Origin of the sequence: Niallia oryzisoli, from assembly GCF_043641075.1 — a bacterium.
GTDB classification, from domain to species: domain Bacteria; phylum Bacillota; class Bacilli; order Bacillales; family Cytobacillaceae; genus Bacillus_BD; species Bacillus_BD oryzisoli_A.
Map to the genome: position 1 here is coordinate 498,697 of NZ_JBHZRC010000002.1, position 57,671 is coordinate 556,367.

The 57,671-nt window shown below is 40.5% G+C and carries 59 protein-coding genes and 1 pseudogene (1 of these 60 running past the window's edge); 17 read left to right on the forward strand and 43 right to left on the reverse strand.

Annotated elements, in window-relative coordinates:
- The 4 genes and pseudogenes from ACHUFV_RS11905 to ACHUFV_RS11920 form a co-directional block, all read right to left on the reverse strand.
- Nucleotides 1–464, reverse strand: a pseudogene (locus ACHUFV_RS11905) (hypothetical protein); the annotation flags it as partial.
- Between the two features lie 357 nt (nt 465–821).
- A complete protein-coding gene (locus tag ACHUFV_RS11910; protein WP_394234312.1) occupies nt 822–1,892 on the reverse strand; it encodes a Y-family DNA polymerase in 1,071 nt (356 codons plus the stop codon).
- A gap of 390 nt (nt 1,893–2,282) precedes the next feature.
- Nucleotides 2,283–3,260 (reverse strand): NADPH:quinone reductase, encoded by a 978-nt coding sequence (locus ACHUFV_RS11915; protein ID WP_394234314.1) that lies wholly within the window; start codon nt 3,258–3,260, stop codon nt 2,283–2,285.
- A 220-nt stretch (nt 3,261–3,480) separates the two neighbouring features.
- A complete protein-coding gene (locus tag ACHUFV_RS11920) occupies nt 3,481–4,488 on the reverse strand; it encodes an LLM class flavin-dependent oxidoreductase (protein ID WP_394234316.1) in 1,008 nt (335 codons plus the stop codon).
- 378 nt (nt 4,489–4,866) lie between these two features.
- On the opposite strand from ACHUFV_RS11920, the gene ACHUFV_RS11925 reads away from it, so the two are divergent.
- The 4 genes from ACHUFV_RS11925 (at nt 4,867) to ACHUFV_RS11940 (ending at nt 6,953) form a co-directional block, all read left to right on the forward strand.
- Complete coding sequence (locus tag ACHUFV_RS11925; protein ID WP_394234318.1) at nt 4,867–5,394, forward strand: molybdopterin-dependent oxidoreductase; 528 nt, start codon at nt 4,867–4,869, stop codon at nt 5,392–5,394.
- Between the two features lie 90 nt (nt 5,395–5,484).
- Nucleotides 5,485–6,117, forward strand: coding sequence for an MOSC domain-containing protein (locus tag ACHUFV_RS11930; RefSeq protein WP_394234320.1), 633 nt, complete (start codon nt 5,485–5,487; stop codon nt 6,115–6,117).
- 234 nt (nt 6,118–6,351) lie between these two features.
- Complete coding sequence (locus tag ACHUFV_RS11935) at nt 6,352–6,612, forward strand: hypothetical protein (protein WP_394234322.1); 261 nt, start codon at nt 6,352–6,354, stop codon at nt 6,610–6,612.
- Nucleotides 6,613–6,653: 41 nt separating this feature from the next.
- Nucleotides 6,654–6,953, forward strand: a complete 300-nt coding sequence (locus ACHUFV_RS11940; protein WP_394234324.1) for a hypothetical protein — start codon at nt 6,654–6,656, stop codon at nt 6,951–6,953.
- A gap of 63 nt (nt 6,954–7,016) precedes the next feature.
- On the opposite strand, the gene ACHUFV_RS11945 is transcribed toward ACHUFV_RS11940, so the two are convergent.
- From ACHUFV_RS11945 to ACHUFV_RS11995, 11 genes are all read right to left on the reverse strand, one after another.
- Complete coding sequence (locus ACHUFV_RS11945; protein ID WP_394234326.1) at nt 7,017–8,177, reverse strand: vitamin-B12 independent methionine synthase; 1,161 nt, start codon at nt 8,175–8,177, stop codon at nt 7,017–7,019.
- A 19-nt stretch (nt 8,178–8,196) separates the two neighbouring features.
- Complete coding sequence (locus ACHUFV_RS11950) at nt 8,197–8,910, reverse strand: sulfurtransferase TusA family protein (protein WP_394234328.1); 714 nt, start codon at nt 8,908–8,910, stop codon at nt 8,197–8,199.
- A gap of 14 nt (nt 8,911–8,924) precedes the next feature.
- Nucleotides 8,925–9,287: a DsrE family protein gene (locus tag ACHUFV_RS11955; protein WP_394234330.1), complete on the reverse strand. Its 363-nt coding sequence runs from the start codon at nt 9,285–9,287 to the stop codon at nt 8,925–8,927.
- A 27-nt stretch (nt 9,288–9,314) separates the two neighbouring features.
- Complete coding sequence (locus tag ACHUFV_RS11960; RefSeq protein WP_394234332.1) at nt 9,315–9,584, reverse strand: sulfurtransferase TusA family protein; 270 nt, start codon at nt 9,582–9,584, stop codon at nt 9,315–9,317.
- A 233-nt stretch (nt 9,585–9,817) separates the two neighbouring features.
- Nucleotides 9,818–10,867 (reverse strand): DUF3231 family protein, encoded by a 1,050-nt coding sequence (locus ACHUFV_RS11965; RefSeq protein ID WP_394234334.1) that lies wholly within the window; start codon nt 10,865–10,867, stop codon nt 9,818–9,820.
- A 347-nt stretch (nt 10,868–11,214) separates the two neighbouring features.
- Complete coding sequence (locus ACHUFV_RS11970) at nt 11,215–12,087, reverse strand: DUF3231 family protein (protein WP_394234336.1); 873 nt, start codon at nt 12,085–12,087, stop codon at nt 11,215–11,217.
- A complete protein-coding gene (locus ACHUFV_RS11975; RefSeq protein WP_394234337.1) occupies nt 12,087–13,187 on the reverse strand; it encodes an NAD(P)/FAD-dependent oxidoreductase in 1,101 nt (366 codons plus the stop codon). The genes ACHUFV_RS11970 and ACHUFV_RS11975 overlap by 1 nt, the downstream gene beginning before the upstream one ends.
- 592 nt (nt 13,188–13,779) lie before the next feature.
- Complete coding sequence (locus ACHUFV_RS11980) at nt 13,780–14,682, reverse strand: EamA family transporter (RefSeq protein WP_394234339.1); 903 nt, start codon at nt 14,680–14,682, stop codon at nt 13,780–13,782.
- Nucleotides 14,683–14,766: 84 nt separating this feature from the next.
- On the reverse strand, nt 14,767–15,510 hold the full coding sequence (locus ACHUFV_RS11985; RefSeq protein ID WP_394234341.1) for an AraC family transcriptional regulator: 744 nt from the start codon (nt 15,508–15,510) through the stop codon (nt 14,767–14,769).
- A gap of 45 nt (nt 15,511–15,555) precedes the next feature.
- On the reverse strand, nt 15,556–15,978 hold the full coding sequence (locus ACHUFV_RS11990; protein WP_394234343.1) for a transcriptional regulator: 423 nt from the start codon (nt 15,976–15,978) through the stop codon (nt 15,556–15,558).
- Nucleotides 15,979–16,062: 84 nt separating this feature from the next.
- On the reverse strand, nt 16,063–16,464 hold the full coding sequence (locus ACHUFV_RS11995; RefSeq protein ID WP_394234345.1) for a (deoxy)nucleoside triphosphate pyrophosphohydrolase: 402 nt from the start codon (nt 16,462–16,464) through the stop codon (nt 16,063–16,065).
- A 232-nt stretch (nt 16,465–16,696) separates the two neighbouring features.
- Here ACHUFV_RS11995 and ACHUFV_RS12000 point away from each other — a divergent pair, with 232 nt between their 5' ends.
- Nucleotides 16,697–17,119, forward strand: a complete 423-nt coding sequence (locus ACHUFV_RS12000) for a cell wall hydrolase (protein WP_394234347.1) — start codon at nt 16,697–16,699, stop codon at nt 17,117–17,119.
- A 23-nt stretch (nt 17,120–17,142) separates the two neighbouring features.
- A complete protein-coding gene (gene gerQ / locus ACHUFV_RS12005) occupies nt 17,143–17,610 on the forward strand; it encodes a spore coat protein GerQ (protein ID WP_394234349.1) in 468 nt (155 codons plus the stop codon).
- Nucleotides 17,611–17,679: 69 nt separating this feature from the next.
- Here the strand turns inward: gerQ and ACHUFV_RS12010 are convergent, their stop codons facing one another.
- Nucleotides 17,680–18,180, reverse strand: a complete 501-nt coding sequence (locus tag ACHUFV_RS12010; RefSeq protein ID WP_394234471.1) for a DoxX family protein — start codon at nt 18,178–18,180, stop codon at nt 17,680–17,682.
- 263 nt (nt 18,181–18,443) lie between these two features.
- On the opposite strand from ACHUFV_RS12010, the gene ACHUFV_RS12015 reads away from it, so the two are divergent.
- Nucleotides 18,444–19,922 carry a gluconokinase gene (locus ACHUFV_RS12015; RefSeq protein WP_394234351.1) on the forward strand — a complete coding sequence of 493 codons (1,479 nt, stop codon included), beginning with the start codon at nt 18,444–18,446 and terminating at the stop codon, nt 19,920–19,922.
- A gap of 1,105 nt (nt 19,923–21,027) precedes the next feature.
- On the opposite strand, the gene ACHUFV_RS12020 is transcribed toward ACHUFV_RS12015, so the two are convergent.
- Both ACHUFV_RS12020 and uxaC read right to left on the reverse strand, forming a co-directional pair.
- Nucleotides 21,028–21,798 carry an SDR family oxidoreductase gene (locus ACHUFV_RS12020; RefSeq protein ID WP_394234353.1) on the reverse strand — a complete coding sequence of 257 codons (771 nt, stop codon included), beginning with the start codon at nt 21,796–21,798 and terminating at the stop codon, nt 21,028–21,030.
- Nucleotides 21,799–22,282: 484 nt separating this feature from the next.
- On the reverse strand, nt 22,283–23,686 hold the full coding sequence (gene uxaC / locus ACHUFV_RS12025; protein WP_394234355.1) for a glucuronate isomerase: 1,404 nt from the start codon (nt 23,684–23,686) through the stop codon (nt 22,283–22,285).
- Between the two features lie 224 nt (nt 23,687–23,910).
- Between uxaC and ACHUFV_RS12030 the strand changes: the two genes are divergently transcribed.
- Nucleotides 23,911–25,074: an ROK family transcriptional regulator gene (locus ACHUFV_RS12030; protein ID WP_394234473.1), complete on the forward strand. Its 1,164-nt coding sequence runs from the start codon at nt 23,911–23,913 to the stop codon at nt 25,072–25,074.
- A 163-nt stretch (nt 25,075–25,237) separates the two neighbouring features.
- On the opposite strand, the gene ACHUFV_RS12035 is transcribed toward ACHUFV_RS12030, so the two are convergent.
- Together ACHUFV_RS12035 and ACHUFV_RS12040 are read right to left on the reverse strand one after the other, a co-directional pair.
- The gene (locus tag ACHUFV_RS12035; RefSeq protein WP_394234357.1) at nt 25,238–25,528 is read right to left on the reverse strand and encodes a hypothetical protein; all 291 of its coding nucleotides are present in this window, start codon (nt 25,526–25,528) and stop codon (nt 25,238–25,240) included.
- 56 nt (nt 25,529–25,584) lie between these two features.
- On the reverse strand, nt 25,585–27,000 hold the full coding sequence (locus ACHUFV_RS12040; RefSeq protein ID WP_394234359.1) for an MFS transporter: 1,416 nt from the start codon (nt 26,998–27,000) through the stop codon (nt 25,585–25,587).
- A gap of 325 nt (nt 27,001–27,325) precedes the next feature.
- Between ACHUFV_RS12040 and ACHUFV_RS12045 the strand changes: the two genes are divergently transcribed.
- Nucleotides 27,326–27,697 carry a hypothetical protein gene (locus ACHUFV_RS12045; protein WP_394234361.1) on the forward strand — a complete coding sequence of 124 codons (372 nt, stop codon included), beginning with the start codon at nt 27,326–27,328 and terminating at the stop codon, nt 27,695–27,697.
- Between the two features lie 148 nt (nt 27,698–27,845).
- Here the strand turns inward: ACHUFV_RS12045 and ACHUFV_RS12050 are convergent, their stop codons facing one another.
- The 4 genes from ACHUFV_RS12050 to ACHUFV_RS12065 all read right to left on the reverse strand — a co-directional run bounded on the left by ACHUFV_RS12050 (nt 27,846) and on the right by ACHUFV_RS12065 (nt 32,002).
- Nucleotides 27,846–28,028, reverse strand: coding sequence for a Fur-regulated basic protein FbpA (locus ACHUFV_RS12050; RefSeq protein WP_394234363.1), 183 nt, complete (start codon nt 28,026–28,028; stop codon nt 27,846–27,848).
- A 206-nt stretch (nt 28,029–28,234) separates the two neighbouring features.
- On the reverse strand, nt 28,235–31,033 hold the full coding sequence (locus ACHUFV_RS12055; RefSeq protein ID WP_394234365.1) for a PAS domain S-box protein: 2,799 nt from the start codon (nt 31,031–31,033) through the stop codon (nt 28,235–28,237).
- A 260-nt stretch (nt 31,034–31,293) separates the two neighbouring features.
- Nucleotides 31,294–31,554: a CGCGG family putative rSAM-modified RiPP protein gene (locus tag ACHUFV_RS12060; RefSeq protein ID WP_394234367.1), complete on the reverse strand. Its 261-nt coding sequence runs from the start codon at nt 31,552–31,554 to the stop codon at nt 31,294–31,296.
- 307 nt (nt 31,555–31,861) lie between these two features.
- Complete coding sequence (locus ACHUFV_RS12065; RefSeq protein ID WP_394234369.1) at nt 31,862–32,002, reverse strand: bacitracin ABC transporter ATP-binding protein; 141 nt, start codon at nt 32,000–32,002, stop codon at nt 31,862–31,864.
- Nucleotides 32,003–32,226: 224 nt separating this feature from the next.
- Here ACHUFV_RS12065 and ACHUFV_RS12070 point away from each other — a divergent pair, with 224 nt between their 5' ends.
- From ACHUFV_RS12070 to ACHUFV_RS12085, 4 genes are all read left to right on the forward strand, one after another.
- Complete coding sequence (locus tag ACHUFV_RS12070) at nt 32,227–34,053, forward strand: APC family permease (protein WP_394234371.1); 1,827 nt, start codon at nt 32,227–32,229, stop codon at nt 34,051–34,053.
- Nucleotides 34,054–34,284: 231 nt separating this feature from the next.
- Nucleotides 34,285–35,064 (forward strand): formate/nitrite transporter family protein, encoded by a 780-nt coding sequence (locus tag ACHUFV_RS12075; protein ID WP_394234373.1) that lies wholly within the window; start codon nt 34,285–34,287, stop codon nt 35,062–35,064.
- Between the two features lie 32 nt (nt 35,065–35,096).
- Entirely contained in the window at nt 35,097–36,014 is a 918-nt protein-coding gene (locus tag ACHUFV_RS12080) for an L-lactate dehydrogenase (protein ID WP_394234375.1), read from the forward strand.
- A gap of 960 nt (nt 36,015–36,974) precedes the next feature.
- Nucleotides 36,975–37,553: a MarR family transcriptional regulator gene (locus ACHUFV_RS12085; protein ID WP_394234377.1), complete on the forward strand. Its 579-nt coding sequence runs from the start codon at nt 36,975–36,977 to the stop codon at nt 37,551–37,553.
- Nucleotides 37,554–37,613: 60 nt separating this feature from the next.
- On the opposite strand, the gene ACHUFV_RS12090 is transcribed toward ACHUFV_RS12085, so the two are convergent.
- The 11 genes from ACHUFV_RS12090 to ACHUFV_RS12140 all read right to left on the reverse strand — a co-directional run bounded on the left by ACHUFV_RS12090 (nt 37,614) and on the right by ACHUFV_RS12140 (nt 48,630).
- Nucleotides 37,614–38,210, reverse strand: a complete 597-nt coding sequence (locus ACHUFV_RS12090) for a CBO0543 family protein (protein ID WP_394234379.1) — start codon at nt 38,208–38,210, stop codon at nt 37,614–37,616.
- Between the two features lie 159 nt (nt 38,211–38,369).
- Nucleotides 38,370–38,990: a YdhK family protein gene (locus tag ACHUFV_RS12095; RefSeq protein WP_394234381.1), complete on the reverse strand. Its 621-nt coding sequence runs from the start codon at nt 38,988–38,990 to the stop codon at nt 38,370–38,372.
- A gap of 1,087 nt (nt 38,991–40,077) precedes the next feature.
- Complete coding sequence (locus ACHUFV_RS12100) at nt 40,078–41,670, reverse strand: acetolactate synthase large subunit (RefSeq protein ID WP_394234383.1); 1,593 nt, start codon at nt 41,668–41,670, stop codon at nt 40,078–40,080.
- Nucleotides 41,671–42,895: 1,225 nt separating this feature from the next.
- The gene (locus tag ACHUFV_RS12105; RefSeq protein WP_394234475.1) at nt 42,896–43,609 is read right to left on the reverse strand and encodes a HoxN/HupN/NixA family nickel/cobalt transporter; all 714 of its coding nucleotides are present in this window, start codon (nt 43,607–43,609) and stop codon (nt 42,896–42,898) included.
- Nucleotides 43,610–43,672: 63 nt separating this feature from the next.
- Nucleotides 43,673–44,497 (reverse strand): urease accessory protein UreD, encoded by an 825-nt coding sequence (locus tag ACHUFV_RS12110; RefSeq protein WP_394234385.1) that lies wholly within the window; start codon nt 44,495–44,497, stop codon nt 43,673–43,675.
- Nucleotide 44,498: 1 nt separating this feature from the next.
- A complete protein-coding gene (ureG, locus tag ACHUFV_RS12115) occupies nt 44,499–45,110 on the reverse strand; it encodes an urease accessory protein UreG (RefSeq protein WP_394234387.1) in 612 nt (203 codons plus the stop codon).
- An 18-nt stretch (nt 45,111–45,128) separates the two neighbouring features.
- Nucleotides 45,129–45,815: an urease accessory protein UreF gene (locus ACHUFV_RS12120; RefSeq protein ID WP_394234389.1), complete on the reverse strand. Its 687-nt coding sequence runs from the start codon at nt 45,813–45,815 to the stop codon at nt 45,129–45,131.
- Nucleotides 45,808–46,263, reverse strand: coding sequence for an urease accessory protein UreE (gene ureE, locus ACHUFV_RS12125; RefSeq protein WP_394234391.1), 456 nt, complete (start codon nt 46,261–46,263; stop codon nt 45,808–45,810). Before ureE ends, ACHUFV_RS12120 begins: the two co-directional genes overlap by 8 nt.
- A gap of 10 nt (nt 46,264–46,273) precedes the next feature.
- Entirely contained in the window at nt 46,274–47,986 is a 1,713-nt protein-coding gene (gene ureC / locus ACHUFV_RS12130; RefSeq protein WP_394234393.1) for an urease subunit alpha, read from the reverse strand.
- On the reverse strand, nt 47,983–48,306 hold the full coding sequence (locus ACHUFV_RS12135) for an urease subunit beta (RefSeq protein WP_394234395.1): 324 nt from the start codon (nt 48,304–48,306) through the stop codon (nt 47,983–47,985). Before ACHUFV_RS12135 ends, ureC begins: the two co-directional genes overlap by 4 nt.
- Before the next feature lie 21 nt (nt 48,307–48,327).
- Nucleotides 48,328–48,630: an urease subunit gamma gene (locus ACHUFV_RS12140; protein WP_394234397.1), complete on the reverse strand. Its 303-nt coding sequence runs from the start codon at nt 48,628–48,630 to the stop codon at nt 48,328–48,330.
- A 195-nt stretch (nt 48,631–48,825) separates the two neighbouring features.
- On the opposite strand from ACHUFV_RS12140, the gene ACHUFV_RS12145 reads away from it, so the two are divergent.
- The gene (locus ACHUFV_RS12145) at nt 48,826–49,803 is read left to right on the forward strand and encodes an urea transporter (protein ID WP_394234399.1); all 978 of its coding nucleotides are present in this window, start codon (nt 48,826–48,828) and stop codon (nt 49,801–49,803) included.
- 90 nt (nt 49,804–49,893) lie between these two features.
- Here the strand turns inward: ACHUFV_RS12145 and ACHUFV_RS12150 are convergent, their stop codons facing one another.
- A complete protein-coding gene (locus ACHUFV_RS12150; protein WP_394234401.1) occupies nt 49,894–50,112 on the reverse strand; it encodes a DUF5342 family protein in 219 nt (72 codons plus the stop codon).
- Between the two features lie 160 nt (nt 50,113–50,272).
- The gene (locus ACHUFV_RS12155) at nt 50,273–51,133 is read right to left on the reverse strand and encodes a LysR family transcriptional regulator (RefSeq protein ID WP_394234403.1); all 861 of its coding nucleotides are present in this window, start codon (nt 51,131–51,133) and stop codon (nt 50,273–50,275) included.
- A gap of 123 nt (nt 51,134–51,256) precedes the next feature.
- On the opposite strand from ACHUFV_RS12155, the gene ACHUFV_RS12160 reads away from it, so the two are divergent.
- Entirely contained in the window at nt 51,257–52,039 is a 783-nt protein-coding gene (locus ACHUFV_RS12160) for a class I SAM-dependent methyltransferase (RefSeq protein WP_394234405.1), read from the forward strand.
- Nucleotides 52,040–52,340: 301 nt separating this feature from the next.
- On the opposite strand, the gene ACHUFV_RS12165 is transcribed toward ACHUFV_RS12160, so the two are convergent.
- Both ACHUFV_RS12165 and ACHUFV_RS12170 read right to left on the reverse strand, forming a co-directional pair.
- Nucleotides 52,341–52,805 carry a hypothetical protein gene (locus ACHUFV_RS12165; protein ID WP_394234407.1) on the reverse strand — a complete coding sequence of 155 codons (465 nt, stop codon included), beginning with the start codon at nt 52,803–52,805 and terminating at the stop codon, nt 52,341–52,343.
- Complete coding sequence (locus ACHUFV_RS12170) at nt 52,802–53,593, reverse strand: hypothetical protein (RefSeq protein WP_394234409.1); 792 nt, start codon at nt 53,591–53,593, stop codon at nt 52,802–52,804. Before ACHUFV_RS12170 ends, ACHUFV_RS12165 begins: the two co-directional genes overlap by 4 nt.
- A gap of 583 nt (nt 53,594–54,176) precedes the next feature.
- Between ACHUFV_RS12170 and ACHUFV_RS12175 the strand changes: the two genes are divergently transcribed.
- Both ACHUFV_RS12175 and ACHUFV_RS12180 read left to right on the forward strand, forming a co-directional pair.
- Complete coding sequence (locus ACHUFV_RS12175; RefSeq protein WP_394234411.1) at nt 54,177–54,899, forward strand: MBL fold metallo-hydrolase; 723 nt, start codon at nt 54,177–54,179, stop codon at nt 54,897–54,899.
- Nucleotides 54,900–54,903: 4 nt separating this feature from the next.
- On the forward strand, nt 54,904–55,482 hold the full coding sequence (locus tag ACHUFV_RS12180; protein ID WP_394234413.1) for a TetR/AcrR family transcriptional regulator: 579 nt from the start codon (nt 54,904–54,906) through the stop codon (nt 55,480–55,482).
- Between the two features lie 68 nt (nt 55,483–55,550).
- Here ACHUFV_RS12180 and ACHUFV_RS12185 read toward each other — a convergent pair whose 3' ends face one another.
- The 4 genes from ACHUFV_RS12185 to ACHUFV_RS12200 all read right to left on the reverse strand — a co-directional run.
- On the reverse strand, nt 55,551–56,252 hold the full coding sequence (locus tag ACHUFV_RS12185; protein WP_394234415.1) for a GMC family oxidoreductase: 702 nt from the start codon (nt 56,250–56,252) through the stop codon (nt 55,551–55,553).
- Nucleotides 56,253–56,302: 50 nt separating this feature from the next.
- Nucleotides 56,303–57,232, reverse strand: coding sequence for a GMC family oxidoreductase N-terminal domain-containing protein (locus ACHUFV_RS12190; protein WP_394234417.1), 930 nt, complete (start codon nt 57,230–57,232; stop codon nt 56,303–56,305).
- Nucleotides 57,233–57,391: 159 nt separating this feature from the next.
- Nucleotides 57,392–57,661 (reverse strand): hypothetical protein, encoded by a 270-nt coding sequence (locus tag ACHUFV_RS12195; RefSeq protein WP_394234419.1) that lies wholly within the window; start codon nt 57,659–57,661, stop codon nt 57,392–57,394.
- A gap of 3 nt (nt 57,662–57,664) precedes the next feature.
- Nucleotides 57,665–57,671, reverse strand: the 3' end of a protein-coding gene (locus ACHUFV_RS12200) for an SHOCT-like domain-containing protein (RefSeq protein WP_394234421.1). 392 nt of this gene lie beyond the right edge of the window; 7 of the gene's 399 nt are visible here — the last part of the coding sequence; its start codon lies beyond the right edge, outside the window — the gene reads right to left on this strand; the stop codon is at nt 57,665–57,667.

Sequence of the window (57,671 nt, forward strand, 5' to 3'; positions counted from 1 at the left end):
TTAAATCCATAACGCTCAAAGTATTGTACGTTCTCTTCCGTTTCTGCCCATAAGCAGATAGGAGAATTGATTTTTTTTGATACATCCATTACCTTCTGCATAATCTTAAACCCTTCGCCTTTTTGCATCGAATGAAGATTTAGGATTTCTAGAATAAGATCATGACCCTCAAACAATGGCTTTAAATTCTCATTAGGTCGATTAAATCCTATCACTAAGGCAGCCTTTAAATTTTGCTTTAATAAAATTAATCCATTCCCCTTTGGAAGCAAGGCTAAATAAAAGTTGAACTCTGTTTGTTTGTCAACCCATTTCAAATATTGCTTTGCTTTTTCATCTGCCTTTTTATCTTTCTCCAAGGCTGAAATTTCAGCTAATAGAGTTTGCTTGGATTGAGGATGCATGCGCTTAATATTTTCAGTAAAAAGCTCATTCTGCAAATTTTCTATTTCTGATGTGTTCATGTTTCTTTCTCCTTTTTTAGGCTTTCAACTTAATAAGCATATCCTCAATTTCTCGCTTTTTCTACTCTTATGTTTGTTTTGGGGAGCCGGATGGACGGGCTCACCAAAGATAATGAAAATAGGCGGAGATTTTTCTATTATACTGCATAGTATAACTCGGATTGGAGTATGTAAGCGGAGGTTTTCCGATTAAGCAAAGTAAAATGACCCATTTTACTTTTTTCGAGTCAATAGTCGGAATCCTTCCGTCTATTTCAGCTATTTTTCAGTGCTATTTCCTAATTTAGAGAAATTTCTCCGCTTATCTGATGTTACGATGATCCATAAAAAACCCAGTGGGCCTGTCCCCTTAGTACTTTAAAATAAACTCAATTGAATATAATTTGTATCTTTAAAATTACTTAAACGAACACCAAACAAAATTAACGGATCCTCGCTTAGGTGATCATCATAAAGCTTCTCTACAATGGTATATAGTAAATCTGGATCGTGTGTAGCCTCTTCAACAGTAATGCTTTTAGAATGACTACCTTCTCCTCTGTTTGTTTTATATACGATTGCAATGGTACCTGCTCTTAACCTTTTATGTTTTAGTCTAGCACATAATGACTCAATCATATTTTTTGCCAGGCTCATCAAAAATTCAGGATCCGAAGTTGGTTGTGAAAATGTTCTTTCTTTTCCAATGGTCTTATCTCCCTTTTCTCGTTCTGCATGAACCTGATCCGATCCTTGCCCTAATGCTGCCTTTTGGAGCCACTCTCCCCTTTTTCCAAGAATTAGTTTTAATTGGAGAGGATCAGCCTTTGCAAGATCTCCTATAGTAAATAGATTGTATTTATTTAATTTCTCTTCCGTTTTTAAGCCACAACCATGTAATTTGCTTAACTTCTGTGGATGAAAATAGGAACAAAACTGCAATTGTCCTAAATGGACATAACCAAAAGGCTTTTTAATATCGGCTGCCATTTTGGCTACCGTTTTGGTATTACTGCAGCCAATACTACAGCCGAGTCTTAATTTAGTCCATAGAGTCCTTTGAATGTACATCGCTATTGCTCTTGGTGATGTGCCTTTTTCTACTCTCTCGGTTATATCTACATACGCTTCGTCAATGCTAGCTGTTTCCGTTGGCCCAATTAAACGTAAAAATTCCATTATTTTTTTTGAATAACTACTATATAAAGGATGATTACGCTCAACAATGATAGCCTCTGGACACTTTTTCAGGGCCTCGTACACCGTCATGGTCGTATAAACACCCTTGTCTTTAGCTTCATAACTAGCTGCAATGACCATTCCCTTTGTTCTATTGTTAGGAATCCCTCCAACTATGATAGGTTTCCCAAGTAATGATGGATCCTCAGCTTGATGAACACTCGCAAAAAAAGAGTTCATATCTACAAGGAGAATAGTTTTTCTAGACATAAAGGAACTCCTTTGAATGAATAAAACCTTAACACTGTCACAAATCAAAAAATACCAAAATAAAATCCACCCAAATCCCTGTGGTAGACTTCGGGTGGATCACCTATATCCCACAATGGCCAATGCGTCACTGCTACATACATTATAACCAAAAAAGGTGTTATATTTCTCCTACTTAGTTTCACCATGATCTTTTATCATATAAATTTTCCCTAAATCTCAGATGTTGAGGAAATGTTGCAGGGGTGTCTAATGGGTGAAATGTTTTGAGGAAGAACTCAATAATAGGTTCTTCGTCAATGGTTTTGGCGTTGTTAACGATAACTTCCTTAAAAATGATTGCCTTATACTAAAAGATATCGAATAAACGCTTTAAATTATATAGAATAATTAGTCAATACTTAAAACAATTTTACCATTTCCAATACCTTTTGCTAGCTCTTCAAAGCCCTGCGACGCTTTCTGTAATGACAAAGTTGTACCAATAATCGGACGAAGCGCACCGCTTGTTAGCATATCAATGACACCGTGAATGCTTTCTTCATATTCATCTTGCCGTGCGTTCCAAAGGGCTGTTCCTAAAATATCACATTCCTTTTGCATGGCAAGTCGTGGATTTATTTCTATTGAACCGCGATTTCCAATAATTACAATTTTACCAAATGATGAAATCAGCTTTAAATCTGTTTCTAAATTAACATTTGCTAAAAACTCAATAATTACATCAGGTCCATGGCCATCTGTTAAGGCTAGCACATCTTTAATCGTGGCTTCTTTCACATGATCAATGACAACATCTGCGCCCGCTTGCTCAACCATTTTTTTACCCTCTGGCTTACTTGCTGTTCCAATCACTTTAGCACCGTGGGCTTTTGCCATTTGTACAGCCTGTAATCCAACCCCACCACTAGCGCCATGAACAAGAACGATTTGACCGGGCTTCAAGTTTGCACGTTGGAATAATGCACGATAGGCAGTCAATGCCGGTATTCCTAATGCCGCACCTTGTTCAAAAGATACATGGTCTGGCAATGGATAAACGTTCGTTTTATCACATACTACTTTTTGAGCAAATGTGCCCGTACTATAACTCCCATTTAAGGTCGCAATAAATACTCGATCACCAACACGTACATTTGAGACTTCCTCTCCAATCGCTTCCACTATCCCTGCACCGTCTACCCCTGGAGTATAAGGTAACTGAGGGATAGTCGCATATGTACCTGTTAATGTATAGGCATCAGCCGGATTAACACCCGCTGCGTATAAACGAACACATACCTCTCCCTTTCCTGCAACAACATCCTCAACCTCTGTATATACTAATTTTTCAGGTCCACCAAACTCTGTAACTTGAATTGCTTTCATTTTATCTCCCCTAAAAAATGCATTATTAGTAGAATTATACCATTGCTAATTTGTAAAATATCAAATTTTATATAAATTTCCACCATATCTATTTATCCGGTCTAGTACAAAAACAAAACTCTCTCCCAAACGAATTAGGAGAGAGTTCGCTTGATTCTTTCTTAACTACAGAAGTTACGCGAATTCATAAAAAAATCCAGTGAACCCGTCCCCCTGGTCGTTACCCAAATATTTCTGCCACGAGCCGGTGGGAGTAGAGTCGGGCGTGGTGGTCATAGACCATTGTGCTCACCATTATCTCATCGGCTTTTGTCTCATCTAAAAAGGCTTTCAGCTTATTCTTTACGTTTGTCGGATTTCCGATGATTGTTGAGCCTAATTGTTTGTCTAAAATCGCTTTTTCATACGGGCTCATCATCTCATCCAAATTCTTTACTGGCGGTTGTAATTGTGATGGTGTGTTTCTTATCATGTTTAAAAAGGTCTGTTTGATGGAAGTGGCAAGAAATTCAGCTTCCTCATCCGTATCCGCCGCGATGACGTTGACTGCCACCATTGCATAAGGCTCCTTATAATCCTCAGATGGTTGGAAGTTCTCGTAATACAATTTCAGGGCTGGCAGTGTGTTTTCAGGTGAAAAATGACTGGCGAAAGCAAACGGCATCCCGAGCTGTGCCGATAATCGGGCACTGAACCCACTTGAACCTAACAGCCAAATCGGGATCTTTGCTCCTTCACCAGGAATTGCTCGTATCGCTCCCGAACCTTGGAAATAGGCATGCAGCTGTTCTAATTGTTGTGGGAAATCATCGCCATTGGCGTAGTTTGCTCCACGAAGGGCTTGGGCTGTTCGTTGATCCGTTCCCGGTGCACGCCCTAAGCCTAAATCAATTCGGCCTGGAAACATCGCTTCGAGAGTTCCGAATTGCTCCGCGATAACCAATGGTGAATGGTTTGGAAGCATGATTCCACCGGATCCTACACGGATCGTTGAAGTATGTGCCGCTACATGGCCGATTACTAAGGATGTCGCCGAGCTTGCAATGCCTGGCATATTATGGTGCTCCGCTAACCAGTATCGTTTATAGCCTAATTTTTCCGTTAACTGAGCTAACTCTATCGAATGCTGGAAGGATTGGCTAGGCGTGCCTCCTTGCACGACGGGTGCAAGGTCAAGGACGGAAAAGGATATGTCGTTGATGGATTTTGTCGGTCTAGTAATTGGCATGAAATATCCACTTCTTTCTTTTTCGTTTAATTGTTTGGTAGGTTTCGTAGTTATTCGACCCACATATGTAATATGTTTTTATCCTAACAGGAAAAATAAATGATTTAAATTAATGTGCCTTCGCACACTCCTTTTTAGATCACATATGCAGATTTAGACTAATGTATCGGAAGGATTGTTTTACATTCAGAAGCCTCCCCCTATCCTCTGCCACACTAATAGCTTTTCAATTAGTTGCGAAAAAATCCCGCAATCGGTATCATTTTGACTAAGATCAGCATACATAACTATTTTTTACAAAGAAAGGAAAAAATTATGACAAAATTACCTCCATGACAATTCGAAACAGAGAAATGGCCTGTTTTACATCAAGGGGACGTGTATGAGTTTAACGAAGAAACATGGAAATTTAAACTGTTTGGCGAAGTAGAAGAAGAGAAAACCTTCACTTACTCCGAAGTGATGGATTTACCCAAGACAATTTCTACGATTGACATGCACTGTGTGACAACATGGTCCAAATTTGGAATGGCGTTTGAAGGCATTACGCTGCGGGAGTTCGTCAACCTAGTAAAGCTTCGGCCGGATGTCCAATATGTGAAGATATTCGGCTACTATAATGGAGACCCGTTTGGTTACTCAGCAAATTTACCATTGAAGGATTTAATGGGAGATGATGCGTTGTTCGTGTATCGCTATAAGGATGTCAATCAGGAGCAATGGTCGGAGATCACACCAAAGCATGGCTATCCATTACGATTTATCCCCCCTGCCTCCTTTTATCTATGGAAGGGTTCGAAATGGGCTACTGGCATTCAATTCATGAAGGACGATGAAGCGGGATTTTGGGAGGAGCTGGGCTATTCTATGACGGCAAATCCATTTAAGGAAGAGCGGTATCGATAAAGAACATTGCTTTATATGAAGTTTTACTTTTTTGAAAAAAGAAATCCTTTTCAACTAACACTAGTACTGTCAAAGTGAGGTACATTCAAATTGAATCGAAAAATTATCCATTTATCTATTGGAAAACCAAAGGAATACCATTGGAATAACAAGAAGGAATTTTCTGCCATAGGAAAATCGGCTGTACCATCCTTTAAGGTGGAAAAATCTATCATTGCTGGGGATGATGTGGCCAATCACCAATTTCACGGGGGACCAGACCGTGTAGTCTGCTTGTATCCATACGAGCATTACTCCTATTGGGAAGAGGTCTTTCAAAAGAAGTTTACTCTACCGGCTTTTGGTGAAAATATTACGGCAACAGGGATGACGGAGGAACAGGTTTGTATTGGTGACATTTATAAAATAGGAGATACGATTCTTCAGATCACACAAGGAAGGGTACCTTGTGTAACAATCTCTGATTATAACGAGGAAAAACAGCTGCTACAGAAAGTGTTTGAAACGTCTCTAACGGGCTACTTTTTTCGAGTATTGGAAGAGGGAGAAATTAGGGTCGATTCGGAAATCACGCTTTTGGAAAAGCACGCAAAGGAAATAACCGTTTCCTTTGCTACACACATTCTTTTTCATCAAAAAGAAGAGAAAGCATCGATTGAAAAAATATTGACCGTTGATGCCCTTGCCGAGGACTGGCGGAATAGATTCTTAAAATTGTTATGAGTTTGCGAAGTCTCTGGATCACACTAAAGCCTAGCCTAAAAAGCTAGGTTTTTTTGTATAGCGTATTGGACTGCTGCACACTTCTTTAAAAGAAGAGTTTGCCATAGTACCTGGTCCCCCTCTAATCGGGAAAAATAAATGACAATGGATATAGTCAGTCAAAAAGGGAAACGATACAGAAAAAGCCTCTGCTACAGTAAACCTCCAGATTAAGAGATGTAAAGGTGGAAGATTATGAAGTGGATTATCAAGTCAAAGCATGTAAATGATGAAGATCATATTATTGGAATAGAAGTTGAGGACGAAGAGGGAATATTTGATGCCAATATAAGATGGGACGGCTACATGGAGATACATATCCAATCCAAAACCGAAGAAAATAATGAATGGAAGGATACCATACATACCTATGACATCGATGCACTCATCACGAAGCTAAATGGGCTCAAACAGGTTGGTTTAGACCATTTTGACACTTGGAACGAAGAAAATTAGTTATAAAGCTCTTGGATTTTCAGTAAGGGAATTCTAGAAAATTGATGATATACACACAGGCTCCTTCTTCTGATTTGCATAGTATAGGAGAAATTACTGTCCAATACCATGAAGAAAAAGTAGAATGGAGTTTGATTGCTATGTATACAATTACCACTGGAATGTATGGCACAACGTATCATGGATTTCCACATCCAATGTATGGTGCATGGGGTCAAATGTACCATGGCCCACACCCACACCATTATCATGTTGGAGGAACTCAGTACAATATCCAAACCCACCACCACCAGTTACCTGGAACCTTTCCATATGCAGGGCCATTTGTTCCGTTTAGATGAATGGGTGTCAGGCACCACAAAAAGACAAAAGCATGCTTTTGTCTTTTTGTGGTGCCTGACACTCTAATTGGCTCTAAGCTGTTTTGCTGCTTGTGCGAGCGTTTGTAATTTTTCGAAGGCTAGTTGATCACTATTCATTGGGCGTTGAGCAAATGTTCCGAAGCCACAATCGGGATTTAGAAAGATTTTTTCATCCGGGACAAATTTTCTCAATTCTTCCACTCTAGCGATAATTTCATCCACACTTTCAAGGGTTTCTGTTCTTGGATTGACGGCACCAAAGCCGATTTCCTTCCCGCCGATATCAGATATGGCCTCAATTTCACCTGCGCGTGGTGTGGCAAATTCTAATGCCAGCTGATCAACATTTGCATCTTTTAAATACGGTACTAATGGAAAATAAGGTCCGCGAAGCAGAATCTCATCCTGCGTGCTCCAGTTACCGCGGCAAATATGAACCCCGATTCTCGTTCCCCTGCCCCGCATTCCCTCTGTCACTTGATTGATTAACTCAAGGGCAAAGGCAAGCTCCTCATGCGCATCCGCTTTGGCTGTCAGTGCACCGCACATAAAGGTACGGTTTGCATTTTTTTGGGTGAACACCACTTCCGTTAAGACAGGCTCATCGAATTGAACAAATTCTGCCCCAGCGGCAATCAAATCCTCCAATTCTTCCCGTAGCACACGGATAATATCAGCTGATAAATCCTCCTTCGTTGGGTACGCATTGATTGAAAGTCCTTCCACCCACATGGACCTTGTTAAGAGATAGGGCCCCGGTAAGGTCACCTTCACCGGTTTGTTCGTATGCTTTTTTAAAAATAAGAAATCATTCAGCGCCAGTGGTTCCCTACGGCTGATTTTTCCGATGGCTGCTGGATTTGACATGGAATAGGCAGGAACATCAAGCGTTCCGAGAATTTCCTCGAAGCTGGATTTATCCTCCACATATTCTAGCAGCTCCGACACACTTAGCATCCGAACATTTTCCAGGTGATCAGCTACAAATGAAATATAATTATCACGGCGCTGTTCTCCGTCAGAAACGATATCCATACCAGCCTCTTCCTGCCATTTCAAACACTGCAGCACCGCTTGATCTGCAATGCTATTAAATTCTTCCTTACTGATCCGTCCGGCGCGCTTTTCACGCATCGCTTTTTGAACCTCTTTTGACCGCGGCCAGCTGCCAATGACGGTTGTTGGAAATTGGGGTAATGTCATAGTTATAATAACCTCCCTATCAATAGACAATGGAAAACTGTATCTTTATTTCGATTGATTGTTTTAGAGTTTGATAGATTGGAGAACGTTTTAGCGTTTGCTCCCACAGCGTCTGTAGTTCTTCCTCGTCTTCAGGAGATGAGACATAAAAGGCTCCGCTAATGCTTTCAATCCTTGGACTGCCCTCATTCTCTAATTCAAGATGGAACAGAACATTCTCAAGTCCTGCTTTTAACGATACTTCCACATGATCAAGCTCAATATTTTTTCTTGATGCCTGCGCCTTAAAGCCAACAGTCAAGCATGAGGCAAGGGATCCAAGCAGGTAGTCAATCGCGCTTGGTGCCTCAACCTTCGGACTAAAGTCAGCGGGCTGTCCGGCTGCGAACGTATGGTTTCGGGAGTGGACTTTGGCTGTTAACCCGTTGCCCCCCTGCACCCGAACATTCCATTTGTACCCTTTTGCTGCCTCCAATTCATTCGCAAGCTCTTCCTGGCTTGAGCCTTTGCGAATGAAATACAAGGTGGTGTGATCTCCTGGCTCTGAGCCAAGAAATTCATGATTCACCATTCTGCACCATGCCGGCAGGTCCTCTGCAACCGTTCGTTCACGGCTTCGGACTTCAAGGATTTGGCCGCCTTCTAAAGGATCCATCGCTTTTTTGATGATTAAAAGTAAGCCTGAACCGCAATCCAAATCCCCGCCGTCACAAACCGCATTCGGATTTATCATCATATCACCTTCACTTAGTATGTAATAGAAGCAGCACCCTGGCTTAGGAATTCAACCACCTTTGCTCCGCCAACAATCACAGCACCGTCTACAAGATTTTCTTCATCTAACTGGCGTTTTTTATAGCATGGGCTGCATACCCAAATCGTACCACCGGCCTCAACAAATAGCTCCATCAGCTGTTTTAATGGGGCAAAGCCTTCCTCATGCATATCATCTGCATACCCCTTAGACCCTAAGTAAGCGCCTTCAACATTTAAAAAGACAACCGTTTCTTGTCCAGATGCGACTGCCGCATTGGCCACTACAAACCCAACTGTTGCTTTATCCTGATCGTTTTTTGCATTTGTAATACTTACTAAAAATTTACCTGCCATGTTACATAGCCTCCTCAATTTGTTGGTTTAAACTTTTCTAATATAGTAATGACTTGTGTTGCCGTCATCCACTCGTTTCAATAAAATATGGTTTTGCAGCCGGCACCATGCAGGGATATCCTCGCGTGCACCCGGATCATACGATATGACTTCAATCATGTCACCCTTGCTCATCTTTCTCATTGTCAAAAATAAATTCATAATCAATTCGCCACACCCGGTAGGCCCCGCATCATACGTTAACTGAGGAACAAGCTCCTCATTCATCAGCATCATTCCCTTCACCAATCCTAACATGCAACATCCAATATTTGTAACACTCTCATTATACTAGACCATATATCAAAATAGTATTTATTTTATCTGTTTTATAAATGAAAATCTATCGATAAAATAGATATATTCTTTTGGAAGGCATAAATAAGGCACCATCCAGAAAATGGATGGTGCCTGGCACCTTGAATGTTTGATGTTCTCCGCACATGGACAAAAAACACCACTTTGTCTTTTTGTGGTGCCTGACACCATGTCTAGTCACGGTCAAATGCTTGTGGGGGTGCTTCTAGCCAGCCTTTTTCAATTAAGATATTGGCACTGTCGTCGACAAATAAACCAATGTTTATCAGCGTTCTTCCATAAAGTAAGGCTAAATCCCTTCTTGGGCTTACGGCCAGTGAGTTGCCAAAAGACCTAATCTTTATGGAGAACATGTCTGCTTTGTGAAAAAGCATGATTTTGTCGGAAAAGGGAGGATATTTAGATGTTGTCACTAAATGATCCAGATAGGACGGGGACTGCAGGTGTTCTAAGTGTAGCTTTTCCTTATACTGCTTAACCGCTTTATCCGTCATGTCTAACCCTCTTTTAAACAACGCCTTAATCTTTTCATCTTGAACCGTCTGACAAAAACCCAATAATAGGGCCTTACTCGTTACATTATTCTCAATGTTATCAAAAAGATGAATAATTTCCATTGCATTTAATTGTCGGACATCTCCCACAAACCCCTTTAAGTAGCTTTGTTTATGGACAAACCCTACTCCCTCAGGATAAGGAATAGTTGGTAGTTTCGGAATAAACTTTTTTTCGATTAACACATTATTAATTTGTCCTATAAAGGCTGTTGTGGACTCATTAACATAGATAAAAAACTCTCGTATGTCCTCCCTCAATGTTAAGGGGATCGCTACTGAATAAAGGCTCATCCCTGCCTTTGCCGCATATTTTAGATAATGTGGATAAAATTCATCCTGGAATAAACGTGGGGCTCCAAGATTTACATCCTCCTCCGTAAAGCCAATGGGTATAGGAAATTTCTCTTTCTCAAAAAAGCCTTGGATCCTTTTAATAAAATCCTTCGATAAGGCTAAACCATTTTCCAATAGCGTCCGAATATGTTCATCCTCACAATGCTGGAGAAAATAAGTTAAAATTTGCGATGACATCTTATTTCCTAAGTAGGTGGCCCAAAGCTTTCCAATTTCAGAGGCCGTAAAGGGTTGACCTTCATCTAACTCTTTCGCACTTAGATTGATTGGCTTCATCACATTCATTGGATTTAAATCCCTATCCGTGGTCATAACGAATCCTCTTTCCCTCGTTTTTGTTTAGGATTACCAATGGGAAGTCCTTTAATTCCAACTTAGTTCTTGATTGGAAAGCCGCTTCGAATTTGTCGACGAGATCTCTTTTTCTACATAAAAAAAGACCGACACAATCCACTTTAAAATCGTAAGGGTCTCTTACATCCTGCCTGATAGTCATTGCCCCGCAGAAAACGGATGATGCCTGGCACCCTAATGTTCTATCTGCTACTCCTTGGTACTGCACCGGGTATCTTTTCTAACCATTCCCGCTCTATAAGAAATCGAGTAATTTTTTCCGAGAACGCACCAGCTTTTGTGATTTGTGCAGAAAAGGATGCAACCTACTCATTGTTCATGATCGTACCAAGAGAAAAACCATATTGTGACAAGAGTGTACCGAATAATCCAGCTAAATGATTAACCATGATCCGGTCGGAAAATATTCTTACTTTGCTATCCGATACTTCGGCTGAATAACTGGGTGGAATGGGCAGTTCATCTTTCTTTAATAATTCTCCCAATGCACTATATTGTTTTTTCGCAATATCAGCCCCTTTTTGAAATAACTCGACAACCTCCTCAGAATCTGAGGTTTGAGCAAAGCCAATTGATAATGCTTCTATTATTAAAAGAGTATCTATAATTAAATAAAGATTGGCTATTTCCATACTATTTGCTGGACGGGTATCCCCAAACCACCCATTCAAATAACTGGATTTTTGGACTACTTCTGAAGTAGAGGGTGCGGATAATGATGGTGGTCGCCAATATACCCCTTTATTTAGAAGAAGATCCACGACATGTTCATATATGCTAACAGCAGAATGTAAACAATCTGCATGATATTCTCGAATATCTCCCCTAGTAGCTAGAGCCAATGATCTTGAGTGGAATTCTAGACCAAGCCGGGCCCCAAGATGAATGTAGAACAATAAGAATCGATCGGAAAACAAAGGTGGTTGGTTTTCTTTTATATCCTTTTCGGAAAAGCTACCTGGAATAGGATAACCTGCGTCACCGAGAAATTTTTTTCGTTTAGTTAAAATTTCAATATTTTTTTTTAACACAAATGAATATAAATTTTTAATATCCTCGTCTTTTGCTTGTTCACGAAAGGCTGTTAAATACCATTTAGACATTTGATTAATAGTATATCCGGTCCATAGAAAACCAAGTTCAGAAGCGCTAAGGGAAATTAACTCTCGGTTATTCATTATGAGGTTACTCCTTTTTTCATTTTTAAATAAGGCCGAAGTAAAAAACCGGCCACTTTTAATGGGTTAATTGTTTTCGTTTGGAATAGCTTTTCACCCCAATAACCTTGTAAGGATCGTATGATTCGGTCCAATCCGTCATTCGATAATTGCTCCATAGCTCTTCTTAATACGAGTGAATTTTCATAACTTTGGCGTAGTGGTTCCATTAATTCCTCATACTTTCCCAATCCGCACAAATCATAGGCAGCATATACCCCACTTAAAAGGGCAGCGTATTGACCAAAGCCCATGAAAGGCATCATGCTTCCAAAACAATTCCCCACGTAAAAGGTGTTTCCGATCCGGGCAGATCGACAGATTCCAATCGGATACCTTGTAACTTGAAACTGATCGGTTATCGGTAAATCCTGTTTCAATTGGTCACGGACCTTTGTATAAAACATATCCCATAAATCGTTAATAGATTGGTCTATTTCAGGAAGATCCGGAATAGCTATAGAAATCGTTGCTTCTTTTTCTGAAAAGGGAATAAGAAAACAATATCCATAAGGAGCTATATCGTAATTTAGCCAAGCGATTACAGTGTAACGATCAAAGGTTCCTTCCACCGTTGACCCTTTTATGGAGACAGTTAAATCCTCCCTGAAATTTCTCGTTTCTTTTGCATAATTTCCATCACCAGTGGCCATAACTACATGAGAATATTTACTTAGCAATTGTTCATATGTATGCTCGGAATGAAAATGAATCCGTGAATGTACTTGTCGTTTAAGCTGTGATTCGAAGGAATCCTGTTCCCTGCCCCGGATATTCGTAAATCCGAGCTGCCCCTCTATTATCACTTTTTCATTTTTTGAAAAAAGCTCCATTTTTTGGATGTTAGAAGTGGGTTTTAAGTAAATCCCAAAGTCTTCTGACAATGATGCAATACAATCGTGTACCGGTCTTGAAAAGATAGATAGCAGAACCTCTCCGTTAACAAATCGATCACCCACTTTTCCTCGTTTTTCAAATATCGTCGGGGTTATTCCGTTTTTTTCAAGTGTAATCGCGCATGCCAGACCAGACAGTCCGGCACCCATTATCGCAATATCCATATCCCTTGTTAAGCCTCTTTTCCTAAATACTGTTACAAAAGGAGTATTCTCTTGGATGAAACAATGTATGTAACCATTTATTCCAAGTAAAAAGGACTTTAGTTAAAGGGCCGGAAGGACAGGCACCTATACCAAAATAGTTGCAAGAGGCTTATGGATTTGAAAGATATAATATTTTCTGTTTTTTTAAAAATGTGGAATTTGCCAAAAATACACCAACTAAAATGAACAACGCACCCGCATATTCCTGCGGCATGATAATTTGCTGTGTTTTTTTTCTTAGGTAGGTAACCAGAGATAAGTAAAATAAACGGATATTTTTCGGTTAGTATGTATATTAGAGCTCTGTTCGCGGTAAATAAGCGGAGGTTTTCCGATTAAGCAAAGCAAAATGACTCATTTTACGTTTTTCGAGTCAATAGTCGGAATCCTTCCGTCTATTTAAGCTATTTTCAGAGTTATTTGCTAATTAGGAGAAATTTCTCCGCTTATCTATCAAACTCGCCTTAGCGACTAATGAACTGGTACAACTTCTCCTTTAAAACATATTAAAGACAAAAGCTTGGAAAATGTTCCAAGCTTTTTTGATAGTTTATGAGATTCGTGCCCCATTCTTAACTGGCTCATTGGATTTTAGTTTTTTGGGGAACCATAATAAGATTCCAATTCCTAGGATTAAGAGGAGGATCCCAAACCACGAAGTGATTGTTAAGGTTTCGTTTAATAGAAAAACACCTAGTAACGCAGCGGTTAGTGGTTCTGCTAACGAAAGCGTAACTGCCGTCGAGGACGACACATGGACAAGTCCTTTGGAAAAAAGGAGATAGGCTATTCCCGTTGCCATAATGCCAAGTTGTAGACTTACACCCATACCTCTAAAACTCATGATCCAGGACATATTATATATGAACAAAAATGGCGATAAATAAATCGCACTAAGGGTGAATACGACTGCTACGACTGATAATGGCGAATGGTTTTCAACCAAGGTCCTGCTGATAAATGTATAGCTAGCAAAGGACAAACCAGCCCCAAGCGCCATTATGATTCCTATTGGGTTTACCAATAAGGATTCTTTATTAACAAAGATGAATAGACAGCCTATAATTGATAGGAACGTCGAATTCCACCAAATTTTAGATGGACGATTCTTTACATACACCCATTCTATGAGGCCTGAGAAGATAGGCGCGCTCCCAATGGCCACGACTGTCCCAATGGCTACCCCTGTAACAGACACGGCTGAGAAAAATAATGGTTGATATAGAGCCATACAGAAGGAAGCCAAAAGCGTAGTCTTGATAGGCCAGCCTCGAAAGTTGAATTTGCCTATTACGAGTAATACCAATAATAAAAATAAGCCTCCCACCGCTAAACGGGTGGCCCCAATCGCAATCGGGTGTGCCGCTTCTGGCGCTAGTGCCTGCGTTGTTCCTGTGGTCCCCCAAAGTATTGCAGCAAGTAATACGAAAACAGGAGGTAATTTTCTTTTCATTTTTTCACCTCCATTAAAAAAAGAATATAAAACTAATGATAGAAAATTTGATTAACATTTTCTATACCAAGTTTAATATTCTTTTTACCCATTATGAAGAATTCTATATTTAAGTGGAGAGATTCCCGCAGAATTAACAAACCATCTAGTAAAGGAGGAGGAATTCTCAAAACGCAATTCTTCACTAATCTCCGATATGGACCAATCTGTTGAACGTAATAGATGTTTCGCCTCGTTAAAACGAAGTTCAGATAGATATGCTTTTGGACTTTTTCCCGTTTTTTTCTTAAACCATGATGAATAATACACGGGGTGGTAATTCTCTATTTTTGCTAACGTTTCTAATCGAATGGTTTCTTTATAATGTTTATGAATGTATTCTATAGACGGCGGCTTCGAGGTTTGAAGTTTGTTTGTCACATATCTCGTTAAATTTTCTAAAGAGGATAGGTTCTCATGACTTTGCTCCTCTTCCAATAATAGATAACGAATAGAAGTCCATTGTTTATCCAACCGGATATACATTTCATTTGTATCCTCTGGTAAAAATTGCATTGGAATATCTAAAATTAAAAATTCATTCCTATCCATCGAACGATAGTTATGTCCTAACCTGGGAGGAATATAAAAACAATAATCTGAGTTAAGATTGATTTCTTGCCACTTAGTTTGTATTTCCAATGAACCATCCAATGGAAAAAGAAATTGTCCAAACTCATGATCATGGAATGTAAACTCTCTCGTATAGGATCTTTTCTCACATTTAATATGGTAGATATTACTCCCCCCTAAATTACTTATTAATTCTAATATACTTTCATCTCGCAATTGTCTGTTTTCATTCCTGCCCTATTTTTTCTGCCGGCTTTAAAATCATCGTTCCTGTAAATCATGATCCTGTAATCGAACCATACACTTTACATCCTTATCATTATAATAATATTCAATACAATAGCCATCCCTATCGATATCAGGAGATGAAATCAGTTCACCAAAGGCTTTACCGATTCTCTGTTCATCTTCCATAAAATTCAATATGGTCATACATCTGTAATTTCCTTTTTTAATCATAAGTGTTTCATAATTGAACTGTTCCACTTTGTCCTTTTCTAGAACTTCTGCTGCTGCTTTGTAGACAATCACTCCATTTTCCGGGCGTGATATCCCAAAAAACCTTCTTTCTCCTACAGGAAACACAGCATGAAGCTTCTGATGTGCAGCCAGAACACCTTCCGGAAAAGACGTTGCCGTTATACAATAGACGACGATATCCTCCTCAAGAACGATTTTATCCATCCTTTGATCACAACCTTTACTCTTTTTTTGAAAAATATCCCTTTTTTTGTCCCAGCTTCTTTGGTAAAAAGCGAGCGAGAGCCCTTAACGATCAAATGTCATACTTGATAGCTTTTCAATCGTCGGCACATCTGCTGGGGCCCAGTCTAATAATTGTAACTCGCTTGGTGCCAGCCATTTCATTGCTGCATGCTCAGTTAATACAGGTTCACCCTCTATCAGCTTACAGATAAATGTCGTTAAATGGACAATGCCAAAATCATATTCGTGAACATTGTACTCAATCTGATCGCCAATTTCTATTTTACAATGCAATTCTTCCCATATTTCACGACGTAATGCTTCCTGTGGCGATTCCTCTTTCTCGATTTTCCCGCCAGGAAATTCCCATTTATTAGGAAGGGAGCGATCTGGACCCCTTTGTGCACATAGAATTTTCCCATTTTCTATGATGACTGCTCCTACAACATTGATTTCTTTTTTCATAACAGCCTCCAAACAGTTGTATGTATATCCATCATACCGTTCCGTAGGTAGAAAAAAAACTCCTTTCCTTTTACTAAGATTTGTTTTTTGCCATTTTCAAAGTTTGGGCTGATAGGCAAGTTTCCAAATCCCCCCTCAGACAATAAAATGACATGTATAAGCCGAAGGGAGCAAGAATATGGGTAGACGAATAAAACATACTTCACGTGACGTAGAGGAGTTAGCGAGGCTTATGCTGGCCGAGGCGATTGGTGAAGGAGCTCAAGGAATGAACATGGTTGGATCGGTTGTGGCCAATCGAGTCGAGGCTGACTGTGCTCCTGACTTCAAAGGGCTGCGCAATATCAGACATGCGATTTATCAAACCATACCCGGAACCAGCGTTCCTCACTTTGAACCCGTCTTAAATGGAACATTGTATTCACAGCGTCCCAGGGAATCGGACCTCCAGCGGGCTAGGAATTTGCTGCATGGTCATAGGGACCCTCGGGCACGATTGAATTTGTGGTTTTTTAATCCTAGTCCGGGGAAACGGTTTCGAGCTCCATGTACAGACACCATGCCACGATCCCCGATGACGAAGTTCGATTTTGCGCACAAGAATCATTGCTTCTATGTCGCTGTACCGGGCTATTGCCCAGAGTTTTATAGATAAAAGAATAAGGAGCTAATTAACTCATGACTTACGGGTATTCTAACTCAAATTATTTTCCATTGAATTATTATCCTGGGTATTATCAAGGTTCTATGCAGCGGACTGTCGCACAAGAATCTGGCGGCACCCAGTCACAAATGCATTCCGGACCTGCGTTTTCCATTCCAGTGGTTCCACTTGGCACGGGACAGCAATTTCCGGGACCAACCATGCAGGAATCATTTATCGAAAATATCCTTCGTTTCAACAAAGGTAAGATTGGTACATTCTACTTTACCTACCAAGGAAACAGCAAATGGAATGCGATGGTTTACAGAGGTCGCGTCGAAACTGCCGGCCGTGACCACATCATCATCAGCGATCCTTCCAGCGGGAAACGCTACCTGCTCATGATGGCCAATCTTGACTGGGTAGAATTTGATGAGCAAATTAACTATCCATACCATGAAATTAATCCAGAAATCCAGTCACACCTAACAACTACTGAGTGAGCTGACAGAACAACAAAACCGAAAAGGCCTTTATTCCTTTTGATGTTAAGGAATAAAGGCCTTCTTAGTTTAATGCTGCGCAGATACTTTAACATTGGCACGGTTTGCTTTCTTGTTCTTTACTTGTTGGATATACGCTACTACCCAGCGGTCTAAGCCGATTTTTCCAGCATTCGTACCAGCTACAAGAAGGAAGATGCCTAATAAGGCCATTAGCGCATTCGGATTCGCTACACCTGAGAATAGGAAGGAAACGTTCATCACCACTCCAAAGAAAGCAGCAGCAGTTGTTAAGCAGCCAAGAATCAATCCAAGTCCCACTAAAAACTCACCCCATGGAACTAACACGTTAAATAGCTCAACATTTGGAATCGCCACTCCTCCTAAAAAGGATGCCCACCAGCTTTCAACGCCGGGATTCTTCACTACCCCTTGCAGGAATCCAGAAGCATCGAATCCACCGCTTATTTTTTCAAAGCCATGTGTCAAAAATGTATATCCTAAGTACAATCTAAATAGGGTCAGAATAATAGAGGATACCTGACTTTCTCTTAACCATTTTACCATTATTACCACTCCTTAAATGTTAATTACCTTACAAATAGATTGTACTACAATATCTCGAAATAAGAATAAGTTTGTTACTCTTTTCACATATTTGAAACGTTTCTCTGACATTTTTGTGAACTATAGTTTTTGTCTATTGATTTGCGCTTCAATTTAGAGGATGATGGCAAACATTTTCAACCTTAATCTCCTTTCAGCTAATCTGGTTATAATACATGTCCCATTTAGTTAGACTATATATGACTTTACAGTAAAGGATGAAAGCGATGCGTGATGAATATGTGATTGGTCTCGATATTGGGACGACTAGTGCAAAAGCGGTTCTTTTTACAACAGAAGGAAAAGTGGTTTTGGAAGCTGAACAGCCGAACACCACCTTATACCCCCATCCTGGCTGGGTTGAGCAGGAACCAGCAGCGGTTGAACGTGCCTGTATGACCGTTTTGAAGGATATATTTTCAAAATCAGCGGATAAAAGAGGACAAATTCTTGGCATCGGCATATCCTGTGCCCAGCATTCACTTATCTGTGTAGGGGAAAATGGTGAACCCCTTTCCAATATGCTGATTTGGTCAGACGGAAGAAGCAGCGATCTTGCGGAAAAACTAATGCATACACAGAATGGAAAGGAAATCTTCATGGAAACGGGGACACCGATTCACCCCATGTCGCCATTTCTGAAGCTGCTTTGGATGAAGGAAAATGATTACGAACCCTATCATCAGGCAGCTTATTTTATGAGCTTTAAGGAATATTTGCTCTTTAAATGGTATGGTGTGCGAATGGTTGACCATGGAATGGCCGCATCGGCGGGGTTATTAAATTTAAAGACCTTGGATTGGTCCGATCGAGCCCTCGATATGACAGGGGTTCGGAGGGAGCAGCTTTCCAAGGTCATTCCGCCTACTGAAATTTTAACGGGAATGAATCCGCAGCTGGCCAATGAGATTGGCATCCCTGACGGCTTACCAATGGTCATTGGTTCGGGTGACGCTCCTTTAGCGAACTTAGGCAGTGGTGCGATTCAGCCTGGTGAATTGAATATTTCGCTCGGAACAAGTGGAGCACTCCGTCAGTTTACAAAGGGCTTCCCCATCAATGAAAGTGCTGAAACCTATACCTATTCGTTCAATACCGAGTATTCCATTATTGGCGGTCCAACGAATAATGGTGGAAACGCCCTGCAATGGGCCATGGAGCTATTTCATTTCGAAGGAAGTTTTAACGAGTTTCTCGATGGCGCTGGTAACATTAAGGTGGGTGCAGATGGGATTATCTTTCATCCGTATTTAAGCGGGGAGCGCGCGCCATTATGGAATCGGCGCTCACGGGGCAATCTATATGGTCTCACCATTGAGCATTCAAGAGATCATATCGTGCGGGCCATTTTAGAGGGAATCACCTTTAATTTATATCAGATTGGTATATCCTTGGAAAAAGTAGCAGGAAAGCCTGATAAAATTACGGTTAATGGCGGGTTGACCCGCTCCGAGGTTTGGTTGCAAATACTCGCAGATGTATTCGGTCAAGATATTTATGTATCGGAAACCCATCAAAACGCAGCATGGGGCGCAGCCTGGACGGCACTGGTCGCAATCGGAAAAGCTTCAAGCTTCAGTGCAATAAAAGATAGCCTGCCAACGGAAAGGGTAGTTAAAACAAATATCGAGAATCATGAGCTTTACCAGGAGATATTTATGAAGTATTTGAAAATTGGGGAGAATGTACAGGAGTTTTTTCACTGATTGAACCAAGGGGACGGGTTCCTCGTCCCAGTTTCACTTTAGCCATACGGGACGAGGGAACTGTCGATATCCACTGACAATGCCAGACCTTTAGGAAGGCGTTCCTATGTGGTTGAAATCTAGTAAAGTAGTAGTTTGAAAATCATAGTTATCTAAAGGTGGGTCCCCTTCTGACAGACTTCCTTGAAAATTCACCTCGGTTGTCTCAAGACTGGCCCTCTTCCGATAGATTCCCGTGAAAATCCACTTCTTTTGTCTTAAGACTGGCCCGATTCCGACAGACTTCCTTCAAAATCCACTTCTGCTGTCTTAAGACTGGCTCTCTTTAGACAGACTTCCTTAGAAATCCGCTTCAGTTGTCTTAAGACTGGCTCTCTTCCGACAGACTTCCTCGAAAATCTGCTTCTGCTGTCTTAAGACTGGCTCTCTTCCGACAGATTCCCGTGAAAATCCACTTCTTTTGTCTCAAGACTGGCCCGCTTCCGACAGACTTCCTTCAAAATCCGCTTCTGCTGTCTTAAGACTGACTCTCTTTAGACAGATTCCCGTGAAAATCCACTTCTTTTGTCTCAAGACTGGCCCTCTTCCGACAGACTTCCTTCAAAATCCGCTTCTGCTGTCTTAAGACTGGCTTTCTTCCGACAGTCTTCCTTCAAAATCCGCTTCTGCTGTCTTAAGACTGGCTCTCTTCCGACAGACTTCCTTCAAAATCCGCTTCTGCTGTCTTAAGACTGGCTCTCTTTAGACAGACTTCCTTCAAAATCCGCTTCATTTGTCTTAAGACTGACCCTCTTCCGACAGACTTCCTTCAAAATCCGCTTCTGCTGTCTTAAGATAGGCACACTTCCGACAAACTTCCTTCAAAATCCGCTTCATTTGTCTTAAGACTGGCCCTCTTCCGACAGACTTCCTTCAAAATCCACTTCAGCTGTCTTAAGACTGGCTCCCTTCCGACAGACTTCCTCGAAAATCCATTTCTGCTGTCTTAAGACTGGCTCTCTTCTGACTGACTTGCAGTAAAGTCACTTCCACTATTGTTGTCAAAACAGAATCTCGATCCTAACGTATCTTCATCTCAACACTCCCGAACCAGCCCCACTATCACTTAAATCGTCATCGCTCCAAATCCGCCATCGACACGAACCAACGTCCCTGTTACATAGCTTGAAGCCTTATCCGAGGCAAGCCAAACGGCTGCTCCCTGCAATTCCTCCGCTTCTCCAAAACGCTTCATAGGAGTATGACCCATAATCTGTTCAATTCGCTCGCTGTCTAGAATTTTTCGATTTTGTTCCGCCGGGAAAAACCCTGGAATAATCGCATTCACACGAATTCCATATGGAGCGAATTCACGTGCTAAAAACTGTGTTGCATTATTCAGGCCAGCTTTTGAAACGGAATAGGTGAACACCTTTGAAAGAGGCGTCGTTGATGAGGCAGATGAAATATTGATAATACTTCCTTTCCGCTCCTGCTCAATCATCCTCTTGATAAAAATCTGGCAGGTCATGATAATCCCTTTTAAATTGATATCCATAATTCTGTCATATTCATCCATTTCAAGTTCGAGAAATGGTGTCGCGCTATTGGTTCCGGGCGCATTTAAAAGAATATCCCAGCCTCCGGACCATTGCTCGATTTCATTTGCAGCATGAATAAGCGAATCCTTTGAACTGACATCCGCCGCAAAAGCCTTCGCATCCCCGCCATTCTCTATGATTTCCTTCACCACTTTTTCCGCAGTTTCAAGGTTGCGGCCGACAATCGCCACTTTTGCTCCATGTGAGGCCAATCCTTTTGCCATCGCTGAACCTAGAACCCCATTTCCACCAATGGCAACCGCTATTTTTCCAGTAAGATCAAATAAGTTCGACATATGTCAGCTCTCCCTGTTATGTAGTTTCATTTCCTTTATCATCGAATTTGAAATTAGTTCAGTCCTTGCTCCACTAAAGTGCAACTTTTCTTCCTATAGTATTTCTCATAATTTAGGTATCATGTATTTTCCATACCTGCCCGAAAATCCTCTCCTAACCCTATTCAAACCATGCAATCAGATAGGAAAGGCTAGGAAAACCGAGGGAAAAGGAGACAGGTCACTATGATGCACGTTTTCATGGACATTGTTTTCGTTTTCATCAGCATTGCTCCCGTTTTAAGCACTTTGATAAAAGGCCGCCAATATCCTAGAATAAAACTATCTGACTTGGAGGGAATTACAACATGAAAAACCTTTTACTTACAATCATTGAGAAAATTGAAGAGTATGGAGAATTCATTCCTTTTACTTCTTCAGAACCAGTAAAACCAATTCACAAAGACTAATATGTGAATTGGTTTCAGCCCCCCTTTTAAAACCTTTACCGCTCCAAAAAATACCTCTTCGCATTGTAATAGCCAATATTTCTCACCATTTGCTCAAGGAACTCAAAATCATCCGGCACCAATCCTCTTTCCACCCATTCTCCTAAAATATTGCAAAGAATTCGACGGAAATAATCATGGCGAGCATAGGATAGGAAGCTGCGGGAATCTGTCAGCATACCGATAAAATGGCTTAATAGACCAACGTTTGCATAATCCTTCATTTGTCTTTCCATGCCATCGATATGGTCAAGGAACCACCAGCCTGAACCGAATTGAATTTTACCTGGAATCCCTTCCTCATAGAAGTTGGCCATCATTCCGGCAAGCACCTGATTATCCTTTTGATTTAAGTTAAACAGAACCGTCCGAGGCAATGCATCCTGCTGATCAAGGGCATCAAGAAAACGGGAAATGCCTTCCGCAAAATTAGTTTCGCCTATCGAATCAAAGCCTGTATCCGGTCCAATCTGATTTTTCATTTTGGTATTGTTGTTTCGCATCGCACCCATATGTAGCTGCATCACCCATTGCTTTTCAGCGTAAAGCTTTCCGAGCTCCGTTAACAGGAAAGCCCTGAAAAGCATTAATTCTTTTTCAGTAAGCTCACTGCCATTTAAGCGTTTGGTGAAGATCGGCTCAATTTCTTCCTTTGTCGTCTGAACATATTCCATTTTTTGTATATCATGGTCAGAGGCACGACCGCCATGTTCATGGAAGTATTCGACTCGCTGTCTTAATGCCTGTAAAAACGAGTCTACATTTTCCACCCTTATCCCAGACACTTCCGATAATTGATCGACCCACTCTTTAAAGGTTGGACGCTCAATGAAAAGCGCTCCATCCGGACGGAAGGTCGGTGCAATCATAGCCGTAAACGTTTCATCCTTTTTCAATCTTTGGTGGTATTCCAATGTTGATACCGGATCATCCGTTGTACCGATAAATTTTACATTCGATTTTTCTATGAATGACCTTGGTCTAAAATCAGGCTTTTGCAGCTTTTCATTACATTCATCGAAAATTTCACGCGCCGTTTCCGGGCTTAGCCTCTTCTCTATTCCAAAGTACATTTTTAATTCCATATGTGCCCAGTGGTACAAGGGGTTTCCAATTAAATGTGGAACGGTTTCAGCCCAAGCGGCAAATTTTTCCCAATCTGATGCATCGCCGGTAATGTATTGCTCACTAACGCCATGGATGCGCATGCTCCGCCATTTGTAATGATCACCGCCAAGCCACACTTCCGTAATACTGCTATACGGTTTATTCTCCCAAACCTCCTGTGGATTCAAATGACAGTGAAAGTCAAAAATCGGTAATCCCTGTATGGCATTTTCATATAATCTGACTGCTGTATCAGAATTTAACAAAAAGTGTTTATCTAAAAATGGTTTCATCCCATTCACTCCCAATTTAGTTGTAAACCCTTTCATTTTTCGGTAAAAAATAGTACTATTAATTTGTTTAGTAAACAAATTAATTCCGTCATTAACATAACATGTTTAGTATGCATCGTCAATTATCAGATTATTGATGTAAGATGGGAAATTCCTTTAATCCTTTTCCCCATACTTGCTATAATGAAATGAAGTGTTGAACGGACGAAATGGAGAGGATATACATGATTACCGGTGATGCGGCTTATATAAAAAAAATAAATCGGTCTCTCATCATTAAAGAAATTATTAAAGCAGGAATGATTTCGAGAGCCGACCTATCCAAGGTCACCGCCTTGACGCGAGCAACGATATCTGCACAGGTTGCTGACTTATTAGAGGAGGGTTTGATCGTAGAAACGATGCTCGAGCATAATCCGGTCGGCAGGAAACCCATTATGCTCTCCTTAAACGGTGAGGCTGGCTATGCTCTAGGAATTGATCTCGATTACGGAAAAATTTCATTCCTATTAACCGACCTCTTAGGCCAGCCTGTTGTGTCGGAAAGCATTGAGATTCATACAACTGACTATTCCGAGATCCTCCACATTTTAATGCAGCACATCAAACAGTTCAAAGCAGAGTACACGGACAGCCGTTACGGCATGATCGGTGCAGCCATTTCAATACATGGACTTGTAGCCAAGGATGAGGTTGTACACTTTGTACCACGGCTTGGTTGGAACGAAATCGATTTAAAGAATGATTTGGAAAAAGAACTCGATGTAGACGTATACATAGAAAACAATGCAAACCTAAGCTCCTTTGCAGAGCGTGTATTTTTCCACCATCAAACAGAAAACCTGTTATGTGCGACGCTCTATTCCGGGATTGGCCTTGGAATGATGATGAATAATGACTTCTTCCGCGGTCACGATGGCTTTGCAGGTGAGGCCGGACATATGATTATTGTCCCCGGAGGAAGACCCTGCAAATGCGGGAATAAGGGGTGCTGGGAGAGATACGCTTCAGAATCAATGATTTTCGAATTTCTAGCTGAGAAAAAACAAATCAAACACCTCAGCTATGAGCACATTCAAAGCTGGCTGGATGAGAGCGACGAGGAAGTTACGAATCTGATGGAGGAATTGCTTTACTACCTCTCTATTGGTTTAAATAATATGATTAATATGTACAACCCTGACGTTGTGGTGCTGGATAGTGAATTATTAAGAATGTATCCAGATGCACTTGATAAAATTAAAGGAAACCTACATTCCACCATCAATCATTATCGTGAACTATCGATCTCATCTATTGGAAAAAAATCATGCGTATTCGGTGCCTGTGCCTTGGCTATTAAACATTTCCTTGATGTCCCGATGTTGAATTTGCCATACGCAAAATAGGAAAAGACCCCTTTTTTATGGGGTTTTTTAAAAAAAAAGAATGTTTATTTTCTGTGTCTGAAACATAGACGGAAGAATTCCGGCTAAATTGGGAAATACACCTATTTCCTTAAAAATAAAGGAAGCTTTTCCGGTTATATGATTTATATCCTTAGATTTGGCCTCATTTCGAGCAGATAGTCGGAATTTCTCCGCTTATCTCTGGCTCTGAGGCTTCCTTTTTATACTTAGTCGGAATTTCTCCGCTTATCTCTGGCTCTGAGGCTTCCTTTTTATACTTAGTCGGAATTTCTCCGTGTATATCTGGCTCTGAGGCTCCTCTTTTATACTTAGACGGAATGTCTCCGCTTATCTCTGGCTCCGATGCTTCAGCTATATCCCCATAGAAGGAATTTTTCCGCCTATGTCTCCTCTGAAGCTTCCGCTTTATCCTATAGACAGAATTTCTTCTCATACCTTCACGAAAAAAATTAAAAGGAAGATAGTCCCTAAGAACTATCTTCCTCCCTCTTATTTCGCTCTTCTTTTCTCAGCTAAATCTGTAGCAAGCTGAAGTGTACGTTTCTTATTTAATGGATAAAGGAAAACCAACATCAAGAAAATCACTAGCAACACAACCGCTGGCACTAACGTCGCAAGTGTATGAATTCCCTCTAGTGTGCTTTGCGCTTGATGCTGAACCCCTGACTGATAGCCAACAGCAGCAATAGCAAATCCACCAACCCCACCGGCAATTGCTTGACCGATTTTGCGGGCCATCGAATAGATTGAATAGACGGTTGCATCCTCACGTAAGCCCGTTAGATATTCATGATAATCAATGACATCTGTTACAAAGGCCCAAATAACTAAGTTAAACAATCCATAACCAAACATCGCGATGGCCAAAATCCCGATAAATAGCGTTTCAGACGCGCTTGGTAGGAAGTATAAGACTCCATATACAACGGCTGCTAATAACAAACCGCCAGCTGCCACTTCTTTTTTCCCAAATTTTCCTACTAGTGGTTTAATCAACGGTAATCCAACAAAGACGGCAACAGATTGAAGAAGGCCGACAATACTTAATGCCTTTGCATTGCCAAAATAATCTTTAAATAAGTAAACGTTTACAGCGCCAATTAACATAAAGCAAACCATAAATGTTAAGGAAGCAATTAGAATCCAGATTAGTGGTTTATTTTTCAAAAGGCCTTTCATTGTCTGCCCAATATTAGATTTATCTTTCGTTGATTCAGGCATCACAATCCGTTCAACCGACATTTTATAGCAGGCAATATAACAAGCCAATGATAGAATACCAAATAAGATGGCCCCGAAGAAGAAGCGGTCAGCATCTGCTTTATTGTTAACAAACAGAATCATCGGACCCACTACGTTAATGATTAATCCGGCCATGTTAGCTCCAAGAGTCCGGAAGCTTGATAAAGACGTACGTTCAACAGGATCACTGGTAATAACAGAAGCCATCGAACCATAGGGAATATTGACCGTACTATATAAGGTTCCCCATAAAATATAGGTAACAAAGGCATATGCCTCGTAAAATCCGTGGGACATTCCCGGAATATGCAAAAACATTAGCGCGCCTGTAATCACAAGCGGAAATGACATTCTAAAAATCCATGGTCTAAACTTACCATTTTTTCCTGATTTTCTTGTATCAATAAAGCGACCCCATGCAATGTCCGCTACAGCATCCCAAATCCGTGCAACTAAGAAAAGAGTTCCAACAAATGCAGGGTTCAGTCCATAAACGTCTGTATAATAAACCATTAAAAATGAGGCAACTAGGATAAAAAAGAAATCGTTTCCAAAATCACCAAACAAATAGCCTATTTTATCCTTCATGCCAAAAGGACGACTCGCTTTCCCACCTTTATTTGGAGCAGAAGTATCAGTTAACTTTCGTGCTGCTTGACTCATTTGTATCTCCCCCACTTTTTTAAATTATTATTTGTTAGGAGCTTTAATTGAATACCATAAGGCTTGAAAGAGCTTCACGCTGAAGCATATTCTCCAGCTACTAAAATTGTCAATGGAAGCCTTTTCAAAAAATGTCATTCAACTCAAGTTTTGGTTACATTCAGTAATTAATTTGTTTAATGAACTAACAAATTAACTGTGTACATACTATATCATCCCTTTCTTCTTTCCGTCAATAGATTTTTTGAAAGCGCTTAAACTATCCAGCAGGAGAAAAAATTACATGGTACGATTGATAATTGGGATAAACTAAAGTACGACTATAATGAACAGGATCGGCATGCTTGGAGCTACATCCAGCATGATGAAGCACGCTGAAAAAACCAATAAAGGAGAAAAAAACATGTTGAAGGAAGAGTATGAACATTTATTAAAAAAATCGATTAAGGTGGCACCAGATTGGTTAAAGAAGGATGTAGAAAACATGGTGAACAAGGAGCCTCATGCGGGCATCAGCTATCTGATTTCAGAATTGCATCACACCTATACCTTTAGCATCAGACATATTTTATCAGCAAGCCATCTTTCCAGTGAGTGGTCGCAGGTTTCAAGAGAACGTTTGAACTTTATTGATAATAACATTGATGTTATCGTGGCCCTTTTCCATGAAGAAAAGAAAAATCGACAAGCCAACTAGACATGTACTGTTCACTAAGGGACTGATACATTGTTGTATGTGTTCTTTTTCTTCGCGGATACTTAACCTGTTGGTACAGCTCATCCCGCGACCTAACCATACTTAAAAAACTCAGACCTTGTCTGAGTTCTTTTGGTAAACCTAATTTTTACGTCCATTTCAAGGAGCTGTACTCACCATGCGGGTGGTTTTCTGACTTGAATTTTCGATATTCCCTTTCTAGTATTCCAAGTGGTAATTCATACAGCTGTTGACCGTCAATTTTAAACACATGAAAGATAAAAAGTTTATTAATTAATTTTTCCCGTCTTTGTTCTACACTATTTCTCATTTGATACACTCCCTTTACTCTTTTTTTCTCACATTCTAGCAGTCTATTTAAGTAATCCGATTGATTTTATATGTTTTTATTTTGTTACCCTTATTTTAAAACATATAATTCCTACCTGTCAAGTAAGGTTTTGAAAAATAGGTGTCAGCACCACCCAAATCATGGACGGTGCTGACACCTTAAGAAAATGATTATGAGGACCCAATTTAAAAGGATTGAACGTTATTTCGTCCTGCCTTTTTCGCCTTATATAAAGCCTTGTCTGCCATTGAAACAAGATCCATAGAGGATGAAAACAATGTCGGTATCATGGTTGCCGTTCCTACACTGACGGTGACCCATGAAAGAATTTCTGAACCTGGATGGGGAATATACATTTTTTCAACAGTTTGGCGAATTTTCTCCCCGACTATGTTGGCTCCAGCTTGGTCTGTCTCAGGTAAAATGACACAAAACTCTTCCCCGCCATAGCGGCATAGGATATCTGTGGATCGTCCCAAGGTTTCTTTGACAGCCGCTGCAATCTGTTTGAGGCAGCGATCCCCGCCTTGATGCCCATATGTATCGTTATAGGCCTTGAAGTAGTCGATATCCAGCATGATCAATGATAGACAGGAAGCATTACGACGGCCCCGAATCCATTCCATTTCCAGCCTCTCGTCAAATGCCCGGCGATTCGCTACACCGGTCAGTCCATCTATCGTGGTCAGACGCTTTAAAATTTCATTAGCTTCCTTCAGCTTTTGTTCATCCATTTTTCTTTTATTTATATTACGTGAGACTGCCACAAGCTTTTGTTCCCCCGAATGGATTTCATTTAATAATGTACAGGAACACTCTAGCCACACATATTCCCCATCCTTTCGGCGAATACGGTAGGAAAAGACAATATCCCCTGTCTCAAATAACAGTTGAAACTGCGCCATTGCCAGTTCCTGATCCTCTGGATGTACAAAGTCAAAGGACGATTTCCCTATTAACTCTTCCACATCATACTGCAGTATGTCCTTGCAGGCAGGCGAAGCATAGATGTAGTCTCCATTCACATCATGCATGGTAATTAAATCACTTGAATATTCGGTAAGCAGTCGGAATAGCTCCTCGCTTTCCTTCAAATTCTCTTCGTATTCCTTTCGCTGTGTGATGTCATTCAATGTACCCAATGTCCCGATGATTTCACCCTGAACAGTAACCATCGCACGTGTGAATACCTCCACCCAGCAAAGGCCATCCTCCTTTGTCACATATCGTACTTCTTCTCGAACATGTTCTTTTTTTCCAACAATGATGGACTGAAATTGCTCGAAATACCGTTCCCTGTCCTTCTCATGTACATACATATGATAAGGAGTTCCAATGCTTTCCTCCATTGTATATCCTGTCATGCTCTCCCATGCTGGATTTAAGAAGGTCCATTGTCCCTGTAAATCTGTTTGAAAGATGACCTCCTTGACATTTTCTACCACGGAACGATATTGGATCTGTGATTTATTCAGCTCTCGTTCCATTTCCTTTCTTTCTGAAATGTCCTGGATAATCACTTGAAATGCAGGCTTATCACTGTACACAATAGGAGTGGCTGACACCTCGACATCAATTACGGAACCATCTAGAGTGACATATTTTTCTTCTATCGTTCCAACCAGTAGGTTCTTTTCTAACAGCTCAATTCTTTCCTTCACGATTTCATGAAAGTCTGGGTGAATATACTGAGTAATATGTAACTTCAATACTTCATCAGCTGAGTCTGCCTTTATCATGCTTGTAAAGCGAGGGTTTGCATACACAATTTTGCCATCCTGATGAACGACAATGGCATTTGGAGAGTGTTCAACCAACGCACGATAGCGCTCCTCACTCTGTCTTAATCCCTTTTCGATTCGCTTCTGTTCTGTTACGTCCTTTGCCATAACATAAACCCCTATCATCGCTCCATCCACAATCATTGGAATGGAGGTTACGCTCACAATGGCTGTATCTCCATGTTTCTTCTGAATCGAAACAATTAATGGTTCTTTATCGATTCCTAGCAGTGTTTTTTCAAATGAATCCATTGCTTTTTCCAAGTCTTCTTCAACAACTATGGAATGAAAGGACATTCTCAAAAATTCTTCCTCAGAATATCCAGTGATTCTTGTACAGCTTTCATTGATAATGGTAAAATTCCCTTCAAGGTCAACGCCAAACACTGCATCTGGGTTATACTTAATCAATGATTGATATTGGACTTCATTTCTCCTTATCGCTTCTTCCATTTTTTTACGTTGTGTCATATCTGAAAGGAAGACCTGAATCGCCTTTTTTCCATCAAGGTCAATGGGTACGGAGGATAGCCTGACTACTATTTCATTCCCTTTTGTATCGAGTATTTTGATATCATAGGGCTCTAAATGTTGATTTTCAGTGATTGTTTGTGAAATTCGCTGAAATACCTTCTCTACATCATCCATATGTATAAAGTCTGAAATGTCTTGTCCAATCAGCTCTGTATAGCTGTTTGCTCCCATTAATTTTACTCCTGCTTCATTAATATAAACGAGCCTGCCATCGGAATGAATGGCCATTGGTTCAGGAGAGTATTGGACCAAATTTCGATATTTCTCTTCACTTGCCTTAAGCTTCTCATGAAGCTCCTTTTGTTCTGTAATATCCTTTACCTGTGTAATAAAGTACAATGGAGTATCGTCATCATCCTTCACGAGTGAAACAGTCAATAGCCCCCATACAATCGATCCGGTTTTTTGTCTATAACGTTTGATCAGTTCATAATACTCTATTTCGCCATGTAACAACCTCTTGCGATTACGAAGATCCAGTTCTATATCATCATGATGTGTTATTTCCTGAAATGTCATGTTTTCAAGCTCTATTTTAGAATAGCCGAGACCTTTGCATAAGGAAGAGTTAACCTTCATCATTTTTCCATCAAACGATACAATAGCCATTCCAATAGCAGAAAAATTAAACACATTCATAAAAAGGTCGTTAGCTGAGATTCCCTTCATATAAAATCTTCTCCTTACTACCTCTACAGTCCGCAAATCTTTAAGTATTTGGAGATTTAGAAATACTATCATTTTCCATTTATTATAATCGTACTACTATTCGTTCACAATAGCCTGTTTTTTTTACATAAATAGAAGAATGGGTCATCCACATCCCATGTTAACAGGCTTCCCTGCTGCAGCTAGCAAACCCTCTTATACACGGGAAAAAGGCCACCGACTATTCAATGACCTTCGTTTCCTCGTCATAATCTTGGAATCTAATTTTCCTTCCATACCCTTAACACATAGCCTCCGCATCCGCATTGATCAATGAAACGGGTTTTGATTCTATCCTTAAAATGGTCTTGAAGGATATCTGTTAAATAGTTATCAGGATTCCCAAAACCCTCAGGCGTCACGATGTTCACATAATATCCTTTTGCAGTGTTCCTTACCGCTTCCATTGCATCCTTTACAATCAGGACTACATTCTTCTCATACTCTTCATGCTCAAAAGAAATCGACCAATTCCTATCCATAAACCGAATCACCCCTTTTCTTCATCATACACAAGTAGAAATTACATTGGAGTGACATACATCAAACCAAGGGGACGGGTTCCGTGGTTTTTCGATTAAACCAAGGGGACGGGTTCCGTGGTTTTTCGATTAAACCAAGGGGACGGGTTCCGTGGCCCTTCTCCAAAATGGGTATAGAACCATGATCCAACGCCAAAACCTTCCACCGTAATTTTGATTATCTTCTTCAGGATATTGAGAACAAAAATAGGGTCACAGATTTCACAGAAATTATCTGTTCGCCTGTGCCCTAGGTTTTTCGATTTTATTAGACCGCGCTGGTTTTCTTCCCCTTACTTGTTGCCGCTGCATCTTCTTTGTTAATGGGATCCCCGTACAATTGATTAATTTCTTTAGCTAATTCATCTAAAAATTCATCGGATAAAATGGGTCTTTTTTTCTTGCCCATGGAAACTCTCCTTTGATATCCATTTTTAAAAAAATGAATCAAGCTTTATTACTATTTCCCTTTACCAATATTTCAATCTTTATAGCTAAAATTTATTTACTTTATGCAGATTCCAGGAGATTAGGCACATTATTTAGTGATGTTTTCATTTTCTTTTTTTGAGAGATATCTGTCTATTAGGGAATCATATATCCTAATGAACTTGATTAGGCGGTGAGTAATCCATGATTTTATCTTTAAAAAGGTTCTTAATTGGCAGACCTTTGAAAACGACTGAAGCAGGCGAACAGAAACTTACTAAAGCGAAGGCCTTAGCAATCCTTTCATCTGATGCCTTATCATCAGTCGCCTATGGACCTGAACAAATTTTAATCGTATTAGTTACGATAGGTGCAGCAGCTTTTTGGTATTCCATTCCAATCGCAATCGGTGTCTTAATTCTTTTATCCGCTCTGATTTTGTCCTATAGACAAATCATCTTTGCTTATCCTCAAGGAGGCGGAGCCTATGTGGTTTCGAAGAGTAATCTAGGAATAAATCCGGGCTTAATTGCGGGTGGTTCTCTATTGGTAGACTATATTTTAACGGTTGCCGTGAGTGTTTCCGCTGGTACGGATGCCATCACATCCGCCTTCCCTGCATTGCATGGATTTAATGTGCAAATTGCCATTGTATTTGTGATTTTCCTTACGATTTTAAATTTAAGAGGTGTAACGGAGTCGGCATCTGTTTTAGCTTACCCCGTATACCTATTCGTGTTAGCCCTGTTTATTTTGATTGGAGTGGGTCTCTATCGGATTCTGACTGGTGGAGTTTCACCTGAATTACACACTCCAATAGGAACACCTGTGGCGGGAATCAGCTTATTCCTTTTGCTAAGGGCCTTTGCTTCAGGAAGCTCGGCTTTAACAGGGGTTGAAGCGATATCAAATGCGATTCCCAACTTTAAAGACCCTGCGCCGAACAATGCTGCGAAAACATTAATGATGATGGGGGCCCTGCTAGCGATTCTGCTTTCTGGCATTGTCATTTTAGCCTACAATTACGGCATTACGCCAAGGGCTGAGGTAACCGTTGTCTCTCAAATTGCGGAGGCAACCTTCGGACGGTCCTATATGTATTTCTTTATTCAGGCAACCACTGCATTAATCTTAATTCTTGCTGCAAACACTGGTTATTCTGCGTTTCCATTACTTGCTGTGAATCTTGCAAAGGACAAGTTTATTCCTCGGATGTTTCTTAGTAGAGGGGACCGATTAGGATACTCAAACGGCATCATCATCCTGGGATTTGCTTCAATCCTATTAATCCTTGCCTTTTTGGCAGAAACAGAGCATCTAATTCCATTGTATGCGGTTGGAGTGTTTGTACCCTTTACGTTGTCCCAAACTGGGATGATGGTCAAATGGTATCGTGAAAAACCTGAAGGATGGCTTCCAAAATTCATTATTAATACAATAGGCGCCTTCATTAGCTTAATGGTGACCCTCATTTTCTTTATTACAAAATTTTCGCAGGTTTGGTCAATCTTAATTTTTGTCCCGATTATCGTTTTTGTTTTCCACCGAATTCGAAAGCATTATGAGGATGTAGGTAACCAGCTCAGGATTCAAACCTGCGAAGCATCTATGCCTATCGAGGGAAACGTGATTATCGTTCCAGTTGCTGGTATAACAACGGTTGTGGAGAATACGTTAAAGTATGCCAAAGGCCTTTCCCCAGACCAAATTATCGCGGTTTATGTTGCTTTTGAAAGAGAGGACGAGAAAAAATTAGAAGAAAAATGGAAAAAGTGGCAGCCTGATGTAAGACTAGTGACCCTGCACTCTCATTACAGAAGCATCATTAAACCACTTACTAAGTTTATTGACACAGTCGAACATAAAGCCGGTGAAGCGAATCACCAGGTCACAGTCGTCATTCCACAATTTATACCGAAGAAGGGCTGGCACAATATTCTTCACAATCAATCAGGTATCATGATTCGCACCCTATTGATGCTGCGAAGAAATGTGGTCATTTCAACCGTACCTTATCATTTAATAAAATGAGCCGCGGGATGAGCCACAGGTAAGCCGCGGGGACGGGTTCCGTGGCTCGATTGGGTCCGGGAGCCGTGGGAACGGGTCCCTTGGCTCGCACCGCGGGGGCAGCACCCCTTCTCAGCACCATGGAACCCGTCCCCAAGGCTCGACCCCCATAAACTGGAAAGTGTTATTGAGATAGAATGATGGAAAGCTACATACGAAGGATCGTTTTTTGGAGAAGGTGAGAGTTAGCATATGGAAACTAGTGGATTATCTAAGATTGAGGAGCTGGCACTTAAGAAGCTGGCGATTTTCGATAACAGCTTTATTCGTTATCTCGCAAGAGCCATGCTGGCCAGTATGTTTATTGGCTTTGGAGTGATTGTCGCTTTTAAAACAGGAAATTATTTTTATTTGGAGCATTCCCCTCTCGCCTATCCCATGGCTGCTATCACTTTCGGTGTAGCCATCATTCTTATTGCCTATGGCGGAGGTGATTTGTTCACGGGAAATACGTTTTACTATACCTATGCAGCGCTAGACAAGAAAATGAAATGGTCCAAGGTGATCATCCTCTGGATATCCAGCTATCTCGGAAATCTTATAGGTGCAGCCGTCTTTGCTGGATTTATTTTCATGACAGGACTGTTCGCAGATGTTTCCGTGAATGGCTTCCTTCTCAGTGTGGTAGAAAAGAAAATGCAGGTTCCCCAAATGGAACTTCTGTTTCGGGGAATATTGTGTAACTGGCTGGTGTGTTTGGCTTTCTTTATTCCGATGTTTTTTCAAGAAAATGGAGCGAAGATGTTCGCGATGATGTTATTTGTCTTCTGCTTTTTCATCTCCGGTTACGAACATAGCATTGCGAATATGTGTACATTCGCGATTGCACTGGTTGTAGACCATCCTGATACGATTTCATGGAAGGGTGTTATACATAATTTGGTCCCTGTCACCATTGGAAATTTAATTGGCGGAGGCTTCCTGATGGCTGTCATGTACTACTATGTCAACAAGCCGTTCCTAGAAGACTAAAAAAGAGATTTGACTAACAAGGAGTGTTTTTTATGAATAAAAGAAAAATTGTTGTGATTGGTACAGGTGCTGTTGGTTCAACTACGGCCTATACATTGCTTTTAAGACATCGAATGGATGAACTGGTTCTCATTGATGCCAATGTGGATAAAGCGATTGGAGATGCACTGGACATGAACCATGGGATGCCATTTATTGGCCGGACCCAGGTATGGGCTGGATCATATAAGGATTGCGAGGGTGCAGATATCATTATTATTACAGCCGGATCTGCGCAAAAGCCTGGAGAAACACGGGTAGAATTGCTAAAGCGCAATATTGGAATTTATGATAGCATCATCGGCGAGGTATTAAAATACAATCAGGATGGTATTTTGTTAATTGCCACAAACCCAGTCGATATTATGAGTTATTTCTCTTGGAAAAAATCCGGCTGGCCGGTGGAGCGAATCATCGGGTCTGGTACTTTGTTGGACAGTGCTCGCTTCCGCTATCTGATTGGCCAAAACCTGAATATCGATCCCCGTAGCGTACATGCCCATATCATCGGTGAACACGGTGATTCGGAGCTTCCATTGTGGAGCCTTGCAAATGTTGCCGGCACTGAATTAGAGATGGATGAACGTACGAAAGAATACATTTTTACTAATACAAGAGATGCTGCCTACCAGATTATTAATACAAAGGGATCTACCTATTATGCCATTGCCTTAGCGATCGATCGGATCTGCACGGCCATTCTAAAGGATGAAGGAGCTGTGCTGAATATCTCAACACTTCTAACAGATTATCATGGTATTTCAGATGTATATCTCGGAGTCCCATCCATTGTCGACCGCTCCGGAGTTCGAGAGGTCCTACAATTAGACATATCAGAAGAGGAAAAAGAACTGCTCCAACAATCTGCGAACAAAATAAAAGACCTGATTGCCTCAATTGAAACTGCTTAAGGTTTCGGTGTAGGGCACCTTGATACAACGGCATTGCTAATGACGCTGGAACAAGGTGCCTTTTCTAAAGATAGAGCAGCTTCGGACAGACTTCCTTGGCTTTCCTACTATTTCTGTCTAAAGATAGGGACTCTTCTGACAGACTTCCTGTGCTATCCCACTATTTCTGTCTCAAGACAGGCCACCTTCTGACAGACTTCCTTGGCTTTCATACCATTTCTGTCTTAAGACAGAGACTCTTCTGACAGACTTCCTTGGCTTTCATACCATTTCTGTCTTAAGACAGAGACTCTTCTGACAGACTTCCTTGGCTTTCACACCATTTCTGTCTTAAGACAGGGACTATTCTGACAGACTTCCTTGGCTTTCACACCATTTCTGTCTTAAGACAGGGACTCTTCTGACAGATTCCCTTGAACTTCACACTATTTCTGTCTTAAGACAGGGACTCTTCTGACAGATTCCCTTGGCTTTCCTACTATTTCTGTCTCAAGACAGATCCCCTTCGGACAGACTTCCTGTGCTATCCCACTATTTCTGTCTCAAGACAGGCCACCTTCTGACAGACTTCCTTGGCTTTCATACCATTTCTGTCTTAAGACAGAGACTCTTCTGACAGACTTCCTTGGCTTTCACATTATTTCTGTCTAAAGACAAGGACTCTTCTGACAGACTCCCTTGGCTTTCCCACTATTTCTGTCTTAAGACAGGAACCCCTCTGACAGACTGCCTTGTTTTTCCACTATTTCTGTCTAAAGACAGGGACTCTTCTGACAGACTCCCTTGGCTTTCACACTATTTCTGTCTTAAGACAGGGACTATTCTGACAGACTGTTTTGGCTTTCCACTAATTCTGACTAAAGAAATACACTACGCTTGTCCAAAGCACGAAATCGGATACCCGCCGTATACTAACTACCTTTTAGAATTTGATATTTTTTAACAATCTATAGCTGTCCTATGTTTGCTAATAAATTTTGCATAAATCCTCTATTATTAAGAATACTATTACTTGTATTTACAATTGTAGCTGCAAGTGAGGATAGCCTAATGATAATCAAGCAACAAATGGTACTAGTCATAAGAGCGTTGTATTTTTGTATGGCGGAACAGTGGTCGGAGTTAGGGAAAAAGCATAATATTTCCCCTGCTCAGCAGCATATTTTATTTTTACTTTCCGTGAACCCTTCACTTACTCCAACCCAAATTAGCCAGCTGGGCTGCTGGCATATTTCAACTGTCACAAGACTGCTCAAGCCTTTGGAAAATAATGGTCTCATTTCAATTTCTCCTGATACCATCCAGCGTAAATGTAAAAAGGTCTCTATATCCGAAGAAGGGAAAAAACTGATAACTCATGTACTTCAATCCGCTCAGCAATTAGAACACTTTCCTTTTCCTATGGATCATTTGTCAGAGACTGAAATAGTTAATTTTTTGGAATGCGGGCATAGGATTCTAGAGGTGCTTAAAGGCAAAGATTTTTACAAAAAGGTGATTAATGCACAGGTTGAAGGTTTTGATTACCAAGGCTCTTAGGGACAAAAAACGAAAAACAGAGCCGCCATAGCGTTACTCTGTCTTTAGTCAAGTAGATGATTACAAGAGATCCTCTAACCTTGAATGGTAAAAGCAATCTACAATGGCATCGAATCTCCGTGAAAATGGATGCTTGCTTTTGATTGGCACCTTGAATTTTTTTATAAAAAATACGATTGAACAAAATGAAATAAAGCACGTTACCACTGGCCTTTTCGAAAAAAGTAAGCTGTATAAATACATCATTAAGTAAAGGACGCCTGACCAAAAAATGTTCCAGCCGTGTTTATATTGAATCATTCTTTGCTTATGTGCGATGTATTCAACGATACTAGAGAAGAAAACCCATTTAATTAGATAACCCAGCTGCATGAACCCTGTCTTTGAACTTTTTGAAAGAAATAAAAGGACAAGTAACGGAGTCACAATGAAAATATGAATAATCCGTAATAATCGCCAATTGAAATGATTGGGAGTAAATTCCCAAACAAGATGTCTTTTACATAATTTGTAATAAATAGCATTTATTATGGATGCATAGCCCAACGATTTGTAATATTTCGGAATGTCACGCCACGTCTTCCCTTTGATATTTAACACTAACACCAATACCATTAAAAAAAGATGCTTCCATTTCATCACATGTATTTTACTCATAACAAATCCACCTAAATTACTTTTACTAGTAGTGTGAGTTATATTTTACAAAATATGTATTTCAATCACGAGGACGGGTCCCGCGGCACATCTTTCCCCGAGCCACGGAACCCGTCCCTGTGGTTCTCCGGAAGCAAGAGAACCGTCCCTCTGCGCTTATTATGCTGGTGCTAATTCACTTTCTGTTACCCATTTATGATTCGTGACCTTTTTTCCATCAGGTGTGGTGTAATCAACCATGTAAACGGTTGTTTGTTCTGCCGAATCGATTGTCAGTGTTGTATCAGCCATACCGTCCAAATGAGCTGATGCTGTTTTTGCTTCTGCACCAGGCTTTAATGGCGCTTGGCCTGGATCGATTAATTCTTCATGGATAATCCATTTATGATTCTCAACCCGCTCCCCGCCCGTTGTGGGTGTATAGGAAACAGTGTAAACAGTTGTATCATAGGCACCTGTAATGGTGGCTTCAGCGCCCATCATTCCCTGCATATGATCAGATTGAATGATTGCTTTACTTCCAACCGGATATGTAGGATTTTCAGCTGCCTTTAATCCTTCTGGAACCTCACTTGATCCAGAATGATCCATTCCAGCATGGTCCATTTCATCCATGTCTTCATTGCTAGTATCTTTCGTTTCTTTCGTTACAGCTTCTTGATCATTTTTTTCGTCATTCATCTGCTGTGCATCCTCATTCGCATTTGAACATGCTCCTAAAAATAATAAAACCGAAGCAAGCAGCGTAAAAAGTATAGCGTTTCTGTGTGCTAGTTTCATTCTCCCATTCCTCCTTTTTTTGAACAGTAGAAGTATATCCAAAAAGTTTGCAGAATTTGTGCATAAACCCATTCGCACCTTGCAAAAGGTTTAAAGGAAAGAGCCTCGGGGACGGGTACGTTGGCTTGTTTGGTCTGCGGGGTTACCAACGAAAAAGAAATTCTCATTACCTACATAATGAATAACTTAAGTTCCTCGAATTTACTAGTCCTTGAATAAAACAAAAAAACATGGATTTTCCATGCTTTTTGTATGTTACCTCTATTATACTGTGGTATCTATATCCTACCCCTAAACAGTTAAAAGAAGAGACAAGTTACGCATAGAGTAAATCCTGTGGCTCAAACTATAGCACCTATAAAATACAGCTCCACGGGCATCAGGTGAAGGTCTTGTTTCCCTTTTCCCGTATAAGTACAGCTCCACGGGCATCAGATGGAGCTCTTGTTTCCCTTTTTCAGTTTGAATACTGCACCACGGGCATCAGGAGAAGGTCTTGTTTCCCTTTTTCCGTTTGAATACTGCTCCACGGGCATCAGATGGAGCTCTTGTTTCCCTTTTCCCTTATAAGTACAACTCCACGGGCATCAGATGGAGCTCTTGTTTCCCTTTTTCCTTATAAGTACAGCTCCACGGGCATCAGATGGAGCTCTTGTTTCCCTTTTTCAGCTTGAGTACAACTCCACGGGCATCAGATGGAGCTCTTGTTTCCCTTTTCCCTTACAAGTACAGCTCCACGGGCATCAGATGAGTGTCTTGTTTCCCTTTTTCAGCTTGAGTACAACTCCACGGGCATCAGATGGAGCTCTTGTTTCCCTTTTCTCATATAAGTACAGCTCTACAGGCATCAGATGGAGCTCTTGTTTCCCTTTTCCCTTAAAAGTACAGCTCCACGGGCACCAGATGAGGTCCTTGATTCCCTTTTTCTACTACGATGAATTCCAGTAGCCTATTCCCCTTTTCACAGTTTATTTTGGAAAACATCAACAGGTTTTCATGCGTAATACCTAAATAAAATTGTAAACAAAGAGTTCCGTACCCGTGGTTCCCAAACCAATGAACCCGTCCCCGCGGTCCTCTCCCCTCCTTACATCATGGCTTCAATTAAGATAATTTCATCCATTGCCGTAAGTGCCCCTTTGAATATCGTGTCAAATTCATCCATCGTTCTAGCCTTCATCCCCTTAATTCCGAAGCTCGCTGCTAGCTGAACAAAATCAGGGTTCTCGAAGGTTACGCCGTAGCTTTCTCCGAACAGCTTGTTCATTTGCTGGACCTCTAGCTTCAGCTTGGAATCATTTAGAACAATAATAATAAAAGTAAGGCCCAGCCGTTTGGCCGTCTCGATTTCAGCAATATTCATTAATGCCCCGCCATCGCCGGTGATACAAATAACAGGATCCTGCGGGCAAGCGAGTTTCGCACCGATGGATCCAGGAATGGCGATTCCCATTGATGCCAGCCCGTTTGAGACGATAAGCCGGTTTGGCCTTTGCGGCTGATACGTTCTAGCAATCGATACCTTATGGGCACCCACATCTGATACAACAATCGTGTTGTCCTCTGCTATTTTTTCAATAGAATGAAGAATCTCCTCGATTGTAAAATGCTTATTTTGCGACGTTTCGGGCTGACTAGAGATTAGCTGATATTCCTTCATGATTCTTTCCCTGAGGTTCCCGAATGGAGCCCACGATTTGGCAGGGAGCCCCGATTGATTTAAGGATTCAAGGATTTTCTTCATGCTGCCAACGCATTCCACTTCAACTGGATAGTACTCATTAACCTCTGCAGACAATGTATCAATATGTAACACAGGTAGTTTCTTTTTGTTCCAATGCTTTGGAAGCTTCTCCACAAAATCGTAACCAATTGTTATGAGTAAATCAGCTTCTTCGAGACCGGGCAGTACCTCATCATTTTCATTAAATCCAAACGTAAAATAATTGGAAGGATGCTCTTTTTCTAAAATCCCCTTTGCCATAAAGCTGTGAGTAACAGGTACTTTTAACGTATTGATAAAGGTCTGCAGCTCAGGAACGGCATCCTGTCTTACCACACCGTTCCCAATGACGATAAACGGTTTCTTTCGGTTTTGAATGAGGGTACAGGCAGCCTGTATCGTCTCCGCCGCAGCTACTGTTTCAGGCAACGGGGATACAGGCAATGGATGACCCGCGATGTCTTGCGTTAAAAAGTTCTCCGGCAGCACGACCGCAACCGAGCCTGGTTTCTCCATTTGCGCCAATCTGAACGCTTTCCGAATAACTGTCGGAACCGCCAGTGACTCTTTGATTTGAGTACTCCACTTAGTTACGGGTTCGCATAATGTAACGATATCTAGATATTGATGTGATTCGTCATGGTTCCGCTCCACGTCAGCCTGCCCCATTAAAGCAACCACTGGTGAATGATCGAGCTGCGCACTGGCGAGACCGGTTACCAGGTTTGTTGCCCCGGGACCTAACGTGGATAAACAAACACCCGCTTTTTTGGCTAACCTTCCATATACATCCGCCATAAAAGCAGCGCCTTGTTCATGCCTTACATTCACATATTGAATTTGGTTTGATTTGGAAAGCGATTCAGCGAGATCCAGCGTCTCTGTGCCAACGATTCCAAATACATACTCCACACCTTCTGCTTCTAAACATTTGATGATACAATCGGATACTTTCATAGTGCCTCCTTTAAGACTCAATCAAGAACACGATACTCGTTCTAGTTCTTCAAGAAATGTACCTTTCACTATTAGTTTGATGTAATAGAGGAGAGTTATTCGATTTAACCTCTCTCACTTTCCACCTTTGAAAAAAGAGAACCTCCCCTTTGTTTCCATAGAATTTTTGCATAAATGGTCCATTTTTTAGAATACTATTACTTGTATCTGCAAGTGAAACTGGCGAAAATCTCGTTTTACTTAATAGAGTTTGGTAAAAAAATACAGAGCAACCACAAGGGTTACTCCGTCTTTAGTAAACAGCATCATACTATATCCTCTAGCTTTGAAAAATAAAAGCAATTAACAATGGAGTCTATCTTCCGTGAAAATGGATGTTTACTTTTGATTGGTACCTTAAATTTAAAAATGAAGAATATAATCGAACAAATGGTAAGAATACACGTAAGCCATGGTCTTTTCGTAAATAGGAAGCTATACACATACATCATCAAATAAAGCAAGCCCGACCAAAAAATATTCCACCCGTGCCTATATTGAATCAGTTTTTGCTTGTGTGAAATGTATTCAACCCCACTTGAGTATATAACCCATTTAACTAGATAACACATCCTCTTGTACAAGGTGTTTGGAAGTTTTGAAAGAAATAAAAGGACAAGCAATGGAGTCACAATCAAAATGTGAATTGTACGCAAGATTGTCCAATTGAAATTCAAGGGTGTAAAATCCCAAACCAGATGCCTTTTACACAATTTGTAATACAACGTATGTACGATCATGACATAGCATAACGTTTTATAATGCTTAGGAATGTCGCGCCAAGTCTTACCACCAACATTTAATCCTACTACCAGCAGCATTAAGGCGATATGCTTCCATCTCATCAATTGTTTTTTCCTCATGTTTATCCACCTGTATATATTTTTATCTATAGTTTTCGTTTCTCATTTACAAATTATGTATTTTATCATGACCGGCAGCTTCCCATTTTTTAGGGCATTGGCTATGCGCTTGAAATAAACTCTTTGTTTTAAAAAATAAAAGGCTAATTACCACATCAAACACTGGTAATTAGCCTCTGTATCTACTAGCCATTGTCTCTAAAGACTATAAAAATACTAATCTTACAAACAATACTGCCATCGTCAGCTAACCAAAATACTGAGCTTCACTACGAATAGAAATCTCAGCTCCTACGCTTTTAGATGCAATATGTATTCTATTTTTATATAAAAAGAGCAAACAAGCCTTCGTTAACACCTAAATTATACATATAATATAGACCAAAAATGGTACTAATGACTCCGGTTGCTATTCCTAATGTACCGCTTATATTCCCACGCTTTTTACTTAACACAAAAGGAATGCCAATAATGGTTGTAAAGAAAAGCATCCCAATAACGGTTCCCGCTCCAAAAATAAAGATATAAATGGCAGCTTCCCCTACGTTTTTAACGGTACTCATGGTTAATAGAACCATTGCACCGCTTCCTGCAAGACCATGTACTAAGCCAATCAACATGGATTTTACATAGGATGCCTTTTTATGCTCGTGCTGATGATCATGCTCGCCGCTATTTTGATGGGAATGAACATGTTTATGGAGCTCCCCATCATGCTGATGTTGATGGACATGGACATTTTTAAAGGAAATGATCGTTTTCACACCAAGATAAACAAGCATTATTCCTACTAAAAATTCTAACGACATCGCCAGCTTCTCTGGAATTTCGCCTTTCATCAGAATGACAATAATCCCGACAATAAATAAGGTTAGCGTATGACCGATTCCCCAGAATACACCTGCCAACGAAGAATGCCATAGCTTTTTGCTTTTACTAGCGATCGTGGATACGGCAATGACGTGATCTGGTTCTATCGCATGCTTGATTCCTAATATAAAACCCAGAGCTAAAATTGAGAAAAAGGTAACCTCCATCATGATTTCTCCCCCCACTTCTTGTTAAAACCCAGCAATTAACCTAATCGCTGGGTCCTACCACTAATATTTTCTTAAAAAGCTCGGTTTCTTATTAAAACATTCTTGACTAATCATATGATGGAAGTCCGAAAATATTCTCTCAATGTTTTGTGTCGTATTGGCAAATACACGTACCGTAAACCCTGGGATTGGAAGTAAGGATATCCCTATTTTACATTGCTTTGAATAAGTAGATGTCGTCTGGTATAAACGATCAAGAAACTCATGATTGATACTCTCATGTATAACAATCATCGAACCCAAATGGGAAAAGCCTTCCATTACCCCTAGGCTATTCATCCCCTGATTTGCTGGATTTAATTTGATATGATCATATACCACCAGTTCATCTTCCATATAGATTTCATTTAAAAGCTGAAGCACATCGTAGCTGAATTTTTCACCATTCGGTGACCATCCCGAGGTAATAATATCTGAGTAGAGCAGGGTACAGCCTTTTTCCATATGTATTACCGTTTTTTGCTTGTATCGTGCATCTTGATAACCAATTAGTGGGTCGGGAATATATTCTAAATAGCTGCCATCCTTCAAATGAAATTCTACCTCTTGATAGGCATGCTTCTGTGGTGTCTTATAGATTTTTGTTGCCCCTTGAGTCGTCAACGTGAGCTTCGCTTGTTTTTCTAATACTACCTTCATCTGATAGCGGTCACCGTCTAAATAGCCTCCGCCAGGGTTTAAAAGATAATAACAGGCTTGACCGGATTCATCATGATAGATGGGACGCATCACCTTAAATGCCCCTTGAAAATACACATTCTTTGCCACGGTCTTCCCATTTCTCTCTTCTGCACCTAAACGCAAAACGCCTGTCCAATCCTTCATCTTACGCCAATCCTTTTAAGAGTGCATCCTTCTTAATCCAGTCAATCACTTCATCAAGCCCTGTATGATCCTTTAAATTGGTAAAGACAAACGGTTTTTCGCCTCGGAATACCTTTGTATCGGATTCCATTACATCCAGACTTGCCCCAACGTGTGGTGCTAAATCGGTTTTATTAATGATAAATAGATCCGATTTGATCATTCCTTGTCCGCCTTTACGGGGGATTTTTTCCCCTTGGGCCACGTCGATAATATAGATGGAAAAGTCAACAAGCTCCGGGCTGAACGTAGCTGCCAGGTTATCTCCGCCGCTTTCCACAAAAATAAGCTCAACATCTGGATGCTTTGCCTTTAATTCATCAATGGCGGCAAAATTCATCGAGGCATCTTCACGGATAGCCGTATGCGGGCATCCGCCTGTTTCGACACCAATAATGCGATCTGCCGGAAGCACCCCATTATTCATTAAGAATTTCGCATCTTCTTTTGTATAAATGTCATTTGTCACAACGGCCATACTGATTTCATCCTGTAAATGACGCGTTAATTTTTCCACTAACATGGTTTTCCCTGCCCCAACAGGTCCTCCAACACCAATCTTAATTGGATCCATCACAAACACTTCCTTTTCTTATGACATAAAAATACGAATATTCACACGTTCATGTATCATTTGATATAATTCTAGGCCAGGTGAAACAATTCCAAAATCCTCTTCTTCTAGCCCTTGAATTTTTTCTGTTGCTTCTAGTAAAGCATCATGAAATTCCTGAATCGTCTTCTGCCCCGCGGTTTGCCCTAATGGAATCGCCCGAACCGCATTTTGCACAAGACTAGAGACGGTAGAATACAAATAATACAAAATAGTCGTTGACATGGGAACCTCTAAATGATGGCCTACCATTGTAAAAACAATCGCTGGGTGACCGAAGGATTGTTTATTTTTGATTCGCTCCCGATATGCTGAAAGAATCGGAAAATCATAAAGTGATTGCACGAGGTTTAGCATCCGTTCACCCATTCTTTGAGTGCCCTCTCGCGTTTCACGCGGTAAATTTTGAACCGTCAGCATGCGGTCTAATTTCCACACTTTTGCTAGATTTTTTTCCTCCAGTGCTTCATATACTAAGCGGGAAGCAAGCCCATCTGAATAGACGAGCTGCTCCTTTACATACGCATGGAGCCATTGTGAAAAAGTGGCTTGATCATGCACTTTATCCTCTTGAATATAGCTCTCAAGACCATACGAATGACTAAAGGCTCCTGTAGGGAAGTTTGAATCGCATAGCTGGAATAGCGATAGCATATTTTTATTCATGACTATGTCCAATATGGCGAAATGCCTGTTTTACCTTTCTTTCTTCCCGTTTGAAAGGAATTTGCAGTTCTTGAAGTAATTCTTCTACAAGATAATCATACTGAACAAGCATATCGTTATCCTCGAATTGAGCTGGCAGGTGACGATTCCCTAATTGATGAGCAATCGTTCCCATCTCCTTCAAGCTGCGCGGCTGGATCACTAATAAGTCATCTGAGAGAACATCCACCACGATTAAATTTTTTTCATCCATAAAGAGAACATCCCCAGCCATTAGATCCCGAGGTTGCTTTAAACGGATACCAATTTCCTTCCCATGATCCGTTGTTACCCGTTGGATCCGTTTCACTAAATGAGCGCTTTCCAGATACACTTTTTCAACATGGCGTCTAATAATTTCTTCTTTTTCCATTTCTTCCATATTTGTTACGATTTGTTCAACTATCATTATCCTCACCTCAAAATAGGAAATATCGTTGTCCCATTGGTACCCAGTCAACCGGGTCACATGTAATTAATTCTCCGTTTACTTTTACCTCATAGGTTTGCGGGTCAACCGTAATTTCAGGAGTTTCGGAATTCAATTTCATATCCTTCTTCGTTAATTTCCGAATGCCGCGAACCGGAAGAATGATTTTTTGCAAGCCAAGCTTTTCATGTACGTTGTTGTCAAAAGCAGTTTGAGAAATGAAGGTAATGTTTGTACTAGAAAGAGCTTTTCCATACTGACCATACATCGGACGAGAAATAACCGGCTGTGGTGTTGGAATAGATGCATTCGCATCTCCCATTAACCCTTCTACTACAAAGCCGCTTTTAATGACCATTTCAGGCTTTACACCGAAAAAGGCTGGATTCCAAATGACGAGATCGGCAATTTTCCCGACTTCAACCGACCCAACGTATTCTGAAATTCCATGTGTGATCGCAGGATTAATCGTATATTTAGCCACAAAACGCTTGGCCCGGTTATTATCAGAAAGTTCACGGTCACCTTGCAAAATGCCTCTTTGTTTTTTCATTTTGTCAGCTGTTTGCCATGCACGTAAAATGACTTCCCCAATCCGGCCCATTGCTTGTGCGTCCGAGCTCACCATGCTAAAAACACCCATATCTTGAAGAATATCCTCTGCCGCGATGGTTTCACGTCTAATCCGTGAATCGGCGAAAGCCAGGTCTTCAGGAATCGATGGATTTAAGTGATGACACACCATTAGCATATCTAAATGCTCGTCAATGGTATTAACCGTATAAGGTAATGTCGGATTCGTAGAGGATGGCAGGACATTCATGTATCCGGCAGATTTAATTAAATCGGGGGCATGACCGCCGCCTGCACCTTCCGTATGGTACATGTGAATGACACGATCCTTCAGTGCTGCCATTGTATTCTCTACAAAACCAGCTTCATTTAAGGTATCTGCATGCAGGGCAACCTGGACATCGTACTCTTCCGCTACACTTAGTGCATGGTCGATAGCTGATGGCGTGGCTCCCCAGTCTTCATGAACCTTCAATCCAATGGCACCGGCACGAACCTGTTCTTCAAGAGGTTCCTTCGAAGCCGCTTGTCCTTTTCCTGTAAACCCAACGTTAATCGGCAATCCTTCAGCCGCTTCAAGCATGCGATGCATATGCCATTCACCTGGAGTAACGGTTGTTGCTTTTGAACCAGCAGCAGGACCTGTTCCTCCTCCAATGACGGTAGTAAGACCTGAAGCTAGCGCGGTTCTCACCTGTTCCGGATTAATAAAGTGAACATGTGTGTCAATTCCTCCGGCAGTCACAATCATCCCTTCACCTGCGATAATTTCTGTGCCTGCGCCAATGATAATATCCACCTTATCCATGACTAGCGGGTTGCCGGCCTTTCCAATTCCGGCAATTTTCCCGTCACGAATGCCAATGTCCGCTTTATAAATACCCGTGTAATCTAAGATGATCGCATTTGTAATCACGACATCCGCCATTCCCTCGCCTCTCGTAATTAAAGGGTGCTGCCCCATGCCATCACGGATTACCTTTCCGCCGCCGAATACCACCTCATCACCATATGAGGTGTAGTCCTTCTCTACTTGAATGATAATGTCCGTATCTGCTAGACGAATCGAATCCCCTGTCGTTGGACCATACATTTGAGCGTACTGTTTTCTCGACATCTTGAAACTCATCGGTTAGCCCCCTTTTCTAATGAACCGTCCACTTTATTATTAAATCCATACACACGACGTTCACCAGCAAAAGGAACTAATTCAATTTCCTTCTCATCACCAGGCTCGAAACGAACAGCAGCCCCAGCAGGAATGTTTAGGCGTTTTCCGTATGCATCCTCTCGATTGAATTGAAGGGCTTCATTCACTTCGTAAAAATGAAAATGTGAACCTACCTGAACTGGACGGTCACCTGTATTGGTTACAGTTAGTTTATGAACCGTTCTTCCTTCATTACAAATGATGTCTTCCTCTTTCAAAAATAATTGTCCCGGTTCCATTTACCTATCTCCTATCGATTGTTATTTGACTGGACTATGTACAGTGACTAGCTTCGTTCCATCAGGAAAGGTTGCTTCTACCTGAATATCATCAAGCATTTCTGGAATTCCTTCCATCACATCTTCACGCGACAAAATAGTCGTTCCATATTCCATCAATTCGGCAACTGTTTTCCCATCCCGTGCCCCTTCTAAAACCTCATAGGTTATAATAGCAACCGCTTCTGGGTAGTTTAATTTTAACCCTCTTTCTTTCCGTCGTTTTGCAAGGTCTGCGGCAACCACAATCATGAGCTTATCTATCTCACGTGGTAATAATTGCATAGGTAATCCTCCTACTATTTTGGATAACTTTAATGTAATAATCTCACCATATAAAGCATGACCAAATACAAATTTTCTAATCAATGGTATACGGCAAAACCAAGCATTTTTTTATCATAAATGAGGTTCCACTTGGGGAATGTATTTTATGTAATAGTTTGATAATTAAACAAACTTTGGCTAAAGGAGCTCATTATGGGAACAGACCAACAAACATTAAAGGATGGAGAGTTTGTCAATTCATTACCATCAGTAAAGAATGGAGAGTTTGTCCATTTATTTACCGCATCGCTTAAAGGGATCTCTCAAGTCATCTTGATTGAAAATGCAATCAGCGGGCTTCTTATCCTGATAGCGATCACGATTGAATCCTACTATTTAGGCATCATTACACTTTTATCTGCCATCATTGGTACGTTAGTGGCGAAAGCGGGAGGGGCGGATGGACAGAGCATCAATCAGGGTTTACTAGGATATAATTCTGTGTTAACAGGGATGGCACTGGTTTTATTTTTGAGTGGTCCGTATAGGTGGATCATTGCTTTGGCCGGAGCAGCCATTGCCGCCGTTTTTACAGCGACCATGAATCATATGATGAAAAGAACAGAAATACCCACCCTTACCTTTCCTTATATTATTTTGACATGGTTTATCCTTCTTTCTACTTACAAATTAAACGGGATTCGGTTGAGTTCCGACCTAGTACCACAGGATTTAACACATTGGAAACTAAATATAGGAGGAGAAATTAATCTATTAAATGGAATATTGGATGGAATCGGACAGGTATTTTTTCTAGATAACCTGATTCCAGGAATCCTCATTTTTATTGCTGTATTTTTTGCAGGGATTAAGCTAGGAACGTATTCAGTCGTTGGCAGTGTCCTCGCTCTATTCGTTGCTTATTTTTTAGGAGGGGAGCATACGTTAATTGGTTTGGGACTTTATGGGTATAATGCAATCTTAACGATAATAGCCGTATCCTCCGTTTTTAAGGGGGAACCTAATCGATTTGCTCTCTTATCAGGAATCCTTGCTGCCTGCTTAACCGTGCCAATCACGGCAGGACTTAGCACCTTTCTTTTACCCTATGGGCTTCCTGCCTTAACCATGCCATTTGTGCTATGCACTTGGTTGGTTCTAAGCGCAAGAAAAATAATGCCTAACTTATAGGATGATTTTTATAAAAAATGAGAGACATGGCTATTGATCATGTCTCTCATTTTTTTGTTGTTTTACGGATTCTTGAATAATGATAATGAGTTATTGTTCTATGTTATTGCTCAATGATTCATGGATGGATGATTCAACTTCATCAATATGTTCATCCTCGTGAATATTTCTTGGTTGAGGATTAAACCATTGAACCTCTCCCTTATGATAAATACCAGAATATTCTTCACCTTTAATAGTTACCTTAAAATGATGACGTTCATGTACTTGATCCTCAAACAATTTTTTGACGTCCATATTGTCGGACATGAAAACACCCCTAAAAAGTTATTTTTACTTTTCTAATTATGTTCTCTTTTTATAAAAATAACCGTAGTATATTGATGTATTGAACATATGGGATTGATTGTGGGTTCTTTGTCTGCTATCTGATGAAGTGAGTGTTATTTTCCACAAGCCTAACGTTTGCCTAGATCACTTCTTTTAAAAATTGAATAAACGTACGTGCTTCAAACGTTTCTACTTTTGTGATCAAATACGTTAAGGATTGTGGCGGCAGGATTTTATCTGGCTTAATTTGAATCATGTTCTTTTTGTTTAGCTCATCCTCTACCATCGTTAAGGGTAAATAGGAAATCCCTAGCCCTTCCTCAATGAATTTCTTTGTTACTTCTACTTGATTCACGGTCATCGTTTTCACTTTGGGATATTGCCTTTTCACATCCATTAAAAGACGGTCCCAGTAGTCCGGATGGTTATAGGTAATCAGCCGGTATTTTTGCAGCATGGCTTTTTCGGAAGGCTCCCCGGTTCCTTCATTTGGGGCAACGAATACAACAGGTTCCTCATGCACAATCTCACTTTTGATCGTTGTTTGCACAGGCAGAATTCTAGTTAATCCAATATCCGCTTTTGATAAGCTGATTTCCTCCCCTATTTCATAGGAGTTCACAATGTTTATGGTCACTTCTATATCAGGATATGTATCAATAAACCGTCGAAGCAGTGAAGGAAGAAAGGAGGAGGCAATTTGTGGTGCAGCAGCAATGACCAGCTTTCGATTATATCCCTGCTTCCATGCTTCAAACTCACCCATCCCCTGTTCATAGTTATCTAGTATGCCTTTAGCAACGGGAAAGAATTTATAACCTGCCGGTGTCAGAGCTACTGTTTTTCCGATCCGATGAAATAATTCTGTTCCGAGATGCCCCTCAAGTCTTTTGATATGCTTGGTTATCGCAGGCTGCGTTAAAAAAAGCTCTTCCGAGGCCATTCGGAAATTCTCATACTCAGCGGCAATCAGAAAGGTTTTGAGCCATCTTATATCCATGAAATCCCCCTTAATTACATTTCGTTATTAATTATTGTATTTATTGTTATTTCTCATTATAAGGGTTAACAAATATAATGAAAAGTAACAGCAGGATGAAAAATAATTGAGGAGGGAACGAAAATGACAGATAACCACCGAATAATTGATCCTTGGAATGCAAACCTATATGACAACAAGCATGCATTTGTCTCAGCACTTGGATCGAATTTAATTGAGCTGCTTGCACCGCAAAAAGATGAGAGCATTCTTGACCTTGGCTGCGGAACAGGTGATTTGGCGGAAAAAATATCTGACCTTGGTGCCAGTGTAACCGGTGTGGATCAATCAGAGAATATGATCACTTCTGCTCGAAACAAATACCCTAATATCCAATTTTTCGTTCAAGATGCCCTACGTCTTGATTACAAACAGGAATTTGATGCTGTTTTTTCAAACGCCACACTTCACTGGGTAAAGCCTCCAAAACAAGCATTAATGGGTATTTTTAACGGATTAAAGCATGGCGGAAGATTTGTCGCCGAGTTTGGCGGGAAAGGTAATGTCAAAACCATCACAGATGAAATCATCCTTGGAATAAAAAGAAATGGATTTGAATATGATATGGAGCACTTTCCTTGGTATTACCCAAGCATTGGAGAATACACAGGCTTAATGGAAGAGACAGGCTTTGAGGTTGTCTTCGCCCAGCTTTTCGAAAGACTGACCATTTTAGAGGGAGAAAACGGATTAAGAAATTGGATTGAAATGTTTGGAAGCAGTTTATTTGAAGGGATATCAGAGACAGTTACACAGCAAATAATCACGGATGTGGAGCAACGATTGAAGGGCACGTTATTTAATCAGGAAACCAATAGCTGGACAGCTGATTATAAACGAATACGTGTGATGGGGATGAAAAAATAATGCGGAAATAAAGGTGACTGGGATCAAATGGTCCCTTTTTCCCTTTAAAGAAACAACAAAGTATTAGGCCATTATGGTTTCTGTGAGTTCAGAGGCGGAGAATTTCCGTCTATTGTAAAAAAGGATGCGTAAAAAGCAGTAATAAGCGGAGATATTCCGATAACCTATTGAAATAAGACAAAAATTAGAAGTATTTAATCATATAAACGGAAAAACTCCTTTTATTTTTAAGGAAATATGGGTATTTCCTAATTTAAGCGAAATTCTTCCGTTTATTTTTTAACCATCAAGGAAAGTAACTTCAAACGTCCATCAATTTCCCAATACCAAAAGCTAAGTTTTCAGACAAGATGTTCCTGACCCATTGGAATTCAGACTCTTTGCATTTGATAATTAAGATCACCTCAGTATTAAGCGCCTTCTTTTTAGCGATACGTTTCTTTGTCAATAAGTAGTCAATGATAAATCCTAAAATAGCACCAAACGCTAACCCAATGAGTCCCCAAATAATTGGTCCCCATTTCCACATAAACCCATAAGAAGTGCCTAAGACAGAGAATACCGTTGCCAATACGGCTGCTAAATCGAATAAGCTTAGTCCATCTGATCGATGGATCGTATCAAATAATTTCTTCTCCCCAGTGGTATTTTCAAGGGGAACAATCACAATGTCTTCTGTTAAAATCCCTATTTCCTCTAATTGAGTAATGGCCATTTCCAATGATGTGGAATATTCAAAAGATGAAATCACTTGCATTTCCTTCATTTTTCACAATCCTTTGAATGTAAAAGTATCCTTTTTGTCTGTTGATATTTTTTTTCTAAATACTGTTTTTGTTCCAGCTTGTAAACCTTGTTATATTCCACAGCAAGAATATAGGATTCATATACAGCAAAACAATAGATAGAAGGTAAAAATAAGCTCCATTGCGGGTCAAGAATCTGAGTTGCCTGCTGGAATTTGCCCATAAGCGTATAGTTGACAGCATCTAGAAAATGAGAAAAGTAAATAATCGTTGCAGTCCATGTAATGGCAAAAAAACCAGATGGAAGTCGATGAATATATAAGCTGCCTAGGCCTGGATATAGTAAGGACCATACTAAAGCTACTGCTGGCTTCCTTTTATTGATCAGATTAATTCCCCATGCATTCATTCTGAATGGAACGATGGCAGCACGTTCTCTTTTTGCTAAATGATAGTGATTATTTAAATCGACTGTTAATCGATAACTATCCCAAATACAAAAAATATAAACGGGAAGATAAATAATCAACAATCTAGTATCAAGGACTTCCTTCGCCTGTTCCATCTTCCCTGTGAAAGAGTACACGATTGCCAGATTAATTTTTGATTGTGTATTTATAATGATTTCCCAGAAAAAGAGAATAAACCCCTTTAAATAAAGTCCTAAATGTAAATGTCCAAACCCAGGAAAAGCAGCAGACCACCAGACCGTTACCCACGGGTTTCGTAAATGGATACAGTTTACGTTTAAGACGGAGGTATAATGATTGTATCGACGAACATTTTTTGTAGCCGCCTGATGTTCCAAACTATCACAGCTCCTAAGGGAATTTTTCACAAATCGAGGGACTCAGAGTTTTTATATATAGCCAAACACATAGGGGAAATTCAAGGCCGAATGATCTCCTTTTATAAAGAAGAAAATGCTATTCAGCAATCTTAAATTGATTTTATGTTTATAGTAAATGTGTATAGGATTAATCCGAGCAAAGTACATATACCTATGCCCATACTACCAACAGCCTTCTTTAAACAACTATTCAAGGATGTTGGTATCATTCCCTAAACAATACTTAATATACTTTGATAGTTAGGCACTGCACCACAATGAGGCCCTATTGTTGAAGACCATTTAAATGCCACTCTTCAACTACACCAACCTGATTGTTGAGTAAATTAGCTGTATTCCTGCGCCAACGAACCTGTCCCCATGGTCCATAAATGGGAAGTCTCCTAAGAAAGGATATGTTAATAAAGTGAAAACTGAAGTAGCTCTTGATAAATATTTAAATTTTCATAATATTGCATTGTAAAAACTAATAACATTAGTTAAAATAAAACTAACATTATTAGTTTTATGTAAATTCAAAGCTCCGAAAGGGGGATTTTATATGAGAATCATTCGTGAAAATACAATTGTTCAACTATCATTTATGCCCAGGCTATTTCCTGTTAATTGTTATTTCGTAGAGGAAGATGATGGATTGACGCTGATTGATGCTGCATTACCCTACAGTGTAAAAGGGATAGTAGATGCAGCTAAGAGGATTGGAAAGCCGATTACACAGATTGTACTCACCCATGCGCATGCTGATCATGTTGGAGCGCTTGATGCACTTAAAGAGGTATTGCCTAAAGTTCCTGTCTACATCTCCAAACGAGATGCAAAGATAATGGCTGGAGACCTCTCACTTAACGATAATGAGCCCAATTCCCCCATTCGAGGAGGTATTCCAAAAAACATAAAAACGAAACCAGATATATTACTTCAGGACAACGATCGGATTGGATCATTATTGGCTATTGCAACACCTGGTCATACTCCGGGTTCAATGGCATTTCTTGACACACGAAACGGGTCACTAATCGCCGGAGACGCTCTTCAGACGAGAGGTGGTATCGCGGTTTCTGGTAAGTTACAGCCCCTTTTCCCATTCCCTGCTATGGCCACTTGGAATAAAGAAGCCGCTCTAAAAAGCGCTCATAGATTGCTTACACACAATCCTACGTTACTAGCCGCTGGACATGGAAGAATGTTGAAAGATCCGGTAGAGATGATGGAAAAAGCGATTTCCGAAGCAGAACAACTACTGAATAAAAGCAAAAGGAGCTAATAGTATGTCACCAAGAGTAGGTTTGGATATAAATATGCTTTTACAAAATTCAGCTGAACTTGCTGATTCGCATGGACTGGATCATGTGACATTGGCAATGCTTGCAAATAAATTAGGGATTCGCTCCCCTTCGATTTACAACCATGTGAAAGGTTTAGATGATTTGCGTAATAAATTGGCCATTTACGGACTGAAAGAACTTACCGATGTCATCACCCATGCTGCTTTTGGCAGAGCCAAAGACGAAGCTGTATATGCAATTGGAGAGGCGTACGTTACATTTGCACGCAATCATCCCGGATTATATGAGGCAACTCTTCGTGCTCCAGATCCAGGAGATAAAGAATATCAACAGATGTCATCAAAATTAATTGATCTTGTTGTTCGTGTGATAAATGCATATGGACTAGAGGATGATGAGGTCCTTCATGCGGTTCGAGGATTTCGAAGCATTCTTCACGGTTTCGCATCGATTGAACAAAAAGGAGGATTCGGTCTGCCGCTTGACCTCGATGTGACACTGCATTTTATTATCAATACGTTCCTTGCAGGGATCCAAGCCATTAAAGAACCCACCAATTAAAGGTGCATTAAAGGTGCCAGGCACCATCCAGAAAAATGGATGGTGCCTGGCACCTTTATGCCTTTATATTAGATTTCATCACGAATAAATTGAACTGCATTTAGCCCAATCATTTGGGATGGCATAGAAGTATTGCCATCTGGCAAAATAGGAGAAATGGAAAGATCAGCTACTTTTAGATTTCTGGTACCAAAGGCATTCAGAAATCCATCTGTAACGCCATCTCGAATACTTCCGGCCATCCTGCATTGTCCTCCAAAGTGAGCGAGATTACGATAAGAAGCTCTGACATAACCTTCTAATTGTGTTCGCTGTTCTTCTTTATTCTTTATTTTAAAAACATTTTCAGGCGGGTAGACGACCTTGTAGATGCCCTCAGGATCCAGTTCACGGGCTCTTTTCATAATACGATACGTTTCCAAATACTGTTCCACCATGAAATCCATGTCATCAGGGTCCCCTAACGGATTAAGGTCAATGGTAGGATAGGCCTCAGGATCGCTATGAGCAGCAGTGATCGACCCTCTGCTTGAAGGGTTAAGATCAAAAATACCAATGCTCATGATATTGCTCTTCTTTGCACCATCAAATCCCCAATGATTTTCCAATACCTCTGAGGTTGGAACAAACGAAGGTGTCGGAGAGCCATATAATTGCAAACGGCGTCCTCCCTTTCTACCTTCACCTTTAAAAGCGCCCAGTGGAAATGGATTACTTGGGTCAGCAGACATGAGGTCTAAAATTCGTTGTGTTTCTACTTCTACTCCCAACCCAACTGTAAAATGAGATTGAAAGTTATGCCCTACATTTGGACTGTCAATTAATGTTTCAATGCCTGCTCTATCAAGATCATCCGGATTTCCAATTCCAGAACGTTGTAAAATAACGGAGGAAAATTACCTGCACAAATAATGATGCCTTTTTTGGCATAGGCCACCTTTGATTTGCCGTTTCTTACAAATGTAACGCCCACTGCAACCTGACAGCATCCATCCTCTTCAAATAGAATTTTATTTACTGTTGTTTTTGCCAAAATGATTAACTTTCTTTTGTCGACTCCAACTTCATAAGGGCTGAATTCATTCCCTTGTGTAACAATCTTTTCATTTAGATACCCTGTTGCCGTAGATGAACGAACCAACTGTCCATTTACTTCTTTATTTAAAAACTGCGATTTGTAAAATGTGCAATCTCTTATCCCTGTATTATAGTCTTCAACAATAGGAATCTGTAAGACATCTGATGTTGCTCTAGCTAATGTTACGGTAAGCCCATCCTTAGGAATCGTTTGTTGTCTTACAAAAATGGGACCTTTTCGTCCTCGCTCTTCCGCTTCTTGTGTCTTTCCTGTATACGTTTCATTCTTAATGAATAATGAGCTCACATTGTCGTAGCTCCATTGGGGCCCAACGAGACTTGCCCACTCATCATAAAGCACACTGCTTCCCCGTACAACATACATCGCATTATGCTCAGAGCTTCCCCCAATCGCTCTGCCGCTTGATACTCGAAGCTGCTGATTTCCAATATTCGGTTCTGCATTTGTCATAATATTAAATGAATGCCTGTTATCAGTGGCTAAAATACCGGACACTGCACCAGAAGGGCTGCTTAACTCTTCAACCATATTTGTTCCTGGTTCAAGGACCAGTACAGAGGTCCTTTTGTCATCCGATAATTCTTTCGCTATCACCCCTCCAGCAGTTCCAGCCCCAATCACGATAAAATCAAAAGTATATTGTTTTGACACACGTATACTCCTCTCTAGACTTGTTTTCATATCTAAAATCTTTGAATTCTAAACACTCAATATATATATGATTTAGAGCCCTTTCGTGCACTTTTCCCAATCAAAAAAGGTGCCAGGCACCATCCAGAAAATGGATGGTGCCTGGCACCTTTTCCGCCTTTAAAGCCTCACTTCTACCTCAGTTCCATCCTTTAATTTAGTTTGGACAAGGATTAATCCACGGTACATCGAAAGCCCCTGGAGCAATGGCTTCAACTCTTTTCTTTCAATTTCTGGAAAGATGAATTTGCTGCCATCCTTTTCGATTGCTTTATTTAGTAAGGTAGTGATCCTTTTTGATGTCAGGATGTAACTACCTAAATGTAAAACCGCGTAGGGAACGGGAATGGAAAATCGCTTACCTTTTATCTTCAGCTTCACCTTTAACATGATTTACTCA

What these genes read in the sequence shown, in the direction of transcription:
- ACHUFV_RS12070 (WP_394234371.1), top strand. Translation starts at nt 32,227, where the DNA reads ATGATTTTATCTTTAAAAAGGTTCTTAATTGGCAGACCTTTGAAAACG.
- ACHUFV_RS11915 (WP_394234314.1), bottom strand. Translation starts at nt 3,260, where the DNA reads ATGAAAGCAATTCAAGTTACAGAGTTTGGTGGACCTGAAAAATTAGTA.
- ACHUFV_RS12030 (WP_394234473.1), top strand. Translation starts at nt 23,911, where the DNA reads ATGATTACCGGTGATGCGGCTTATATAAAAAAAATAAATCGGTCTCTC.
- ureG (WP_394234387.1), bottom strand. Translation starts at nt 45,110, where the DNA reads ATGGATCCAATTAAGATTGGTGTTGGAGGACCTGTTGGGGCAGGGAAA.
- uxaC (WP_394234355.1), bottom strand. Translation starts at nt 23,686, where the DNA reads ATGAAACCATTTTTAGATAAACACTTTTTGTTAAATTCTGATACAGCA.
- ureC (WP_394234393.1), bottom strand. Translation starts at nt 47,986, where the DNA reads ATGAGTTTCAAGATGTCGAGAAAACAGTACGCTCAAATGTATGGTCCA.
- ACHUFV_RS12000 (WP_394234347.1), top strand. Translation starts at nt 16,697, where the DNA reads ATGCTGGCCGAGGCGATTGGTGAAGGAGCTCAAGGAATGAACATGGTT.
- ACHUFV_RS11935 (WP_394234322.1), top strand. Translation starts at nt 6,352, where the DNA reads ATGAAGTGGATTATCAAGTCAAAGCATGTAAATGATGAAGATCATATT.
- ACHUFV_RS11920 (WP_394234316.1), bottom strand. Translation starts at nt 4,488, where the DNA reads ATGCCAATTACTAGACCGACAAAATCCATCAACGACATATCCTTTTCC.
- ACHUFV_RS11970 (WP_394234336.1), bottom strand. Translation starts at nt 12,087, where the DNA reads ATGAATAACCGAGAGTTAATTTCCCTTAGCGCTTCTGAACTTGGTTTT.
- ACHUFV_RS11995 (WP_394234345.1), bottom strand. Translation starts at nt 16,464, where the DNA reads ATGAAAAAAGAAATCAATGTTGTAGGAGCAGTCATCATAGAAAATGGG.
- ACHUFV_RS12055 (WP_394234365.1), bottom strand. Translation starts at nt 31,033, where the DNA reads ATGAAGGGAATCTCAGCTAACGACCTTTTTATGAATGTGTTTAATTTT.
- gerQ (WP_394234349.1), top strand. Translation starts at nt 17,143, where the DNA reads ATGACTTACGGGTATTCTAACTCAAATTATTTTCCATTGAATTATTAT.
- ACHUFV_RS12165 (WP_394234407.1), bottom strand. Translation starts at nt 52,805, where the DNA reads ATGAAGGAAATGCAAGTGATTTCATCTTTTGAATATTCCACATCATTG.
- ACHUFV_RS12145 (WP_394234399.1), top strand. Translation starts at nt 48,826, where the DNA reads ATGGGAACAGACCAACAAACATTAAAGGATGGAGAGTTTGTCAATTCA.
- ACHUFV_RS12140 (WP_394234397.1), bottom strand. Translation starts at nt 48,630, where the DNA reads ATGCAATTATTACCACGTGAGATAGATAAGCTCATGATTGTGGTTGCC.
- ACHUFV_RS12065 (WP_394234369.1), bottom strand. Translation starts at nt 32,002, where the DNA reads ATGGGCAAGAAAAAAAGACCCATTTTATCCGATGAATTTTTAGATGAA.
- ACHUFV_RS12080 (WP_394234375.1), top strand. Translation starts at nt 35,097, where the DNA reads ATGAATAAAAGAAAAATTGTTGTGATTGGTACAGGTGCTGTTGGTTCA.
- ACHUFV_RS12110 (WP_394234385.1), bottom strand. Translation starts at nt 44,497, where the DNA reads ATGAAGGATTGGACAGGCGTTTTGCGTTTAGGTGCAGAAGAGAGAAAT.
- ACHUFV_RS11980 (WP_394234339.1), bottom strand. Translation starts at nt 14,682, where the DNA reads ATGAAAAGAAAATTACCTCCTGTTTTCGTATTACTTGCTGCAATACTT.
- ACHUFV_RS12060 (WP_394234367.1), bottom strand. Translation starts at nt 31,554, where the DNA reads ATGGATAGGAATTGGTCGATTTCTTTTGAGCATGAAGAGTATGAGAAG.
- ACHUFV_RS11990 (WP_394234343.1), bottom strand. Translation starts at nt 15,978, where the DNA reads ATGGATAAAATCGTTCTTGAGGAGGATATCGTCGTCTATTGTATAACG.
- ACHUFV_RS12015 (WP_394234351.1), top strand. Translation starts at nt 18,444, where the DNA reads ATGCGTGATGAATATGTGATTGGTCTCGATATTGGGACGACTAGTGCA.
- ACHUFV_RS12075 (WP_394234373.1), top strand. Translation starts at nt 34,285, where the DNA reads ATGGAAACTAGTGGATTATCTAAGATTGAGGAGCTGGCACTTAAGAAG.
- ACHUFV_RS12090 (WP_394234379.1), bottom strand. Translation starts at nt 38,210, where the DNA reads ATGAGTAAAATACATGTGATGAAATGGAAGCATCTTTTTTTAATGGTA.
- ACHUFV_RS12095 (WP_394234381.1), bottom strand. Translation starts at nt 38,990, where the DNA reads ATGAAACTAGCACACAGAAACGCTATACTTTTTACGCTGCTTGCTTCG.
- ACHUFV_RS12040 (WP_394234359.1), bottom strand. Translation starts at nt 27,000, where the DNA reads ATGAGTCAAGCAGCACGAAAGTTAACTGATACTTCTGCTCCAAATAAA.
- ACHUFV_RS12020 (WP_394234353.1), bottom strand. Translation starts at nt 21,798, where the DNA reads ATGTCGAACTTATTTGATCTTACTGGAAAAATAGCGGTTGCCATTGGT.
- ACHUFV_RS11910 (WP_394234312.1), bottom strand. Translation starts at nt 1,892, where the DNA reads ATGTCTAGAAAAACTATTCTCCTTGTAGATATGAACTCTTTTTTTGCG.
- ACHUFV_RS12105 (WP_394234475.1), bottom strand. Translation starts at nt 43,609, where the DNA reads ATGGAGGTTACCTTTTTCTCAATTTTAGCTCTGGGTTTTATATTAGGA.
- ACHUFV_RS12100 (WP_394234383.1), bottom strand. Translation starts at nt 41,670, where the DNA reads ATGAAAGTATCCGATTGTATCATCAAATGTTTAGAAGCAGAAGGTGTG.
- ACHUFV_RS12160 (WP_394234405.1), top strand. Translation starts at nt 51,257, where the DNA reads ATGACAGATAACCACCGAATAATTGATCCTTGGAATGCAAACCTATAT.
- ACHUFV_RS12050 (WP_394234363.1), bottom strand. Translation starts at nt 28,028, where the DNA reads ATGAGAAATAGTGTAGAACAAAGACGGGAAAAATTAATTAATAAACTT.
- ACHUFV_RS11960 (WP_394234332.1), bottom strand. Translation starts at nt 9,584, where the DNA reads ATGTTAGGATTGGTGAAGGGAATGATGCTGATGAATGAGGAGCTTGTT.
- ureE (WP_394234391.1), bottom strand. Translation starts at nt 46,263, where the DNA reads ATGATAGTTGAACAAATCGTAACAAATATGGAAGAAATGGAAAAAGAA.
- ACHUFV_RS12180 (WP_394234413.1), top strand. Translation starts at nt 54,904, where the DNA reads ATGTCACCAAGAGTAGGTTTGGATATAAATATGCTTTTACAAAATTCA.
- ACHUFV_RS11950 (WP_394234328.1), bottom strand. Translation starts at nt 8,910, where the DNA reads ATGATAAATCCGAATGCGGTTTGTGACGGCGGGGATTTGGATTGCGGT.
- ACHUFV_RS12155 (WP_394234403.1), bottom strand. Translation starts at nt 51,133, where the DNA reads ATGGATATAAGATGGCTCAAAACCTTTCTGATTGCCGCTGAGTATGAG.
- ACHUFV_RS12195 (WP_394234419.1), bottom strand. Translation starts at nt 57,661, where the DNA reads ATGTTAAAGGTGAAGCTGAAGATAAAAGGTAAGCGATTTTCCATTCCC.
- ACHUFV_RS12045 (WP_394234361.1), top strand. Translation starts at nt 27,326, where the DNA reads ATGAACAGGATCGGCATGCTTGGAGCTACATCCAGCATGATGAAGCAC.
- ACHUFV_RS11975 (WP_394234337.1), bottom strand. Translation starts at nt 13,187, where the DNA reads ATGGATATTGCGATAATGGGTGCCGGACTGTCTGGTCTGGCATGCGCG.
- ACHUFV_RS11965 (WP_394234334.1), bottom strand. Translation starts at nt 10,867, where the DNA reads ATGACCACGGATAGGGATTTAAATCCAATGAATGTGATGAAGCCAATC.
- ACHUFV_RS12135 (WP_394234395.1), bottom strand. Translation starts at nt 48,306, where the DNA reads ATGGAACCGGGACAATTATTTTTGAAAGAGGAAGACATCATTTGTAAT.
- ACHUFV_RS12035 (WP_394234357.1), bottom strand. Translation starts at nt 25,528, where the DNA reads ATGAGAAGAAATTCTGTCTATAGGATAAAGCGGAAGCTTCAGAGGAGA.
- ACHUFV_RS12120 (WP_394234389.1), bottom strand. Translation starts at nt 45,815, where the DNA reads ATGAATAAAAATATGCTATCGCTATTCCAGCTATGCGATTCAAACTTC.
- ACHUFV_RS12150 (WP_394234401.1), bottom strand. Translation starts at nt 50,112, where the DNA reads ATGTCCGACAATATGGACGTCAAAAAATTGTTTGAGGATCAAGTACAT.
- ACHUFV_RS11955 (WP_394234330.1), bottom strand. Translation starts at nt 9,287, where the DNA reads ATGGCAGGTAAATTTTTAGTAAGTATTACAAATGCAAAAAACGATCAG.
- ACHUFV_RS12175 (WP_394234411.1), top strand. Translation starts at nt 54,177, where the DNA reads ATGAGAATCATTCGTGAAAATACAATTGTTCAACTATCATTTATGCCC.
- ACHUFV_RS11945 (WP_394234326.1), bottom strand. Translation starts at nt 8,177, where the DNA reads ATGACATTACCCCAATTTCCAACAACCGTCATTGGCAGCTGGCCGCGG.
- ACHUFV_RS12085 (WP_394234377.1), top strand. Translation starts at nt 36,975, where the DNA reads ATGTTTGCTAATAAATTTTGCATAAATCCTCTATTATTAAGAATACTA.